This window comes from Stenotrophomonas sp. Nf1 (genome assembly GCF_003028475.1).
Taxonomy (GTDB): Bacteria; Pseudomonadota; Gammaproteobacteria; order Xanthomonadales; family Xanthomonadaceae; genus Stenotrophomonas.
The window spans coordinates 112877-167544 of record NZ_PYTV01000007.1; the positions used below are offsets into that span (position 1 = coordinate 112877).

The 54668-nt window shown below is 68.3% G+C and carries 53 protein-coding genes and 1 riboswitch (1 of these 54 cut by a window edge); of the genes, 28 read left to right on the forward strand and 25 right to left on the reverse strand.

All coding sequences use genetic code 11. From position 1 onward, the window contains the following. The 3 genes from C9412_RS13970 to C9412_RS13980 form a co-directional block, all read left to right on the forward strand. Positions 1 to 914 carry the 3' portion of a M28 family metallopeptidase gene (locus tag C9412_RS13970; protein ID WP_107232182.1) on the forward strand. It extends 736 nt beyond the left edge of the window, so 914 of the gene's 1650 nt are visible here — the last part of the coding sequence; its start codon lies beyond the left edge, outside the window; its stop codon occupies positions 912 to 914. A 175-nt stretch (positions 915 to 1089) separates the two neighbouring features. After that, complete coding sequence (locus tag C9412_RS13975) at positions 1090 to 2349, forward strand: histidine kinase (RefSeq protein ID WP_107232183.1); 1260 nt, start codon at positions 1090 to 1092, stop codon at positions 2347 to 2349. Beyond that, positions 2339 to 3109, forward strand: coding sequence for a LytTR family DNA-binding domain-containing protein (locus C9412_RS13980; protein ID WP_107232184.1), 771 nt, complete (start codon positions 2339 to 2341; stop codon positions 3107 to 3109). The genes C9412_RS13975 and C9412_RS13980 overlap by 11 nt, the downstream gene beginning before the upstream one ends. Positions 3110 to 3188: 79 nt before the next feature. On the opposite strand, the gene C9412_RS13985 is transcribed toward C9412_RS13980, so the two are convergent. Then, positions 3189 to 3803 carry a hypothetical protein gene (locus tag C9412_RS13985; RefSeq protein WP_107232185.1) on the reverse strand — a complete coding sequence of 205 codons (615 nt, stop codon included), beginning with the start codon at positions 3801 to 3803 and terminating at the stop codon, positions 3189 to 3191. 309 nt (positions 3804 to 4112) lie between these two features. On the opposite strand from C9412_RS13985, the gene C9412_RS13990 reads away from it, so the two are divergent. Beyond that, on the forward strand, positions 4113 to 5033 hold the full coding sequence (locus tag C9412_RS13990; RefSeq protein WP_107232186.1) for an oxygenase MpaB family protein: 921 nt from the start codon (positions 4113 to 4115) through the stop codon (positions 5031 to 5033). Positions 5034 to 5227: 194 nt separating this feature from the next. Here the strand turns inward: C9412_RS13990 and C9412_RS13995 are convergent, their stop codons facing one another. Further along, the gene (locus tag C9412_RS13995) at positions 5228 to 7339 is read right to left on the reverse strand and encodes a M13 family metallopeptidase (protein WP_107232187.1); all 2112 of its coding nucleotides are present in this window, start codon (positions 7337 to 7339) and stop codon (positions 5228 to 5230) included. 177 nt (positions 7340 to 7516) lie between these two features. Here C9412_RS13995 and C9412_RS14000 point away from each other — a divergent pair, with 177 nt between their 5' ends. Further along, complete coding sequence (locus C9412_RS14000) at positions 7517 to 10579, forward strand: EAL domain-containing protein (RefSeq protein ID WP_107232294.1); 3063 nt, start codon at positions 7517 to 7519, stop codon at positions 10577 to 10579. A gap of 92 nt (positions 10580 to 10671) precedes the next feature. Here C9412_RS14000 and C9412_RS14005 read toward each other — a convergent pair whose 3' ends face one another. Beyond that, entirely contained in the window at positions 10672 to 11553 is an 882-nt protein-coding gene (locus C9412_RS14005) for a LysR family transcriptional regulator (RefSeq protein ID WP_107232188.1), read from the reverse strand. 96 nt (positions 11554 to 11649) lie between these two features. Here C9412_RS14005 and C9412_RS14010 point away from each other — a divergent pair, with 96 nt between their 5' ends. The 3 genes from C9412_RS14010 to C9412_RS14020 all read left to right on the forward strand — a co-directional run bounded on the left by C9412_RS14010 (position 11650) and on the right by C9412_RS14020 (position 14649). Continuing rightward, positions 11650 to 12060, forward strand: a complete 411-nt coding sequence (locus tag C9412_RS14010) for a DoxX family protein (protein ID WP_107232189.1) — start codon at positions 11650 to 11652, stop codon at positions 12058 to 12060. 31 nt (positions 12061 to 12091) lie between these two features. Then, positions 12092 to 12880: a class III extradiol ring-cleavage dioxygenase gene (locus C9412_RS14015; RefSeq protein ID WP_107232190.1), complete on the forward strand. Its 789-nt coding sequence runs from the start codon at positions 12092 to 12094 to the stop codon at positions 12878 to 12880. Positions 12881 to 12999: 119 nt separating this feature from the next. Continuing rightward, entirely contained in the window at positions 13000 to 14649 is a 1650-nt protein-coding gene (locus C9412_RS14020) for a Na+/H+ antiporter (RefSeq protein WP_057498198.1), read from the forward strand. 63 nt (positions 14650 to 14712) lie between these two features. On the opposite strand, the gene C9412_RS14025 is transcribed toward C9412_RS14020, so the two are convergent. Next, a complete protein-coding gene (locus C9412_RS14025; protein WP_025878401.1) occupies positions 14713 to 14961 on the reverse strand; it encodes a DUF3297 family protein in 249 nt (82 codons plus the stop codon). A gap of 89 nt (positions 14962 to 15050) precedes the next feature. On the opposite strand from C9412_RS14025, the gene C9412_RS14030 reads away from it, so the two are divergent. Next, complete coding sequence (locus C9412_RS14030; protein ID WP_107232295.1) at positions 15051 to 15593, forward strand: hypothetical protein; 543 nt, start codon at positions 15051 to 15053, stop codon at positions 15591 to 15593. A gap of 178 nt (positions 15594 to 15771) precedes the next feature. Here the strand turns inward: C9412_RS14030 and C9412_RS14035 are convergent, their stop codons facing one another. From C9412_RS14035 to msrB (C9412_RS14055), 5 genes are all read right to left on the reverse strand, one after another. Beyond that, a complete protein-coding gene (locus tag C9412_RS14035; protein ID WP_107232191.1) occupies positions 15772 to 16047 on the reverse strand; it encodes a DUF4031 domain-containing protein in 276 nt (91 codons plus the stop codon). A 13-nt stretch (positions 16048 to 16060) separates the two neighbouring features. After that, complete coding sequence (locus C9412_RS14040) at positions 16061 to 16555, reverse strand: hypothetical protein (RefSeq protein ID WP_107232192.1); 495 nt, start codon at positions 16553 to 16555, stop codon at positions 16061 to 16063. A 127-nt stretch (positions 16556 to 16682) separates the two neighbouring features. Continuing rightward, positions 16683 to 17621 carry a flagellar motor protein MotB gene (gene motB / locus C9412_RS14045; protein ID WP_107232193.1) on the reverse strand — a complete coding sequence of 313 codons (939 nt, stop codon included), beginning with the start codon at positions 17619 to 17621 and terminating at the stop codon, positions 16683 to 16685. Between the two features lie 3 nt (positions 17622 to 17624). Further along, positions 17625 to 18479 (reverse strand): flagellar motor stator protein MotA, encoded by an 855-nt coding sequence (gene motA / locus C9412_RS14050; protein WP_008264562.1) that lies wholly within the window; start codon positions 18477 to 18479, stop codon positions 17625 to 17627. A gap of 91 nt (positions 18480 to 18570) precedes the next feature. Continuing rightward, positions 18571 to 19038, reverse strand: coding sequence for a peptide-methionine (R)-S-oxide reductase MsrB (msrB, locus tag C9412_RS14055; RefSeq protein WP_005412124.1), 468 nt, complete (start codon positions 19036 to 19038; stop codon positions 18571 to 18573). A 139-nt stretch (positions 19039 to 19177) separates the two neighbouring features. On the opposite strand from msrB (C9412_RS14055), the gene C9412_RS14060 reads away from it, so the two are divergent. Together C9412_RS14060 and C9412_RS14065 are read left to right on the forward strand one after the other, a co-directional pair. Further along, complete coding sequence (locus C9412_RS14060) at positions 19178 to 19549, forward strand: classical arabinogalactan protein 4 (RefSeq protein WP_107232194.1); 372 nt, start codon at positions 19178 to 19180, stop codon at positions 19547 to 19549. 142 nt (positions 19550 to 19691) lie between these two features. After that, positions 19692 to 19850 (forward strand): lana protein, encoded by a 159-nt coding sequence (locus tag C9412_RS14065; protein ID WP_107232195.1) that lies wholly within the window; start codon positions 19692 to 19694, stop codon positions 19848 to 19850. Between the two features lie 101 nt (positions 19851 to 19951). Here the strand turns inward: C9412_RS14065 and C9412_RS14070 are convergent, their stop codons facing one another. Beyond that, the gene (locus C9412_RS14070; protein ID WP_005407919.1) at positions 19952 to 20431 is read right to left on the reverse strand and encodes a winged helix-turn-helix transcriptional regulator; all 480 of its coding nucleotides are present in this window, start codon (positions 20429 to 20431) and stop codon (positions 19952 to 19954) included. A 149-nt stretch (positions 20432 to 20580) separates the two neighbouring features. Here C9412_RS14070 and C9412_RS14075 point away from each other — a divergent pair, with 149 nt between their 5' ends. Further along, entirely contained in the window at positions 20581 to 21885 is a 1305-nt protein-coding gene (locus tag C9412_RS14075) for a D-amino acid dehydrogenase (protein ID WP_107232196.1), read from the forward strand. Then, on the forward strand, positions 21864 to 22934 hold the full coding sequence (gene alr / locus C9412_RS14080) for an alanine racemase (protein ID WP_107232197.1): 1071 nt from the start codon (positions 21864 to 21866) through the stop codon (positions 22932 to 22934). Before C9412_RS14075 ends, alr begins: the two co-directional genes overlap by 22 nt. Before the next feature lie 105 nt (positions 22935 to 23039). Here alr and C9412_RS14085 read toward each other — a convergent pair whose 3' ends face one another. Further along, entirely contained in the window at positions 23040 to 23606 is a 567-nt protein-coding gene (locus C9412_RS14085; protein WP_107232198.1) for a DUF3016 domain-containing protein, read from the reverse strand. A gap of 245 nt (positions 23607 to 23851) precedes the next feature. On the opposite strand from C9412_RS14085, the gene C9412_RS14090 reads away from it, so the two are divergent. Both C9412_RS14090 and C9412_RS14095 read left to right on the forward strand, forming a co-directional pair. Continuing rightward, positions 23852 to 25840, forward strand: coding sequence for an ATP-binding protein (locus C9412_RS14090; RefSeq protein ID WP_107232199.1), 1989 nt, complete (start codon positions 23852 to 23854; stop codon positions 25838 to 25840). A 43-nt stretch (positions 25841 to 25883) separates the two neighbouring features. Further along, complete coding sequence (locus C9412_RS14095; RefSeq protein ID WP_107232200.1) at positions 25884 to 26174, forward strand: DUF3247 family protein; 291 nt, start codon at positions 25884 to 25886, stop codon at positions 26172 to 26174. Positions 26175 to 26256: 82 nt separating this feature from the next. On the opposite strand, the gene C9412_RS14100 is transcribed toward C9412_RS14095, so the two are convergent. Further along, positions 26257 to 26520, reverse strand: a complete 264-nt coding sequence (locus tag C9412_RS14100) for a hypothetical protein (RefSeq protein ID WP_005407925.1) — start codon at positions 26518 to 26520, stop codon at positions 26257 to 26259. 157 nt (positions 26521 to 26677) lie between these two features. Here C9412_RS14100 and C9412_RS14105 point away from each other — a divergent pair, with 157 nt between their 5' ends. The 3 genes from C9412_RS14105 to C9412_RS14115 are packed head-to-tail and all read left to right on the forward strand — an operon-like array spanning position 26678 to position 29120. Next, on the forward strand, positions 26678 to 27742 hold the full coding sequence (locus tag C9412_RS14105; RefSeq protein ID WP_107232201.1) for a methyltransferase: 1065 nt from the start codon (positions 26678 to 26680) through the stop codon (positions 27740 to 27742). Continuing rightward, complete coding sequence (locus C9412_RS14110) at positions 27739 to 28440, forward strand: pseudouridine synthase (RefSeq protein WP_107232202.1); 702 nt, start codon at positions 27739 to 27741, stop codon at positions 28438 to 28440. The genes C9412_RS14105 and C9412_RS14110 overlap by 4 nt, the downstream gene beginning before the upstream one ends. Further along, entirely contained in the window at positions 28437 to 29120 is a 684-nt protein-coding gene (locus tag C9412_RS14115) for an HAD family phosphatase (protein ID WP_107232203.1), read from the forward strand. Before C9412_RS14110 ends, C9412_RS14115 begins: the two co-directional genes overlap by 4 nt. Positions 29121 to 29299: 179 nt before the next feature. Here C9412_RS14115 and fabB read toward each other — a convergent pair whose 3' ends face one another. Both fabB and fabA read right to left on the reverse strand, forming a co-directional pair. Next, complete coding sequence (fabB, locus tag C9412_RS14120; RefSeq protein WP_107232204.1) at positions 29300 to 30508, reverse strand: beta-ketoacyl-ACP synthase I; 1209 nt, start codon at positions 30506 to 30508, stop codon at positions 29300 to 29302. Next, complete coding sequence (gene fabA, locus C9412_RS14125; RefSeq protein ID WP_107232205.1) at positions 30508 to 31023, reverse strand: 3-hydroxyacyl-[acyl-carrier-protein] dehydratase FabA; 516 nt, start codon at positions 31021 to 31023, stop codon at positions 30508 to 30510. Before fabA ends, fabB begins: the two co-directional genes overlap by 1 nt. Before the next feature lie 191 nt (positions 31024 to 31214). On the opposite strand from fabA, the gene dinB reads away from it, so the two are divergent. Next, a complete protein-coding gene (gene dinB, locus C9412_RS14130; RefSeq protein ID WP_107232206.1) occupies positions 31215 to 32303 on the forward strand; it encodes a DNA polymerase IV in 1089 nt (362 codons plus the stop codon). 107 nt (positions 32304 to 32410) lie between these two features. Here dinB and C9412_RS14135 read toward each other — a convergent pair whose 3' ends face one another. Both C9412_RS14135 and C9412_RS14140 read right to left on the reverse strand, forming a co-directional pair. Then, complete coding sequence (locus C9412_RS14135; protein WP_107232207.1) at positions 32411 to 33322, reverse strand: MBL fold metallo-hydrolase; 912 nt, start codon at positions 33320 to 33322, stop codon at positions 32411 to 32413. A gap of 91 nt (positions 33323 to 33413) precedes the next feature. Further along, positions 33414 to 34052 (reverse strand): NAD(P)H-binding protein, encoded by a 639-nt coding sequence (locus C9412_RS14140; protein ID WP_107232208.1) that lies wholly within the window; start codon positions 34050 to 34052, stop codon positions 33414 to 33416. Positions 34053 to 34160: 108 nt separating this feature from the next. On the opposite strand from C9412_RS14140, the gene C9412_RS14145 reads away from it, so the two are divergent. The 3 genes from C9412_RS14145 (at position 34161) to gph (ending at position 36600) form a co-directional block, all read left to right on the forward strand. Next, entirely contained in the window at positions 34161 to 35090 is a 930-nt protein-coding gene (locus C9412_RS14145; RefSeq protein WP_107232209.1) for a LysR family transcriptional regulator, read from the forward strand. After that, positions 35087 to 35878, forward strand: a complete 792-nt coding sequence (locus C9412_RS14150; RefSeq protein ID WP_107232210.1) for a class I SAM-dependent methyltransferase — start codon at positions 35087 to 35089, stop codon at positions 35876 to 35878. The genes C9412_RS14145 and C9412_RS14150 overlap by 4 nt, the downstream gene beginning before the upstream one ends. Before the next feature lie 65 nt (positions 35879 to 35943). Beyond that, positions 35944 to 36600, forward strand: a complete 657-nt coding sequence (gph, locus tag C9412_RS14155) for a phosphoglycolate phosphatase (RefSeq protein WP_107232211.1) — start codon at positions 35944 to 35946, stop codon at positions 36598 to 36600. 417 nt (positions 36601 to 37017) lie between these two features. Here the strand turns inward: gph and btuB are convergent, their stop codons facing one another. Further along, positions 37018 to 38859, reverse strand: coding sequence for a TonB-dependent vitamin B12 receptor (gene btuB / locus C9412_RS14160; RefSeq protein WP_107232212.1), 1842 nt, complete (start codon positions 38857 to 38859; stop codon positions 37018 to 37020). Positions 38860 to 38969: 110 nt separating this feature from the next. Then, positions 38970 to 39192: riboswitch (cobalamin riboswitch) on the reverse strand. 59 nt (positions 39193 to 39251) lie between these two features. On the opposite strand from btuB, the gene C9412_RS14165 reads away from it, so the two are divergent. Both C9412_RS14165 and C9412_RS14170 read left to right on the forward strand, forming a co-directional pair. After that, a complete protein-coding gene (locus C9412_RS14165; RefSeq protein ID WP_107232296.1) occupies positions 39252 to 40376 on the forward strand; it encodes an acyltransferase in 1125 nt (374 codons plus the stop codon). A 131-nt stretch (positions 40377 to 40507) separates the two neighbouring features. After that, complete coding sequence (locus C9412_RS14170; protein ID WP_107232213.1) at positions 40508 to 41086, forward strand: histidine phosphatase family protein; 579 nt, start codon at positions 40508 to 40510, stop codon at positions 41084 to 41086. Positions 41087 to 41176: 90 nt separating this feature from the next. Here the strand turns inward: C9412_RS14170 and C9412_RS14175 are convergent, their stop codons facing one another. Next, on the reverse strand, positions 41177 to 41539 hold the full coding sequence (locus tag C9412_RS14175) for a TfoX/Sxy family protein (RefSeq protein ID WP_107232214.1): 363 nt from the start codon (positions 41537 to 41539) through the stop codon (positions 41177 to 41179). Beyond that, positions 41536 to 42018, reverse strand: a complete 483-nt coding sequence (locus C9412_RS14180) for a GAF domain-containing protein (protein ID WP_065199401.1) — start codon at positions 42016 to 42018, stop codon at positions 41536 to 41538. Before C9412_RS14180 ends, C9412_RS14175 begins: the two co-directional genes overlap by 4 nt. Positions 42019 to 42086: 68 nt before the next feature. Between C9412_RS14180 and bioD the strand changes: the two genes are divergently transcribed. After that, a complete protein-coding gene (gene bioD / locus C9412_RS14185) occupies positions 42087 to 42779 on the forward strand; it encodes a dethiobiotin synthase (protein WP_107232215.1) in 693 nt (230 codons plus the stop codon). 45 nt (positions 42780 to 42824) lie between these two features. Here bioD and C9412_RS14190 read toward each other — a convergent pair whose 3' ends face one another. From C9412_RS14190 to msrB (C9412_RS14205), 4 genes are all read right to left on the reverse strand, one after another. Then, positions 42825 to 44273: a PLP-dependent aminotransferase family protein gene (locus C9412_RS14190; protein ID WP_107232216.1), complete on the reverse strand. Its 1449-nt coding sequence runs from the start codon at positions 44271 to 44273 to the stop codon at positions 42825 to 42827. 247 nt (positions 44274 to 44520) lie between these two features. Beyond that, on the reverse strand, positions 44521 to 45258 hold the full coding sequence (gene msrA, locus C9412_RS14195; RefSeq protein ID WP_107232217.1) for a peptide-methionine (S)-S-oxide reductase MsrA: 738 nt from the start codon (positions 45256 to 45258) through the stop codon (positions 44521 to 44523). A gap of 14 nt (positions 45259 to 45272) precedes the next feature. Continuing rightward, positions 45273 to 47042 (reverse strand): cytochrome c biogenesis protein DipZ, encoded by a 1770-nt coding sequence (locus C9412_RS14200; RefSeq protein WP_107232218.1) that lies wholly within the window; start codon positions 47040 to 47042, stop codon positions 45273 to 45275. A 2-nt stretch (positions 47043 to 47044) separates the two neighbouring features. After that, positions 47045 to 47617 (reverse strand): peptide-methionine (R)-S-oxide reductase MsrB, encoded by a 573-nt coding sequence (gene msrB / locus C9412_RS14205; protein ID WP_107232219.1) that lies wholly within the window; start codon positions 47615 to 47617, stop codon positions 47045 to 47047. A 144-nt stretch (positions 47618 to 47761) separates the two neighbouring features. On the opposite strand from msrB (C9412_RS14205), the gene C9412_RS14210 reads away from it, so the two are divergent. After that, positions 47762 to 48481, forward strand: coding sequence for a response regulator transcription factor (locus tag C9412_RS14210; RefSeq protein ID WP_107232220.1), 720 nt, complete (start codon positions 47762 to 47764; stop codon positions 48479 to 48481). Beyond that, on the forward strand, positions 48478 to 49947 hold the full coding sequence (locus tag C9412_RS14215) for a HAMP domain-containing sensor histidine kinase (RefSeq protein WP_107232221.1): 1470 nt from the start codon (positions 48478 to 48480) through the stop codon (positions 49945 to 49947). The genes C9412_RS14210 and C9412_RS14215 overlap by 4 nt, the downstream gene beginning before the upstream one ends. Here the strand turns inward: C9412_RS14215 and C9412_RS14220 are convergent. Together C9412_RS14220 and C9412_RS14225 are read right to left on the reverse strand one after the other, a co-directional pair. Further along, on the reverse strand, positions 49944 to 51290 hold the full coding sequence (locus tag C9412_RS14220; RefSeq protein ID WP_107232222.1) for an ATP-binding protein: 1347 nt from the start codon (positions 51288 to 51290) through the stop codon (positions 49944 to 49946). The genes C9412_RS14215 and C9412_RS14220 overlap by 4 nt on opposite strands. Next, positions 51287 to 51976 carry a winged helix-turn-helix domain-containing protein gene (locus C9412_RS14225; RefSeq protein ID WP_057498295.1) on the reverse strand — a complete coding sequence of 230 codons (690 nt, stop codon included), beginning with the start codon at positions 51974 to 51976 and terminating at the stop codon, positions 51287 to 51289. Before C9412_RS14225 ends, C9412_RS14220 begins: the two co-directional genes overlap by 4 nt. A gap of 350 nt (positions 51977 to 52326) precedes the next feature. Between C9412_RS14225 and asnB the strand changes: the two genes are divergently transcribed. After that, positions 52327 to 54228, forward strand: a complete 1902-nt coding sequence (gene asnB, locus C9412_RS14230; protein ID WP_107232223.1) for an asparagine synthase (glutamine-hydrolyzing) — start codon at positions 52327 to 52329, stop codon at positions 54226 to 54228. Positions 54229 to 54668 lie beyond the last annotated feature (440 nt).

The following is a 54668-nucleotide window of genomic DNA, read 5'->3' on the forward strand; positions in this document are numbered from 1 at the left end:
AGCGTGACCTGGCGGTGGAACTGTTCCGCTCGGCCGGGCAGGACTTCGAGGCGCTGAAGAAGAAGGCGCAGCAGCGCGACTTCACCCCGGTGGCGCTGACCGGTGCCAGCCTGGACGCCAAGTACGCGGTGAAGACCGAAGTGATCACCTCGCACAACGTGGCCGCACGCCTGGAAGGCAGCCGCCATCCGGATGAGACGATCATCTACAGCGCGCACTGGGACCACATCGGCGTGGGTGAACCGGATGCACGCGGCGACCGCATCTTCAATGGTGCGCTGGACAACGCCAGTGGTACCGCCTCGCTGATCGAGCTGGCACGTGGCTTTGCCAAGGCCAAGCGCCCGGAGCGCTCGCTGCTGTTCCTGGCGGTCACTGCCGAGGAGAAGGGCCTGCTGGGGTCGGAGTACTACGCCACCCATCCGCTGTACCCGCTGGAAAAGACCGTGGCGGTGATCAACATGGATGGCATGGCGCCGTTCGGCCCGTCGCGTGATTTCGGCATCTACGGTGCCGCGCGCTTCGAGCTGCTGGACCAGCTGAAGGACGTGGCCAAGGGCTGGGACATCCGCTACACCCCGGACCCGAAGCCGGAAGCGGGCCTGTTCTTCCGCTCCGATCACTTCCCGTTCGCCAAGCGCGGCGTGCCGGCGCTGTCGTGGTCGGCCGGCCAGGACTGGGTGGACGGTGGCGTGGCCGCCGGCAAGAAGGCCTCGGAGGACTACACCGCCAAGCGTTACCACCAGCAGGGCGACGAATGGCAGCCGGACTGGGTGTTTGCCGGTGCCGCCCGCGACCTGGAGGTGCTGTACACGCTGGGCAACCAGCTGGCCAATTCCCGTGCCTGGCCGAACTGGAGCAAGGACGAGTCGTTCCGCGCCGTGCGTGACGCCAGCGCCGACCAGCGCAAGTAACGGCGTTGGGTAGTGCCGGCCGCTGGCCGGCATTGCCGCCCCCGGAAACGCCGGGCCATGCCCGGCGTTCCGGCAACGGCTTCCATCCCCGCTTTCCGGCCCTTCGTCGCAACCCGCTTGTTTGCCCGGCGGGCCGCCCTATGCTCGGCTCACCCCCTTCCTCCAAGGCGCTGCCGTGTTCGCCAGCCTCTCTCTCCTGATTCGTCACCTGCTGGCCTGGGCCGCCGCGCTGGTTGTTGCCGGCATGGTCTGGAGCGGCATCTTCAGCGGCATGAACGATGGCCCGGGCTGGGTGTTCGGCCTGCTGGCGATGTTCCTGATGATCTCCGCGCTGGGCAGCGCGATCACCCACATCCGCCGGGTCTGGCTGGTGGCCGGGCGACTGGATGCGACCACGCTGTCCGGGCGCCAGCGCCGCCAGGTGGAACTGCCGATGGATGCCGGCCACGCCTACGCGGTGGTGGAAGCGGCCATCGCCGAACTGCCGCGTGTGGAAGAGGTGGAAAGCTCGGCCGGCAGCCTGCAGGTGCGCGCCTACGTGCGCCGCGTCGACCTCTGGAACGGCCGCCAGCCCTCGCGCTGGAACCTGCCGGCGCGGCTGGCGATCAAGCGCAACAGCGTGCTGGCCACGGTCACCCCGGGGCAGGGCACCAGCACCGTCACCCTGCTGTTTGAACCCGATGCCGGCTGGTGGGCCGACCTGCTGGCGCTGGACGAGGGCAGCAACTTCGAGAACGCCGAAGCGGTCACCCGCGCGATCAGCCGCCGCGTGGCCGACCAGCGCCGCGACGAGCAGGCGGCCGCCGAACAGACCCAGGTGGAAAAGGAACTGTCGGTGGCGCGCTTGAACCTGCTGCATGCGCAGGTGGAACCGCACTTCCTCTACAACACCCTGGCCAACGCGCAGGTGCTGACCCGCACCGATCCGGCGCGCGCCGAACAGATGCTCGGCCATCTGATCCAGTACCTGCGCAGTTCGCTGCCGCAGGTGGATGAATCAGTGTCCACGCTGGGCGTGGAGCTGGATCGCACCCGCGCCTACCTGGAGATCCTGCGCATCCGCATGGGCGCACGCCTGGCGGTGGAGGTGCAGGTGCCCAACGAGCTGCATGGCGTGCACCTGCCGGCGATGGCGCTGCAGACGCTGGTGGAGAACGCGATCAAGCATGGCCTGGAGCCGAAGCCGGGCGGTGGCACGATCTGGATCCTGGCGCGTGGTTTCGAGGACCACGTAACCGTGACCGTGGCCGATGATGGCCTCGGTTTCAGCCAGGGCACCAGCGGCACCGGCATCGGCCTGAAGAACCTGCGCGAGCGCCTGCGCCTGACCTGCGGCGAGCAGGCCGGCGTGGCGATCGTCGCCAATTTCCCCAGCGGCGTGGCCGCGACCATGACCCTGCCGCAGTCGCACAAGGAGCGCAGCCATGCCGCTTGAAGCCCTGATCGCTGAAGACGAAGAACTGCTGCGGCAGTCACTGCTGGAGCAGCTGCGCCGGCTGTGGCCGGAACTGAAGGTGGTGGCCGAATGCGAGGATGGGGCCAGCGCGCTGGAGCAGCTGGCCGAGACGCAACCGGACATCGCCTTCCTCGATATCCGCATGCCTGGCATCAGTGGCATCGAAGTAGCGCGTTCGCTGTCCGAATTGAGCCCGCGCACGCAGGTGGTGTTCGTGACCGCCTACGACCAGTACGCCATCGATGCGTTCGAGCAGGGCGCGATGGATTACCTGCTCAAGCCGGTCAGTGACGAGCGCCTGTTGGCCACCCGCGAGCGCATCCTGTCGCGGCTGCCATCGACGCGACAGGACGATGCCGTGCTGGAGCGCCTGCTGCAGCGGCTGGGCCCGGCGCAGGGCGCGGCCGAACGCCCGCCGCTGGCCTGGATCACCGCCAGCAATGGCCGTGAGACACAGCTGATCATGCTGGAAGACGTGGCTTACTTCCGCGCCGACAACAAGTACACCACGGTGGTCACCGCCGCAGGCGAGAGCCTGCTGCGCACGCCGCTGCGTGAGCTGCTGGACGTGCTCGACCCGCAGCACTTCCGCCAGATCCACCGCTCGACCATCGTCAACATGAAGGCGGTGGCCGCGGTGAGCCGCGACGATACCGGGCGCGGCGTGCTGCGTCTGCGCGAGCGTGCCGAGACGCTGGTGGTCAGCCAGCCGTTCATGAGCCTGTTCCGCGGCATGTGATCCACGCCGGCGGCTGAAAGAACAATGCCACCGTGATCGCGCACGGTGGCATTGTGGGTCCCCCCGCTTTCCCGAAGGGTCAGTAGGCAGGCTGCAAGGTCAGGTCGTGGTGATGCTCGTTCTCACCGACATGGTTCAAGCGGCCGACCAGTTCGGAGTGCTGCTTCATGCGCCCGATCTCGGTCATGATGCGGATGTCCTCGTGGCGCAGTTCGCGCTTGGCGGTGACGGCCTGCTTGTAATCCAGCACTTCCGGGTAGTGCTCGGCCAGGTCCAGCGCCTCGGCCACGTGCTCGACGCTGTCGGCCTTGGAGCTGATGCGGGCGCGGCTGTTGAACGCCTTCATCCAGCGCTCGAAACCGGCGGTGCGGTCGAACATGTTGGCCATGAACCAGATCACGAACAGGATCGATACCCACGAGCCGAACACGATCACCACACGGGTGAAGGTGATATGGAAGTCGTCGCGCCACAGGTAGTTGGCGATCAGGCCCAGGATCAGCAGCGAGGCCGCCTGCCAGACGACGATCGAGGCGATCAGCCATTGGCACTTGGCCTGTGCCATCACCGCTACTTCATCGCGGATCTGCTGCTCGCTGAGATTGCGCCAATGCGCGACCTGTTTGTCGAACGGGCTGCTGTAGAGCTCGTTGTCGCGAAGCAGAATTCCCAAACCCTTGAACAAAGCAATCATGGCTGGCTCCTTGTGGAACGTGCGTCGATCAGCATTTGACGGTGTGGCGGGTTCAGTTCTAGCACTTCCAGCGAGCGGTGCAATGGGCGCAATGCCAAGCGGCGCAAGGGTTTTGTCTGAATGGGTGAAGATTGATGCGGTGCAGCATCGGGGCCGCAGCCTGCGACAGGATGTCGCAGGGTGAAACGTGCTGCGGCCGCACATGAAACCGTGGCTGAGTGGGAACGCTCGCCGCCGGCGTCGTGATCGCCCAGAATCGGGGCCGACCGCGCAACGCGTGGCCGTACTTCCGCCTTTCCTGGACCCGTGATGCCCGCTCTGCTGCAGCGACTGTCCCGCCCCGTCACCGCGCCGATCCGGCGCTGGGTGCTGGAGGCCTTCCCGCGTGGCCAGAGCGGCATCGACTACGACCATCCGCCGGGCGACCCGGGCTGGTTCGGCCCGGACAGCGTGACCTGGCGGCTGCATGCTGAATTCCCCTCGATGCTGGCCGGTGGGTTGTGCGCGCTGATGCTGCAGACACTGCACCCGCGCGCGCTGGCGGGCGTCTACGACCACTCCAATTTCCGCCAGGACCTGGTGGGCCGGCTGCGCCGCACCACCGCGTTCGTCGCCGGCACCAGCTATGCGCCGCGCGGCGAGGTGGAGGCGCTGGTGAGCAAGGTGCGCCGCATCCATGCGCAGATCCATGGCCAGACCGCACAGGGTGAGCCCTACGCCGCCGATGATCCGCAGTTGCTGACCTGGGTGCACGTGACCGAAGCGTTCGGCTTCCTGCAGGGCTTCCGCCGCTACGGGCGTGAGGTGCCGGAGCTCATCGCCGACCGTTACTACGACGAGTATCGCCGCGTGGCTGAAGCACTGGGCGCGGTGGATGTGCCGCGCAGCGAAGCGGAAGTGGCGGCGTATTTCTGCGCACGGCAACCGCAGCTGCGGGTGGATGAGCGCTCGCGCGAAGTGCTGGAGGTGTTGTCCGGCGTGCGCCTGCCGGTACCGGTGCCGGGGCTGTCGCGCGAGGTGTTCCTCGGCGCCGGCGCGGCGCTGCTGCCGGACTGGGCCGAGGCCATGCTGGAACGCACGGGCCGCCAGCGTGCGCAGGCCGCAGCGTCGGCGAAACTGATGCAGGGCATGGCACCGCTGTTCCGTCGCGCGCTGCCCGATGGCCTGGCCAGTCGCGCCTGCGCGCGCATGGACGTGCCGGTGGAGATCCTGCGCGAGTGGCCCGGGTAGGTGCCGACCTGGGTCGGCACGCATTTCGCAGTGCGCCATCCACGCATGGCGTGGATCTACCGACACCCTGGTTCTGGTAGGTGCCAACCTTGGTTGGCACGGCATGGATCTGCGCGGTGCCGCAGAAGCGCCAACCAAGGTTGGCCGCTACCCGCAAATGAAACGGGCGCCTTGCGGCGCCCGTTCCGGTTACATCACCACACCTTGACCCGCTTGTCCGGGGCCAGGTACAGCTTCTGGCCTTCCTTTACGTCGAACGCCGGGTACCAGGCGTCGATGTTACGCACGGTCAGTGCGCGGAACTGGCCCGGTGCATGCACATCGGTCAGCAGCGAGTTGCGCAGCGCCTGCTCGCGGCTCTTGCTGCGCCAGGCCTGGGCGAAGCCGAGGAAGAAGCGCTGGTCCGGGCTGAAGCCTTCCAGGGTCTGGCCCGGCTTGCCCTGCAGCGACAGCTGGTAGGCGTCGTAGGCGGTGCCCAGGCCGGCCACGTCGGCGATGTTCTCGCCCAGGGTCAGCTTGCCGTTCACATGCACGCCCGGGAACGGCTCGTAGCTGCTGAACTGCGCGGCCAGCGCGTCACCGGCAGCGTTGAACTGCTTCAGGTCCTCGGCAGTCCACCAGTTGTGCAGCTTGCCGGTTTCATCGAACAGCGCACCGGCGTTGTCGAAGCCGTGGCTGATCTCATGGCCGATCACCGCGCCGATCGCACCGTAGTTCACCGCATCGTCGGCAGCGCCGTCGAAGAACGGCGGCTGCAGGATCGCCGCCGGGAACACCAGGCGGTTTTCCAGCGGCACGTTCATCGCATTGATGGTCTGCGGCAGCATCGCCCACTCGCTGTGGTCGACCGGCTTGCCCAGCTTGGCGATGTTGCGCTGGTATTCGAACAGCTCGGCGCGCTGTGCATTGCCCAGCGCGTCATCGCGGCGGATCTCCAGGCCGGTGTAGTCGCGCCACTTCTCCGGGTAGCCCATGCCCACGGTCAGTCCGGCCACCTTGGCCTTGGCGTGCGCCTTGGTCTGCGGCGACATCCACGACAGGGCATCGATGCGCTTGGCGAAGGCGGCGATGATGTTCTTCGCCATCTCGTCAGCGCGCTCCTTGGTCTTGGCGTCGAAGTGCTTCTCGACGTAGCGCTTGCCGATGGCCTCGCCGACTGCATGGTTGGCATCATCCACCGCGCGCTTCCAGCGGTCGCTCTGCTGCGGCGTGCCGCTCAGCGCGGTGCCATGGAAGGCGAAGCGGGCATCGGCGAACTTCTTCGGCAGGTAGGCGGCGGCGCGGTCCAGCGCGTGGAACGCCAGGTAGTCCTTCCACACCTCCAGCGGCTCGGTGGCCACCAGCTTGGACAGGCCGGCCACGGCCTTGGGCTGCCACACGATGAAGTCCTGCTGCTGGCCCAGCTTGGCCGCCTCCAGGAACGCAGCCCAGTCCATGCCCGGCGCCTTGGCGCTGAAATCGGCCTGGGTCCACGGGTTGGCACCCTTGGTCACGTCGTTGGTTTCTTCCTGGGTGGCGTGCGCCTGCGCGATCTTCGTTTCGAGTGCGAGGATGCGCTGCGCCTTGCCGGCCGGGTCGGCGACGCCGGCCAGCTGCAGCATCTGCGCGATGTAGGCCTGGTACTGCTTGCGCAGCTCGGCCATGCGGCCGTCACCGAGGTAGAAGTCGCGGTCGGGCATGCCCAGGCCACCCTGCACCAGGTAGGGCGCGTTGCGGTCCGGCTGCAGCAGGTCCACCGACACCCACAGGCCGAACAGGCGGTCGGTGTAGAAGTTGGTTGCGTTGAGCAGGTCGACGTCGGCGCGCACGTCGCCGCCGAGGGCACGGGCCAGGCCGGCCTTGTCGGCGATGGCATCGATCGCCTTCAGCTGCGGCTGCACCGGCGCGACGCCGTGCTGCTCGATGCCGGCTTCGTCCATGTAGGCGGCGTAGTAGTCGCCGATCAGCTTGTCGTCACCGCTGGCCTGGGTGTTGCCGGCGGCGCCTTCGAGGATGGCGCGGGTGTCGGCCAGGGTCTTCTCGGCGATGACATTGAAACTGCCGAAGCGCGAGCGGTCGGCCGGGATCTCGGTGTTCTTCACCCAGGTGCCGTTGGCGAAGCCGAAGAAGTCGTCGCCGGCGGCGATGCTGCGGTCCATGCCGCTGGCATCGAAGCCGAAGCTGCCCAGCATCGGCTTGGCGGCCGCAGGGGTGGCATCGGCCGGCGCGGCGGTGCCGGCTGCCGGATCGGCCGGGCGGTCGCAGGCGGCCAGGGACAGGCTGGCAACGATGGCCAGCGCCAGGGTGGGACGGCGCAGCTTGGACATGGACTTCTCTTGCAGCGGGAAAACACCAAGTCTAATCCGCTGCGGAGCGGCTGGCCGCTCCTGCGTGCCGGTCTTGCTGTGCAGCATCTGGCTGAACGCGCGGGCGTGATCTTCACGCCGTCATCGGTGTGGTGCATGCTGGCCGCTGGCGCCCTGCGCGGACACGGGGAGGTGACCATGCGGGGCAGGGTCAGGCGTCAAGAATGGCGTCCGCCGGCCGTTGAGGTCGGGGATGTGGAGGATTCGTTCGCGCATGAAGCCAGCCGACTGCACAAGGACACCCAACCGATGCCCGCGTTGAAACGGGCGTTGGCCCGACCCCTGCGCGCCATCACCTGGGGCGGCGTGCTGCTGGGGGTGCTGCTGGTGGCCGGGTTGACCACGATGCTGGTCAACGACCACCACCGCCGCCTGGAAGCCGCGCAGCGGCAGAGCCGTGCGCTGGCGGTGGGCAGCGAACGCCTGCTGGCGATGGAGCTGCGCAATCTGGAGCGGGCGATGACCGGCATTGCCGGCGATGCCGGCGAGCTGTTCCGCAGCGTGCCGGCACAGGCACCGGCCTTGCTTGATGCCGCCATCGGCGGCGTGCTGCGCCGCCATGCCGAGCTGCACAGCATCGTGGTGCTCGACCGCCATGGGCGCGCACTGACCGCCGGCAGCGGCGACCTGCGGCTGCCGCTGTGGACCGACCCGCAGCGACGCGGCCAGGGCAGCGCGCTGTACATCGGCCCGCCGCTGCGGGCCAGCGACGGCGGCTGGGTGGTGCCGCTGGCCTTGCCGATGAGCGGTGAGCGCTGGCTGCTGGCGCGGCTGCGCTGTGCCGAACTGCAGCGCATTGCCGGTGGGCTGGATGTGGGCCCGAACGGGCTGGTTTCGATCAGCGACGCCGAAGGCTACATGCTGGCCCGTGTGCCCGATCCGCATGGCACGGTCGGCCGCCGTTACGATCTTCCGCGACGTGAACTGCTGGGCCAGCAGACCGTGATCGAACTGGGCAGCCTGGCCGGCGTGGTGGATGGCGTGCCGCGCATCACCACCATCAGCACGCTCGACCGCAGCCCGCTGGCGGTGCAGGTGGGGTTGGCCGACGAGGACGTGCTGGCGCCGTGGTGGCCGTACCTGCAGGCGTCGGTGGCGATCGTGCTGGTCTACGTGCTGGTGTTGCTGGTGCTGCTGTATGCGGTGCGCCGCACCACGCGCCGCCAGCAGTCGATGGCCGAGGAACTGAAGGCCGGCCATGCCGAGCTGCGGCTGGCCCACCAGGTCGGGCGGGTCTGCACCTGGTACGTGGACGAAGACGCGGCATTGCTGCGCTGGTCGCCGTTGGCGCGCGAAATCTTCGGGGTGCACACCGACGCGCTGCCGGTGGCGGACTTCTTCGCACGCGTGCACCACGACGATGCCGCGCGCCTGCAGCAGGCGTTCGACCAGGCCTTTGCCGGCGGCGCGGTGCTGGATGAGGTGTTCCGCCTGGTGCTGCCCGGAGGCGATGTGCGCTGGGTGGGGGCGCGCGGCCAGCGCGTGGAGGTGGCCGACAGCGAGCGGCGCATGATCGGCGCGCTGACCGACCTGAGCGAGCGCTACCAGGCGCGCGAACAGATGAGCGAGGTCGAACGCCGTTTCCGCCTGTTGTTCGACCGCAACCCGGCGCCGTTCTGGGTATTCGATCCGGACACGCTGCGCTTCATCGAAGTCAACGACGCGGCGGTGCGGCAGTACGGCTACAGCCGCGAGGAATTCCTGGCGATGAGCATTCTCGACATCCGCCCCCGCGAAGGCTGGGACGAGGTGAAGGGCGCCATCGCCAAGGCCCGCGTCGGCGAGCTGCAGGACGCGACGGTGCGCCTGCATCGGCGCAAGGACGGCAGCGTGTTCGAAGTGCGCGCACATCTGTCCAAGCTCGATTTCGATGGCCAGCCGGCCTGTCTGGTGCTGGCCGAGGACGTCAGCGAACGCCTGGCCTACGAGCGCGACCTGGCCTACCAGGCGCGGCACAACCCGGCCACCGGCCTGCTCAATGTGCGCGCGTTGACCGGGCAGCTGGACGAGCGCGATGTCGGCTACACCATCGCCTTCGTGCAGCTGCGCGGCCTGCAGCTGGTGGCCGATACGCTGGGGCGCGAGATCGGCGATGCCGTGCTGCAGTCGATGGCGACCCGGCTCGGTGGGCTGGGTGCCCGCTGCGGCACGCTGGCGTTCCAGCCGGCCGAGGACTTCGTGTTCGCCATCGCCGCCGAGCACGATACCCAGCGCGTGCTCGATGACCTGCTGCAGATCGTGTCGGCACCGATGCGCGGCAAGGATTCGCTGCACCAGTTCGAGCCGCGCGTAGGCGTGGCCGTGCATGTGGCCGGTGATGGCCACAGCGCCGAACAGGTGATCGGCATGGCCGCGCAGGCGGCGCATGCGGCGCGCGCCGAGGGCAACGTGGTGGTGTGGTTCGATGCTGCGGTGACCACGCGGCTGGCCGACCGCCTGCGCCTGGCTGGACGTATCCATGCGGCCATCGACAACGAGTTCCAGCTGTACTTCCAGCCGATCCGGCATGCCGGCGACGGCAGCCCGGCGGCGCTGGAAGCACTGCTGCGCTGGCCACAGGCCGACGGCAGCTTCATTCCGCCCAACGAGTTCATCCCGTTGTGCGAGGACACCGGTCTGATCCTGGCCCTGGGCCGCTGGGTGATCCGCGCGGCGGCCAAAGCGCAGCGGCGGTTGGTCGAGGCCGGTTGGGGCGAGCTGCCGATTGCGGTCAATGTCTCGGCCGTGCAGTTCTTCAACAGCGATCTGGTGGCCGAGTTCACCCGTGCCCAGCAGGAGTTCGGTCTGGCGCGGGGTGCGCTGCACGTGGAGCTGACCGAGAGCAGCCTGATGCGCAAGCCGGCGCAGGCGATGCAGACCATGCAGCGCCTGCACGAGCAGGGCATCAGCGTCTCGCTGGATGATTTCGGCACCGGTTATTCCAGCATGTCCTACCTGCAGCACCTGCCGCTGGACATCCTGAAGATCGACCGCAGTTTCGTTGCCGATGTGGAAACCAATCCGCGCAACGCTTCGATCTGCCGCGCGCTGCTGTCGCTGGGCCACAGCATGGGGCTGACCATCATCGCCGAGGGCGTGGAGACGCCGGGGCAGCTGGACTGGCTGGCTGCGCACGGCTGCGACCAGGTGCAGGGTTACCTGCTGGGACGTCCGGCACCGCTGGAACGGATCATCGACGCGTTGGATGAAGTCCCCGCCTGATCGGGTTTCGTATTTGCCGGCCAGCGGCCGGCAAGCGCCAGACCGAACCACGACGGTAGTGCCGGCCGCTGGCCGGCAAGCGCCAGACCCGGCTACACCCCGACCTCCACCAGGTGGTCGATGAAACTGCGCACCTTTGGTGCCAGGTGGCTGCGGCTGGTATAGACGGCGAAGATGCCGATCGGCGCGGCTTCCCATTCGGGCAGGATGCGCACCAACCGGCCATCGGCCAGTGCGTCGTGCAGCAGGAAATCCGGTTGCAGGATCACCCCCATGCCGGCAATCGCCGCCTCGCGCAGCACATCGCCGTTGTTGGCGTGCAGCAGGCTGTGCACCGCCACTTTCACTTCGCCGCCCGGTCCCAGCAGCGGCCAGTGATCGCCGGCCGACCAGTAGCTGTAGCCCAGGCAGGCGTGCGCTTGCAGGTCCTGCGGGACCTGCGGGGTGCCGTGGGCGGCCAGGTACGACGGCGCGGCACACAGGCTCACCCGGGATTCGCCCAGGCGGCGCGCGATCAACGCCGGGCTCGGCTCGCGGGTGATGCGGATGGCCACGTCGTAACCTTCCTCGACCATGTCCACCAGCCGGTCGGACAGCGCCAGATCCAGTTCCACCTGCGGAAAGCGCTGGCGATAGCCGGCCAGCAATGGCCCCATCCGGGCGATGCCCCAGCTGACCGGTGCGTTGATGCGCAGGGTGCCGGAGGGCTCCAGCGCCTGCGCGCCGATGCTGGCCTCCAGCGCGTCGAACTCGGCCAGCAGGCGCACGCACTGGGCGTAGTAGGCCGCGCCGGCACTGGTCGGGCTGACCCGGCGCGTGGTGCGGTGGAGCAGGCGGGTGGACAGGCGCTTTTCCAGCGCGGCCACCTGGCGGGTAACGCCGGCGGTGGACATGTCCAGGGCCTGGGCGGCGGCGCTGAAGCCGTTGCGCTCGACCACCGCCACGAACACGCGCATCGCCTCGAGGGTGTCCATTGTTGCGCCTTTTGAAATAAATACGGTCAAACGATCGTATTTATCGGCCCGTGAAGGCGCAATAACCTGTGTCCATTCCCTCCGAGGTGCTTCCCCATGCACACCACGACCGCTCCTGTTTCTTCGCTGGCCCCGTATGGCGCCACCCTGCTGCGCCTGGCCCTGGGCGTGCTGTTCCTGGTCCATGCGCTGATCAAGCTGCTGGTCTTCACCCCGGCCGGGACCGCCGCGTTCTTCGAGTCGATCGGCCTGCCCGGCGTACTCGGCTACCTCACCATCGGCGTGGAACTGGCCATCACCGCTGCACTGCTGCTGGGCATCTATGCGCGCTGGGTCGGCCTGGTCGGCGTGCCGCTGCTGCTGGGCACCATCGTTACCGTGCACGGCGCCAATGGCTTCAGCTTCGCCAACGCTGGCGGTGGTTGGGAATACCCGGCCTTCTGGGCGCTGGCGCTGGTGGTGCTGTTCCTGGTCGGCGATGGCAAGTGGACCCTGCGTTCGCGCTGATCGCCGCCTGATCCTGCAACTGGAGAATTTCATGTCCCGTCTGCCTTCGCTGTACATCTCGCATGGTTCGCCGATGACCGCCCTGCATCCGGGCCAGGTCGGCGTGCGCCTGGCCGAGCTGGCACAGGATCTGCCGACCCCGCGCGCCATCGTGATGGCCTCGGCGCACTGGCTGGGCCGGCAGCCGCTGGTCGGCGCGCATCCGCAGCCGCCCACCATCCACGACTTCGGTGGCTTCCCGCGCGCGCTGTTCGAACTGCAGTACCCGGCGCCGGGTGATCCGGCGCTGGCCGAAGAGGTGGCCGGCCGCATCGCCGCCGCCGGCCTGCCGGTGGCGCTCGACCCGCAGCGCGGCCTCGACCACGGCGCGTGGGTGCCGCTGCGCCTGCTGCGCCCGCAGGCCGATATCCCGGTGGTGCCGGTGTCGATCCAGCCGTTGCTCGGCCCCGAGCACCAGTACGCGCTGGGCCGGGCGCTGGCGCCGCTGCGCGAGCAGGGCGTGCTGCTGGTCGGTTCGGGCAGCATCACCCACAACCTGCACGACTGGGGCGACTACCAGGACGGCAAGGAAGCACCGTACGTGCGGCCCTTCATCGAGTGGGTGGAGCAGCGCCTGGCCGCCGATGACCGCCAGGCCCTGTTCGATTATCGCCGGCAGGCGCCGTTCGCCGAGCGCGCGCATCCAACCGACGAGCACCTGTTGCCGCTGTTCTTCGCGATGGGCGCGGCGGGCGAGGGCGGCTTCGGTGCACGTCGCATCGATGCCGGCATCGATGCCGGCTTCCTGGCCATGGATCTGTACCGCTTCGACGGGGCATGAGCCGGGGCTGACGCACGGCCGCGCCCGTTGTCGCGGGTGCGGCCGCGTGTGGTAGTTTTTCCCGGGTTTCCGGCGCTGGCCTTCGAGCCTCTCCCCGCGCGCCGCTTCCTGGAAGAAGCATGCACACCATCGAAGTCGTCCTGGCGATGCTGGTGGCCGTTGTCGCCAGCGGCTACCTGGTTCGCGTCCTGCCGTTCTCGTTGCCGCTGCCACTGGTGCAGATCGGCCTGGGCGCGGTGATTGCCGGGGTATTCAACCGTGGCCACGCGCTGGAGCCGGAGGTGTTCTTCCTGCTGTTCCTGCCGCCGCTGCTGTTCCTCGATGGCTGGCGCATTCCCAAACAGGGCCTGTTCCGCGACAAGGGCGCGATCCTGGAGCTGGCGTTCGGCCTGGTGGTGTTCACCGTGATCGGTGCGGGCTTCCTGATCCACTGGCTGATTCCGGTGATGCCGCTGGCGGTGTGCTTCGCGCTGGCGGCGATCGTCTCGCCCACCGACCCGGTGGCGGTCGGTGCGATCGCGTCCAAGGCGCCGATCCCCAAGCGCCTGATGCACATCCTGGAAGGCGAATCGCTGCTCAACGATGCATCCGGCCTGGTCTGCTTCCGCTTCGCGGTGGCCGCGGTGATGACCGGTACCTTCTCGCTGGCCACCGCCTCGCTGACCTTCGTGTGGGTGGCCGTGGCCGGCCTGGCGGTGGGCGTGGCGGTCACCCTCGGCGTGTCCACCTTCCAGCGCTGGCTGTGGCGCCGCTTCGGCGAAGAGCCGGGCGCGGCGATGCTGGTCAACCTGCTCATTCCGTTCGCGGCCTATCTGCTGGCCGAAGAAATCCATGCTTCGGGCATTCTCGCCGCCGTCGCCGCCGGCATCGCGATGAGCTACGTGGAGCTGACCGGCCGCGTCTCCGGCAGCATGCGCGTGCAGCGCGCCGGGGTCTGGAACATGCTGCAGTTCAGCTTCAACGGCATCATGTTCGTACTGCTGGGCGAGCAGCTGCCGGGCATCGTCGAACGTGCCACCACCACCATGAACGAAAGCGGCCACCAGAGCGCGTGGTGGCTGCTGGTGTACGTGGTGGTGATCAACCTGGCGCTGATCACCCTGCGCCTGCTTTGGGTGTGGCTGTCGCTGCGCTGGAACCTGCTGCGTGCACGGCGGCGTGGCCTGGAGCGCGGCGAAGCGCCGAACTGGCGCATCGTGGTGGCGACCTCGGTGGCCGGCGTGCGTGGTGCGATCACCCTGGCCGGTGTGTTGACCCTGCCGCTGTTCCTGCCCGACGGCAGTGCCTTCCCGGCGCGCGACCTGGTGATCTTCCTGGCCGCCTCGGTGATCCTGTTCTCGCTGCTGGGCGCCAGCATCGCGCTGCCGCAGCTGCTGAAGGGCCTGCAGCTGCCGGCCGATTCGGGCGAACGCAAGGAAGAGGACCTGGCGCGCCGGCTGTCGTCGAAGGCCGCGCTGGCCGGGGTCGAGCGCATGCGCCAGCAGCTGGTGATGAACCAGAACACCGAGAATGTGCAGCTGTACAACGATGCTGCTTCGCGGGTGAGCCTGCTCTACCAGCGCCACCTGGAGCGCGACAGCGAGGGGCCCGACGTGGACCCGGAGAAGGTGCGGCGCATGGAAATGGGTTACCGCCAGCTGCGCAGCGCCGGCCTCAATGCCGAACGCGAGGAACTGTTCCGGCTGACCCGGCGCGGGGTGATCTCCGATGAGATCTCGCGGCGCCTGATCCGCAACCTGGACCTGCTGGAGTCGCGCAAGCGCGAATGACCGTGTACCCCGATCGGGGTCAGATCCCATTCCGCAGGAAAGGGATCTGACCCCAGGATCCGGTTATTCCGGCTTCTGCTCGAGGAAATACGCCTCGACCTTGCCCTTGACCTTGATGGTCATCGGGTTGCCGCGGCGGTCGCGGGCCTTGCCGGCCTGCACGCGGATCCAGCCTTCGCTGACCGAGTATTCCTCGACATTGTCGCGCTCGACGTCGTTGAACCGCACGCCGACGCCGCGCTCCAGCGCCTGCGCATCATGGAAGGGGCTGGCCGGGTTGATCGCCAGGTGGTCGGGAGGGGTATCGCTCATCGCTTCATTCACAGTGACGGCCACCAAGGCCGGCTTCAGCGGCACAGGATAAACCGTAGAATGCCGGCCTGCCCCAAGGAATGCCGACCATGCCCGACAACAGCGACTATTTCGACTTCGAGGAAGACGCCCACGATTTCGACGAGGACGATTTCGAGGCGCGGGTCTGGAACCTGCTGGTGCTGATCAACCCGGGCGACGAGGAACTGGCCCTGCAGCAGTTCAACCGTTGGCGCGAGCACCTGGCCGAGGACGGGCAGCCGCTGGAAGCGGACAGCGACTGGCTGCCGGCGCTGTTCACGGCCATCGCCTGGCAGTCCGGTTTCGAGGTGGAGCGCGATGACCTGGAATCGCTGCAGTCGGCGGTGAACGAGCTGTCGGCGCGCTTCAACCTGCAGCTGGACTGGGGCGGCGACCTGGACGATGAGGATTTCGCCGCCGATCTGGACGGGGTGCAGCTGATGTCCACCGCCTTTGATCGCCTGCGCGAGCACAACTACACGCTGTGGAGCGTGGATGCCGGCAACGGCGGTTTCAGCGGCGTGATGGCGCTGACCCGTGACGACGACGCGATGCTGGCGCTGTGTTCGCTGCTGAACGTGGAAATCCGGCTGGGCAGCGACCCGTTCTGAGGGATGAACCGATCCGCTGGGGATGGCCTGACTGGGTAGAGTCGACCGGGTAGAGTCGACTGTTAGTCGACTGCTCTCCCATCCGGCCGCGAAAACCCCGCGCTGCGCGCGATAGTCGACTAACAGTCGACTCTACCCCGTGGGTGCGGATCTTGGTCCGCACGCTTTGTGCGCCGGCCTACGGCCGATATTGCGCCCTGGCATTGGCGATCACCGCTTTGACCAACTCGCGGTCGGTGTGCCGGGAAATCGCCCGCGCACCGAGCGTAATGGCCTGCGCGCGCAGCTCGGCGGTGACATCGTAGTGGGCGCCGCTGGCCTTGTTCTGGAAGGCCCGCGGGGGGATGCCGAGCTGCGCCGCCATCGCGTGCAGCTCGGCCAGGGTGTCGGCCATCAGGTGCGCCCAGCGCTGTCCGCGCCAGGCATGCACCGCGTCATCGACGTAGACCGTCACCGCCGCGGCCGGTTCAGGCCTGCGGCTTGCTGTCGCTGTCGGCGGCCGGAGCGGCCTCGGCGTCGGCAGCAGCGGCTTCGGTCACGTCGCCCTCGACGGCTGCGTCGTCCTCGCCCTCGGCGGCTTCGACGCCTTCAAACTCGGCGACCAGCTTGTCCAGGTATTCGTCAGCGGTCTGGCCGGACTCTTCGGCCAGGGTGTCCAGCAGCTTCTGCAGCAGCTCGGAGTATTCCAGGTTGACCTTGCGGCCTTCCTTCTCCTGCACGTTGGCCAGGTGCTTGAGCATGGCCAGCATCGGCACCGGGTTCTCGGCATTGCCCATGGTCTGGCCGCCGATGGCCAGCAGCCACTCGCGGCCCTGCAGGCCGATGGCCGCGACCACCTGGCCGTCTTCGCTGGTCAGCACGGCGTGGTTCTGCACCTGCTGCTGGGCGTTCAGACGGAGGAACGGGCGCTTGCCCTGCTGCTTCTTGCGCTTGTCGCGCTTGGCCTTGGAGTTCTGGGACATGAGGTGGGGTCACCTGGAAACGGAAAGACCGCCATTGTACTGCCCTTGGTAGGTGCGGACCTTGGTCCGCACGCTTTCCAGGCCCGGGGTCAGATCCCTTTCCAGGGGAAAGGGATCTGACCCCGGTTCAGTGCGCCTCACCCTGCGCGGCCTGCACGTCCGGATCGGCGGTGGGCGCCGACAGCCCCACCTGCGGGCCGGCGCCGGCCAGGGCGGCTGCTTCGGCGGCCTGGGTCATCACCACGATGCTGATGCGGCGGTTGATCGGGTTCTGCGGGTCGGCCTTGTCAAACAGCACCGACGAGGACAGGCCGACCACGCGGGTGATCTTGCCGTCGTCCAGGCCACCGTCGATCAGTGCGCGCCGCGCGGCGTTGGCACGGTCGGCGCTCAGTTCCCAGTTGCCGTAGCCGTGTGCGGCCGAATAGGCGGTGATGTCGGTGTGGCCGGTCAGGCTGATCCGGTTCGGCACATGGTTCAGGTAATTGGCCAGCTCGTGCAGGATCTGCTGCGTGTACGGCTTCAGCGTGGCGCTGCCGAGGTCGAACATCGGCCGGTTCTGCTTGTCCACGATCTGGATGCGCAGGCCTTCCGGGGTCAGGTCCAGCAGCAGCTGGTCCTTGAACGGCTCCAGCGCCTGGCTCTTGCTGATCGCTTCCTGCAGCTCCTTCATCAGCTGCTCCAGCTGCTGCTTGTCGCGCTGCTGCTGGTCCACCGGCTGCGGCACCGCTTCCTTCTGGTTCTGGAAGGGATCGTTGCTGCTGCCGCGCGAGATGTCGGTGGCACCGCCCAGCTTGATCATCGAGGTACTGGCGCCGCCCGGGCCGGCCATGCCGGGGGCCGGGGTGGCGCTCTGCCCGCTCAACGGGCTGGGGTTGCGGAAGTACTCGGAAATGGCGGCGCGGTCGTTCTTGTTGGTGGTGGCCATCAGCCACAGCACCAGGAAGAAGGCCATCATCGCGGTCACGAAGTCGGCGTAGGCCACCTTCCACGAGCCGCCGTGGTGGGCGGCGTGGCCGGCCTTCTTGACCCGGCGGACGATGACGGTGGGCTTGGTCTCGGCCATGGCTTACTTGACCGTCTTCAGGTGCTGCTCGAAATCGGAGAAGGCCGGGCGCACGTTCGAGGGCAGCGTCTTGCGGGCGAATTCCAGCGCGATCTTCGGGTTGTAGCCGCGCAGGCAGGCCAGCAGAGCGGTCTTCACCGATTCGTAGATGCGGCTGTCCTGCTCGGCGCGCGCTTCCATCGCGGCCGCCATCGGGCCGACGAAGCCGTAGCCCAGCAGGATGCCGAGGAAGGTACCGACCAGCGCACCGGCCACATGGCCGCCGACCTCGACGATGTCGCCACCGATCGAGCCCATGGTGATGACGATGCCCAGCACCGCCGCCACGATGCCGAAACCGGGCAATCCGTCGGCGACCTTGGTCAGCACCTGCGACGGCGCCATGGCTTCGGCGTGGTGCTTTTCCAGCTCCAGTTCCAGCAGCGGCTCCAGCTCGTGCGGCTCGATGTTGCTGCCGATCATCAGGCGCAGGCAGTCGGTGATGAAGTCGATCAGGTGGTGATCGGCCTGCACCTTGGGGTAGTTGCCGAACAGTGCACTCTCGGCCGGGCGCTCGACATGGTCTTCCAGCGCCATGAAGCCTTCGCGGCGGGCCTTGTTGAGCAGTTCGTAGAGCAGGCTGAGCACATCGATGTAGTCCTGCTGCTTGTAGCGCGGGCCCTTGAACACGCCCACCATCGCCTGCAGGGTCTGCTTGACCGTCTTGGCCGGGGTGCCGACCAGGAACGCACCCAGCGCGGCACCGCCGATGATGACCAGCTCATACGGCTGCCACAGCGCCCCCAGGCGGCCGTGTGCGCCGAGATAGCCGCCCAGCACGCTGATGATGACAACCAGGAATCCAACGATGATGAGCATGGCGCAACGCAAGGAGCGGGGATATCTCCTTGTCGGCCCATCACCGGGTTTTCTGAAGAGGGAATTCTGTGAAATCGGTCAGCGGGGTGTTTCAGCCCGCCACGCCGCTTTCGGCGCCGCCACGCTGCAACGGATCAGGCCACGGCTCGCCGTTGCCGGTGAACGAAAGTGAGACGGAGTTCAGGCAGTGACGCTCGTAGGTCGGCGGCGGGCCGTCCGGGAACACGTGGCCCAGATGGCTGCCGCAGCGGGCGCAGGTGATCTCGGTGCGGACCATGCCGTGGCTGGTGTCGCGGATCTCGCGCACGTGCGCCGGGTCGAACGGCGCGAAGAAGCTGGGCCAGCCGGTGCCGGAATCGAACTTGGTGCTGGAGCGGAACAGCGGCAGCGCACACAGCCGGCAGCAGTAGACGCCCTCGCGCTTGTTGTCCAGGAACACGCCGCAGAACGGAGCCTCGGTGCCGTGCTGCAGCAGCACGCGGCGCTCTTCGCTGCTGAGGCCGGCGACCAGCGCCTCGGTCTGGGTGGCAGTGGGGGGCGTCAGGTCGAAGGCGGTCATGGCGGCGCTCCGTGGGGTCGTGGCCTGGGGATGCGGGAAAAGGTGGGGGTGCCGGGCCCGGCTTGCAAGTGTGATGGCCGTTCATGGGGGGCACACGCGCACGGGCGCAAGGTGAAGCCGATCCACGCCGGAGCGTGCCATGAAACCGACTCTTTCCCTGCTGTTGATCGCCCTGTTGCCGGCGACGGCGCTGGCCCAGGTGCCCACCGCCGACCCGACCGCCACGCGCAGCGCCACCACCGTGGCGCCCGCGCCGGTGACACCGCCGCCACAGGCCGCGCGCCCGCAGCCGCAGGTGCTGCCCACGCCGCAGCCGGCGCAGCCGATCAAGTCCACCGGCCCGGCCCGGGTTGCGCCGATGGCGGTGCCGAAGCCAGCCGACAAGGTCTACGACCGCAACGGCCGCATCATTCCCGGGGTGCGCCCGGCCGGGCCGAACCGCGTGTTCGACTCGCGCACAGGGCGCTATTACGACAGCGTGCCGCAGGGCGACGGGCAGCAGGTCCGGTAGCGCCGGGCGGTGTAGCTGAACTGCCGAAAACAGGCTGCGGGCGCTCACTGCTTTTTCGCCTGCGATTAACCGTTCCGGGACCACCGTGGCCGTGCGTCGGCACCCTGCCGGCGCATGTCCCTTCGTCCACTGGATCGCGATCATGAAAAACCAGCAGAACCGTCATCCCGGCAAGGAACCGCAGGGCCGCAACCCGCAGCAACAGCAGCAACAGCAACAGCAACAGATGGACCCGCAGCAGCCGCACAAGGGTGGCAGGCAGCAGGAGCAGCGTTCGCAGAAGCACCCGCAGCAGCGCTGACGGAATCGGGGTCAGAGCCCGCGTTGCGGGATCTGACCCCTCGCATCCCCCGGCCGGGGTCGGATCCCGCGCAGCGGGCTCTGACCCCACCCCCAGCCAGCTCAATCCGGAATCGGCAGGCTCAGCGTCTCCTTCACCTCTTCCATCACGATGTAGCTCTTCGACTCACGTACATGCGGCAGCGTCAGCAGCGTGCTGCCGAGCAGCTTGCGGTAGGAGGCCATCTCGCTGATCCGTGCCTTGAGCAGGTAATCAAAGTCGCCCGACACCAGGTGGCACTCCAGCACGTTGGGCAGCTTCAAGGCGGCGCGGCGGAATTCCTCGAAGATGTCGCCGGACTTGTAGGCCAGGCTGATCTCCACGAACACCAGCAGGCTGGCCTTCACTGCAGCCGGGTCCAGATGAGCGTGATAGCCGGTGATCACCCCTTCGCGTTCCAGCCGGCGCACGCGCTCGGTGCAGGGGGTGGTGGACAGGCCGACCCGCTCACCCAGCTCGGTGAAGGAAATACGGCCTTCGGCCTGCAGGATGCGCAGGATCTTGCGGTCGATCTTGTCCAGTTCGCGGGTACGGGTGGCCATGGCCGTCAACCTTCGGGAATGAATTGCAGGAGAACATCCTGCCGGTGTATTTCAAAACAGGCAAATCAACTGGTATTGGCTGTCTATACTTCCCCAATTATGGTCCCGGCACGCTTCAGTGCAGGGAATGATCGGGTTGGAGAAGTCCCATGCGAGTCCTAGTTCTCGGCAGCGGCGTGATCGGCACCACCAGTGCCTGGTACCTGCGACAGGCCGGGTTTGAAGTCACGGTCATCGACCGCCAGCCCGGCCCGGCGCTGGAGACCAGCTTCGCCAACGCCGGCCAGCTGTCGTTTGGCTACACCTCGCCGTGGGCGGCCCCGGGCGTGCCGAAGAAGGCGATCGGCTGGTTGTTCGAGAAACATGCACCGCTGGCGATCCGCCCGGGCATGGACCTGGCCCAGTACCGCTGGCTGTGGCAGATGCTGCGCAACTGCACCCATGAGCGCTATGCGATCAACAAGGCGCGCATGGTGCGCATGTCCGAGTACAGCCGCGACTGCCTGAACGAGCTGCGCGCGCAGGTCGGCATCGAATTCGAAGGCCGCGACCTGGGCACCACCCAGCTGTTCCGCACCCAGCAGCAGCTGGACGCCTCGGCACAGGACATCGAGATCCTGGCCCAGTACGGCGTGCCGTACGAGGTGCTGGACCGTGCCGGCATCATCCAGGCCGAACCGGCCCTGGCCCACGTCGATGGTCTGGTCGGCGCGCTGCGCCTGCCGCGTGACCAGACCGGCGACTGCCAGCTGTTCACCCGCCGCCTGGCGCAGATGTGCGTGGACGCCGGCGTCGAGTTCCGCTTCGACCAGGACATCACCGGGCTGGAGTTCGACGGCGACCGCATCACCGGTGTGCGCATCGACGGCAAGCTGGAAACCGCTGACCGCTTCGTGGTCGCGCTCGGCAGCTATTCGCCGGCGCTGGTGGCACCGCTGGGCATGCGCCTGCCGGTGTACCCGCTGAAGGGCTATTCGCTGACCCTGCCGATCACCGACCCGGCGATGGCGCCGACCTCGACCATCCTCGATGAGAGCTACAAGGTGGCGGTGACCCGTTTCGACGACCGCATCCGCGTCGGTGGCATGGCCGAAGTGGCCGGCTTCGACCTGTCGTTGTCGCAGCGCCGCCGCGAGACGCTGGAACTGGTGGTCAGCGACCTGTACCCGAAGGGCGGCGATCTGTCGCGCGCGCAGTTCTGGACCGGCCTGCGCCCGGCCACGCCGGACGGCACGCCGGTGATCGGCGCCACGCCGTTCCGCAACCTGTTCCTCAACACCGGCCATGGCACGCTGGGCTGGACCATGGCCTGCGGTTCGGGCCGCTACCTGGCCGATCTGATGAGCGCGCGTCAGCCGCAGATCAGCACCGAAGGTCTGGATATTTTCCGCTACGGCCAGTACGGTCACGCGCCGCAACATGAGAACCGCACATGCGTCCTGCCCGCGCGCTGATTGATCTGGGCGCTCTGCGCAGCAACTACCGGCTCGCCCGCGAACTGGGCGGTGGCAAGGCTCTGGCGATCATCAAGGCCGATGCCTATGGCCACGGCGCGGTGCGCTGCGCGCAGGCGCTGGAAGGCGAGGCCGATGGTTTCGGCGTGGCCACCATCGAGGAGGCGCTGGAACTGCGCCAGGCCGGCATCGGTGCGCCGATCCTGCTGCTGGAAGGCATCTTCGAACCCAGCGACATGGCGCTGGTGGCCGAGCACGATTTCTGGTGCGCGGTCGGTTCGCCGTGGCAGCTGGAAGCGCTGGCCGCCTTCGACAGCCCGCGCCCGCTGACGGTGTGGCTGAAGCTGGACAGTGGCATGCACCGCCTTGGCCTGGACGTGGACAGTTTCCGCGCCGCGCATGCGCGCCTGTCAGCGCTGCCGCAGGTCGAGCGCATCGTACTGATGACCCACCTGGCGCGTGCCGATGAGCTGGACAGCGAACGCACCCACGAGCAGGCGGCCACCTTTGCGCGTGCCATCGACGGCCTCGAGGGTGAGACCAGTGTGTGCAATTCGCCGGCGCTGCTGGGCTGGCCGGATGTGCGAAGCGACTGGGTGCGCCCGGGTTTGATGCTGTACGGCGCCAACCCGCTGCCGGATAACAGCGCGCTGACCGAGCGCCTGCGCCCGGTGATGACCATGCAGTCCAAAGTGATTGCCGAGCGCTGGATCGAGCCCGGAGAGCCGGTCGGCTATGGCGCGCGCTTTGTGTCCAAGGTGCGCACCCGCGTGGGCGTGGTTGCGCTGGGCTACGCCGATGGTTATCCGCAGTTCGCGCCGAACGGCACGCCGGTGTTGATCGATGGCCAGCCCGGTGCGCTGATCGGCCGTGTATCGATGGACATGCTGACCGTGGATCTGACCGCACACCCGCAGGCCGCAGTCGGCAGCGTGGTGGAGCTGTGGGGCACTGCGCCGACGTTGGCCGAACTGGCACCACGTTGTGGCGTAAGCGCCTATCAGCTGCCGTGCGCGGTCAAGCGCGTGGCACGCGTGTATCAGGACTGAGGGGATGCCGGCCAGCGGCCGGCACTACCGGAATCCGATGGTAGCGCCGGCCGCTGGCCGGCGCCGTACATGCGTGTCGACCAAGGTCGACCCCTGCCGAGGGGACTACCGCGCCGCGGTGGCCTGCGCCGTCAGCTCGCGCTTCACCCAGTCATCGATCAGGCGCTTCTCGTAGCGCAGCGGGTCGCTGTCACTCCTCAGCCCGAGGTTGTGCAGGTAGCCACTGTCGCTGAGCTTGGCTTCGCCTTCGTCGACGATGCGGCCACTGGCGTCCTTCAGCGTGTACTGCAGCGTGATGCGCGGCGGGTAGATGTCGCGCATGACCCGGATATCGCTGCCGCGCGGGCCGTGCCAGGGTTCATAGTCGCCCGCACGCTTGATGTCGACCAGGGTCACATCCAGGGTCTGCCCGGGCTGCAGCGGCTTGGCCGCCGTGTCCTGCACGTAGCTGGCCAGCTGCTGCACCCAGTTGCCGCGCTCGGCCTCGAAGCGGTTGGTGCTCTGGCGGATCTCGGTGAAGGTGGCCGGATCGTCCCACTTCACGCTGACCGGGCCCTTGGCCTGCAGCGCGCGCGGTGCATCCGGGGCGGTCACGGTGCGCGGTGCCGCGTGCGCGCCACCGGCCAGAAGAGCACCTGCCAGCAGCAGGGCAGTTGCACGTGTGAGCTTCATGACGGTCTCCTGCGGCCCGCAACCGGGCGCGACGTTGATCACGGATTCGAGTGTGATCCTGCTGCCAGAGCGCCGCAATGGCCGATTGCGACATGCGCAAGAGCGGTTGCCGCCAATTCATCCTCGTCAAGCATGACTGACGGCGCTTGACGCTGTGAATACGCCCTTTGGAAGATGCTGTGCCTCCAACCCGGCCTGTCCAGACGCCCTTGTCCACTCTGCCGCCCCTCGTGGAGCGCCCACCGATGATGGTGCCGGCGCCCGAACCCGACCTGCATCATGGCGTGCTTGAGCGCATCAACGCCGGTTTCTGTGTGATCCAGGTGCTGTTCGAGGGCGAGCGTGCCGTCGACTACCGTTTCATCGAAGTCAACGACGCCTTCGAACGCCATACCGGGCTGAAGGATGCGCGGGGCCAGCGCATGACCGCGCTGGAGCCGAACCATGAGCAGGACTGGTTCCGGATCTACGGCGACGTGGCCCGCAGCGGCCGCCCGGCCCAGTTCGAGATGGAAGCGCGCGCGCTGGGCCGCTCGTTCGCGGTCGATGCGGTGCGCGTGGGCCGGCCCGGCGAGGACAAGGTCGGCATCCTGTTCTTCGACATCACCGCCCGCAAGCAGATGGAAGTGGAACTGGGCGAGAGCGAAGCGCGCTTCAGCGCACTGGCCGACGGCCTGCCGATGCCGGTGTGGGTACTCGACGAACGTGGCCACGCCCGCTTCGTCAACAGTGCCTTCAGCGAATTCTTCGGTGGCGACGAAACGCGCGTGCCGGAGGATGTATGGCGCGGCCTGGTGCATCCCGATGACGCCTCGGTGTTCGAGTACGAACTGCAGGAGGCGCTGAAGGCGCAGCGTTCGATGCATGCGCTGGTGCGTGCACGCCGTGCCGATGGCCAGTGGCGTTGGCTGGAGATGAATGCACGCCCGCGCTTTTCGCGCATGGGCCGTTTCATCGGCCTGGCCGGCAGCAGCCCGGACGTGACCGAACGTCGCGAGATCGAGCTGGCGCGTGAGGAGCTGCTGCAGTCCGAGCGGGCCGCGCGCAGTGCCGCCGAGAACATGGCGCGGTTGAAAGACGAATTCCTGGCCACGCTGTCGCATGAACTGCGTACGCCGCTGACCACCATCCTGGGATGGAGTGAACTGCTGCTGCAGCGCGTGGACAACACCAGCCCGCTGTTCAAGGGCCTGAACGTGATCGCCAACAGCGCCGCGGCGCAGAAGCGCCTGATCTCGGACATGCTCGACCTCAGCAGCATGCTGCTGGGCAAGGTGCAGCTGGAAGTGGAGGTGCTGGACCTGCGTGACCTGCTGGGTGAAGCCATCGGCGCGCAGGAGCTGGTGGCCGAAGGCAAGGCGCTGGACGTCACCCTGCAGCTGCCCGAACAGCCCAGCCAGGTGCTGGGCGACGCCACCCGCCTGCAACAGGTGTTCTGGAACCTGCTGTCGAACGCGATCAAGTTCACTCCGGCCGAAGGCCGCATCGATCTGCAGCTGCAGTCCGACGGCAACCACTGGGTGATCACCGTGCGCGACAGCGGCGACGGCATCGCGCCGGAATTCCTCAACCACCTGTTCAGCCGCTTCCGCCAGGCCGATGGCACCACCACCCGCCGTCATGGCGGCCTGGGCCTGGGCCTGGCGATCGTGCAGCAGCTGGTGGAACTGCATGGCGGCACCGTCACGGCTGCCAGCGAGGGCCATGGCCACGGCGCCACCTTCACCGTGCGCCTGCCCAAGCACATCCCGGACGCCGAACGGCGGCCGCTGCGTGAAGTGATCAGCGGGCCGATCCTGGAACCGGTGATCGTCGAGCCCTATCCGCTGCGTGGCATGCACGTGCTGGCGGTGGAAGACCAGCCGGAAGTGCTGGAGTACCTGCGGCGCATGCTGGAAGAGCAGGGGGCCAGCGTGTCGGCAGCCAGTTCGGCCGGCGAAGCCTTGGCGCTGCTGGCCGACACCGGCCACCTGCAGTATCACGTGATGCTGACCGACATCGGCATGCCCGGCATGGACGGCTATGGCCTGGTGCGCACGCTGCGCGAGGACATGGGCGTGGATGCGGCCACCCTGCCGGCGGTGGCGGTGACCGCGCTGGCACGTGCCGATGATCGTCGGCGCGCGCTGGCATCGGGCTTCCAGGAACACGTGGCCAAGCCGTACTCGGTGGCACAGCTGGTGTCTGCGGTACGCAAGGTGCAGGTGCCGCGCGCCGACAGCGCGCTGCACTGAGCATTCACGGCCGATCGGCGACCCTGTACGCAGGAGGTCGCCGATGTCCCGCACAGCTCCCCGTATCCATACCGATCCGGCGCAGATCGCGCGCCTGGAAGCCCTGCTGCCACAGCTGGAAGGCGAAACGCAGGTGCAGCTGACCCTGCACGATGGCCGCCGCCTGCTCGGCACGGTGGCGGTGAAACCGACCGTGCAGCAGTATCGCAACGATGCCGGTGATGAAGGCAGCAATGGCCAGCTGCGCCTGGATGACTACGACACGCCGGTGCAGCAGCACCATGTGTGGCTGGATGAGATCGCCAGCATCGACCGGTTGCCACCGAGGGTTTGACGGCAACCTGCCGAGCCCATCCACGCATGGCGTGGATCTACCAGAGATTGCAGTAGAGCCACGCCATGCGTGGCTGCTGCGCTCAATGCTCGAACAGCGTCGGCGTGGCCTCGAACCGCCGCGCATAGGCGCGTTCCTCGGCCACCCGCGCCACTTCGTCATCGGCCAGGTCCGGTGCACCGTACACCGCATAGGCCACGCTGCCGTCGGCGCCATGGCCGACCTGGTGCAGCCGGTAGCGCGAATGGCCGCCGCCGGTGTCCTCGGGGTAATGCACGGGCGGATGGCTGCCTTCCAGGTCCATTTCACTGTTGTCGACCACGCCACCGACGAACAAGGCTCGCATGCAGGTTCTCCTGAGGTTTGCGGGGGAGCCTCTACCCTGAACGTTTCAATGTTGCTGGCACATCAAGGGCCCGTTCGGGTTTCGCAAAACCGGCGCCGGGGCGGGCCCGGCCAAGCCGGTACAATGGACGGCCCTCACGCTTGAAGTACCCGCGCCGATGGCCTCCAGCGACGACGCCCCCCTGCAGACCCTGCTCCTGCCGTTCTCCCAAGGCGCCCTGCGCTGGCCGGAGGGCACGGTGGCCTTCCTGCGCGCCCGCGATGGCTGGCCGCTGCGCGAAGTGGCCGGCAACCGCGAGCTGCACTGCGAACAGAGCTTTGCCCCGTTTGCGCAGCCGCTGCAGCAGGCCGCTGGCTGGACCGTCAGCGGCCAGCTGGACGATGTGGCCGGCAAGGGCCGCTACCCGCTGGTGCTGGTGCTGCCGCCGCGTCAGCGCGAGGAAGCCCGGGCGCTGTTCGCCCGCGCGCTGGTGCTGGTGGCCGACGGCGGCCGCATCGTCGCCTGCCAGTCCAACAATGAAGGCGCGCGCTCCGGTGAAGGCGATCTCAAGCAGCTGGCCGGCCTCGGCGGCAGCCTGACCAAGAACCATTGCCGCGTGTACTGGACAGCACCGATGCAGGGCCAGCACGACGCCGACCTGGCCAAGCGCTGGGGCGCCCTGGACGCGGTACGCCCGATCGTCGGCGGGCGCTTCCTCAGCCGCCCGGGCGTGTTCGCCTGGGACCGCATCGACCCGGCGTCGGCGCTGCTGGCCGAGCATCTGCCGGCCGAACTGGCCGGCCGCGCCGCCGACCTCGGTGCCGGCTACGGCTACCTGTCGCGCGAGCTGCTGGAGCGCTGCCCGAAGATCACCGCGCTGGACCTGTACGAGGCCGAGCAGCGTGCCCTGGCGCTGGCCGAACTGAACCTGGCACCGCCGCCGCGCCCGCTGCCGCTGCGCTTCCTGTGGCGTGACGTCACCGCCGGCATCGAGCCGGGCTACGACGTCATCATCAGCAATCCGCCGTTCCACACGCCGTCGCGTGCCGACCGCCCGGACATCGGCCAGCGCTTCATCGCCGTGGCCGCGCAGGCGCTGCGCCCGGGCGGGCGCCTGTATGTGGTGGCCAACCGCCATCTGCCGTACGAGCACACCCTCAACGACAGCTTCGGCGCGGTGCGCGTAGTGGCCGAGCGCGACGGCTTCAAGCTGGTCGAAGCGGTGAAGGGGAAGGGCCGATGAAGCTGGTCAAGCACATCGCCAACCTGGGCTATGGCAGCCGCAAGCAGGTGCAGTGGATGTTCCGCGAAGGCCGCGTGACCGACGCCGAGGGTGAAGTACTGTACGCCGATGACCAGGTGCCTCACGAGGCCATCCGAGTTGATGGTGAGCCGCTGGATCCGCCGGCGGGCCTGTCGATCGCGCTGCACAAGCCGGCCGGCTACACCTGCTCGACCAAGGACACCGGCCGCCTGATCTACGATCTGCTGCCGCCGCGTTTCCGCGACCGCGACCCGGTGCTGTCCACCGTCGGCCGGCTGGACCGGGACACCAGTGGCCTGCTGCTGCTGACCGACGACGGTGGCCTGCTGCACCGGATCATCTCGCCGAAGTCGAAGCTGCCCAAGGTCTACGAAGTGGAACTGGGCGAGGATCTGCGCGGCGACGAAGTGGCGCTGTTCGCCAGCGGTACGCTGATGCTGGAATCGGAGAAGACCCCCCTGCTGCCGGCTGAACTGGAAGTGCTGGACGCGCGTCGTGCGCGCCTGGTGCTGCACGAAGGCCGCTACCATCAGGTACGCCGCATGTTCGCCGCCACTGGCAACCACGTGCAGGCCCTGCATCGCAGCCGCGTTGGCGGCCTGGACCTGCAGGGGCTGGACGAGGGGCAGTGGCGGCAGCTCACGTCCACCGACCTGGATACGCTGTTCGCTCCATGACCGCCATCGCTGCGCTGCCGTTCCTGCCCGCTGCCGTCATCTTCGACATGGACGGCCTGATGATCGACAGCGAGCGGGTCTCGCTGGCCTGCTGGAGCGAGGCCGCCGATGCGTTCGGCCTGGGCCTGGATGAGGCGGTGTTCCTGCGCATGGTCGGCCTGGGCGACCGCGATTCGCACGCGCTGCTGCGTGCACAGGGCATCGAGGACAGCGTGATCGAAGCGGTGGCCGCGCATTGCCATGAGCTGTACGAAGCGCGCACCCAGACCGGCCTGCCGCTGCGGCCGGGCATCCTGGCGCTGCTGGAACTGCTGAAGGCGCACGCGATTCCGCGCGCGGTGGCGACCACCACGCGGCAGCCGCGCGCCAACCGCAAGCTGGCCGCGGCTGGCCTGCTGCCGTACTTCGATGTGGTGATCACCAGTGGCGATGTGGCGCGGCCGAAGCCGGCGCCGGACATCTACCTGCTGGCCGCACAGCGGCTGGGCCAGGCGCCCGAACGCTGCCTGGCGCTGGAGGATTCACCGGCCGGTACGCGCGCCGCCCTGGCGGCGGGCATGACCGTCATCCAGGTGCCGGACTTGGTGCACCCGGACGAGGAACTGCGCGCGCTGGGCCACCGCATCGTCGGCTCGCTGGTGGACGCGCACGCGCTGCTGCTGCCGCTGCTGCCGAAATAACCGGGGTTGGCAGTCGAGCAAGCTCGACTCTACATTCATGGGTGGGTGCCCACCTTGACTGCTTTGGTGGGTGCCGACCGTTGGTCGGCACGCTTCACCGCTCTGGTAGGTGCCAACCTTGGTTGGCACGCCCCCAATCCCCGGTGGGTGCCGACCGTTGGTCGGCACACCTGCCCTCATCACACCCGCCCGAACACCAGCGCCGCGTTGGTGCCACCGAATCCGAAGCTGTTGGACATCACCGTGTCCAGCTTCTGCTCGCGGCTCTCGCGCAGGATCGGGAAGCTCTCCACCTTCGGGTCCAGCTCGCCGATGTTGGCCGAGCCGGCGACGAAGCCATCGCGCATCATCAGCAGGCAGTAGATCGCCTCGTGCACGCTGGCCGCACCCAAGGAGTGCCCGGACAATGCCTTGGTCGAGGACAGCGGCGGCACCGCATCGCCGAACACTTCGCGGATCGCGTTGAGCTCGGTGACATCGCCCAGCGGGGTCGAGGTGCCGTGGGTGTTGAGGTAGTCCAGCGGGCGATCGACGCCCTGCAGTGCCATCTTCATGCAGCGCACCGCGCCTTCACCGGACGGCGCCACCATGTCGGCACCGTCGGAGGTGACGCCATAGCCGATCAGTTCGGCATGGATGTGCGCACCGCGTGCAACGGCGTGGTCGTAATCCTCCAGCACCAGCATGCCGCCGCCACCGGCGATGACGAAGCCGTCGCGGTCCTTGTCATACGGGCGCGAGGCGCTGGCCGGGGTGTCGTTGAAGCTGGTCGACAGCGCGCCCATCGCATCGAACATCACGCTCATCGACCAGTGCAGGTCTTCGCCGCCACCGGCGAACATGATGTCCTGCGCGCCGTGGCGGATCATGTCCGCGGCCGCGCCGATGCAGTGCGCCGAGGTCGCGCAGGCGGCCGACAGCGAGTAGCTGACGCCCTTGATCTGATAGGCGGTGGCCAGGCAGGCCGAGACCGTCGAGCACATCGTGCGCGGCACCATGTACGGGCCGACCTTGCGCACGCCGCGCTCGCGCAGCAGATCGACCGCACCGATCTGCCATTCGCTGGAGCCGCCGCCGGAGCCGGCGATCAGGCCGGTACGAAGGCTGCTGACCTGCTCGGCGCTGAGCCCGGCATCGGCGATGGCATCGCGCATGGCCAGGTAGGCGAAGGCCGCCGCATCGCTCATGAAGCGCTTCTGCTTGCGGTCGATCAGTGCCTCCAGTTCGAGGTCGACACGACCACCCACCTGGCTGCGCAGGCCGGCCTCGGCATGGTCGGCCAGTGCGGTGATGCCCGAGCGGCCTTCGCGCAGCGCGCTGGAGACGGTATCCAGATCGTTGCCGAGGCAGGACGTGATGCCCATGCCGGTGATGACGACGCGACGCATCAGAAGCTCCCGGTTTCGGTGAACAGGCCCACGCGCAGGTCGCGGGCGCTGTAGATTTCGCGGTCGTCCACGTACATGCGGGCGTCGGACTGGGCCATCACCAGCTTGCGGTTGATGACGCGGCTGATGTCGATCTCGTAGCGCACGAGCTTGGCCTCCGGCAGCACCTGGCCGGTGAACTTCACCTCGCCACAGCCGAGTGCGCGGCCCTTGCCGGGCGCGCCCAGCCAGGTCAGGTAGAAGCCGGTCAGCTGCCACATGGCGTCCAGGCCCAGGCAGCCGGGCATCACCGGGTCGCCGATGAAATGGCAGCCGAAGAACCACAGGTCCGGGCGGATATCCAGTTCGGCGCGTACCATGCCCTTGCCATGCGGTCCGCCGTCCTCGCGGATTTCGGTGATGCGGTCGAACATCAGCATCGGGTCGTTGGGCAAACGGCCGGCAGCGCTGCCGAACAGTTCACCGCGTGCGCTGGCCAGCAGCTGTTCGCGGTTGAACGCGTGGAGACGGGTCATGAAGCACAATCCTGGAAGCGGGGAAACAGGGAAACAAGCGCTCGAGCATGCCCGTGGAAACTGCGCCGATCAAACATTTCAACCGTACGCAACCGTAGTGTTTTCAAGGGAATACGCGCATCCTGTTGATGTGCAACGACCATACTTCGGCGTGTGGCCCGCACCGCCTGTCCCCGCCTCTTCCACCTGACATGACCCGACTGCGCAAGATCATCCACGTCGACATGGACGCGTTCTACGCGTCGGTGGAGCAGCGCGACGATCCCTCGCTGCGCGGCAAGCCGGTGGTGGTGGCCTGGCGCGGCGCGCGTTCAGTGGTCTGCGCGGCGTCGTACGAGGCGCGGGTGTTCGGTGTGCGTTCGGCGATGCCTGCCGTGCGCGCTGAACGCCTGTGCCCGGATGCGATCTTCGTGCCGCCCGACTTCGCACGTTACAAGGCGGTGTCACAGCAGGTGCGGGCGATCTTCCTGCGCCATACCGACCTGGTCGAGCCGCTGTCGCTGGACGAGGCCTACCTGGATGTGACCGAACCGAAGAGCGGCATCGAACTGGCTACCGAGATCGCCCGCACCATCCGCGCGCAGATCCGCGAGGAAACGAACCTGACTGCTTCAGCCGGGATTGCGCCGAACAAGTTCCTGGCCAAGATCGCCTCGGACTGGCGTAAGCCCGATGGCCAGTTCGTGATTCCGCCGCAGCGCGTGGATGCGTTCCTGGCACCGTTGCCGGTGAACCGCGTGCCGGGCGTGGGCAAGGTGATGGAAGGCAAGCTGGCCGCGCGCGGCATCGTCACCTGCGGCGATCTGCGGCAATGGGCGCTGATCGATCTGGAAGAGGCCTTCGGCAGCTTCGGCCGCAGCCTGTACAACCGCGCACGCGGCATCGACGAGCGCCCGGTGGAACCGGACCAGCAGGTGCAGTCGATCTCGTCGGAGGACACGTTCGCCGAGGACCTGCTGCTGGAAGACCTGGGCGAGGCCATCGTGCAGCTGGCCGAAAAGACCTGGAAGGCCACCCGCAAGACCGAGCGCATCGGCCACACCGTGGTGCTGAAACTGAAGACCGCGCAGTTCCGCATCCTCACCCGCAGCTTCACCCCGGAGCGCCCGCCGGAGTCGATGGAAGAGCTGCGCGACATCGCATTGGCGCTGCGCGCGCGCGTCGACCTGCCGGCCGCGACCCGTTACCGCCTGGTCGGTGTCGGCCTCGGTGGCTTCCGCGAAAAGGAGCCGGTGGTGCAGGGGGAATTGTTCGAGCACGAACCGAACGATCGCTGCTGATCGTTCATCCACGCATGGCGTGGATCTACAAACCGGGGTCAGATCCGTTTCCCGAAGGAAACGGATCTGACCCCATCGGCATTCCGTGGCAGAAGAATCCCTCTACTTCACGGCCATTGCATCTCGCCCTTGGCCACTTTCGCGCTCAGTTCCAGTGATGCTTCGCCGGCCAGCGTCGGGTAGCGCGCCTGCATCGCCTTCACCAGTGCTGCACTGTCCCTGGCCTTCGCCGTCTCGGCATCGAAGGCACGGATGTAGGCGGCAGTGAAGCGCAGCGCGCTGGCGTCCAGCGCCGCACCGGGTGCGTAGTGTCCCGGCACCACCACCTTCGGCTTCAGTGCCTGCAGGCGTTGCAGCGTCTGCAGCCAGTCGGCGTGCGACTTCGGCGTCTGCGTATCGGCCATCCACACATGTTCACCGGCCACCACCGGAATGCCGCCGACGATCGCACGCAGCGAGGGCACCCACAGCACGCTGCGGTCCGGGGTCGGACCGTCCAGACCGATCAGCGGCAGGCTTTGGCCTTCCAGCTGCAGGGCATCGCCGTCGAGCACCTGCGGCAGCACGATGCGTGCGGGTGCATCGGCGCCCATCTTCGGCCCCCAGTAGGCCAGCTTGCCGGCCTGGGTCTGCTGGATGTGGGCGACGGTCTGTGCGGTGGCAACGATGCGCGCCTGCGGAAACGCATCCTGCACGGTAGCCAGGCCGAAGTAGTAGTCCGGATCGCCGTGGCTGATGTAGATCGTGGTCAGCTGCTTGCCGCTGGCGCGGATCAGATCCACCAGCCTGCGCGCATCGCTGGCACCGAACTGCGCATCGACCAGGATCGCGTCGTGGCGGCCCTCGATCAGTACCGAAGACACCGAGAACATCGCCTGCGGGCCAGGATGGAAGGTCTGCAGGTGCAGCTGGGATTTCGCTGCCGTGGCCGGTGCCGGCGCCGCCGGGGCGGCCAGCAGCGGAGTGCTGGTGAAGCTGGCGGCCAGGGCAATGGGAAGCAGCAGGGCGGCGGTACGCATGGGCAATTCCTTGTGTAGAGCCGAGCCATGCTCGGCTGTATTTTCACGGAAAGCCGAGCGTGGGCTCGGCTCTACAGGGCACGCGCGTCGATCAATACGCGGCAGTGATGATCTGCTTCGGGTACTGATGCGCCTCCAGCTCGGCGACGAAGGCGGCGCCGTAGTCGGCATAGCTGATGCGGCTGTGGCCGCTGGCGTCGGCCAGGAAGGCCTTGGGCTGCACGCGGTACTGGCCACGTTCTTCGCCCGGGCCGATTTCAGCGGCCGGCGAGAAGAAGGTCCAGTCCAGGTCGTCCACCGCCTGCAGGCGCTTGAACGCTTCGCGGTGGGCCAGCGCGTACGGCTTGTAGGCCTCCGGGAAGCTCGGGGTATCGACCAGCTGCACGCCCGGCGCGACTTCCAGGCTGCCGGCGCCACCGACCACCACCAGGCGCGGCACACCGGCCTTGCGTGCGGCCGCAGCCAGCTGCGCGGCCACTTCGCCGACGCGGCCGACGTCATCCCCCGGGCGCGGGCCGTAGGCGCTGGCCAGCACGTCGTGGCCGGCGATGGCGGCCACCAGGGCGTCCTGGTCATCCAGCGAGGCGATCACCGGATGCGCGCCGGCCAGTTCGGCCGGCAGGTCCTGCGCGCTGCGCACGATGACGGTGAGTTGATGGCCGCGGGCCAGCGCGTGGCGGGCGATCTGGCGGCCGATATTGCCGGTGGAACCAACGAGGGCGATCTTCATGGCAGGACTCCGTGGGGCGGTGTGGGGTGGGAATGGGGCCACTCTAGGCCGCTGCAGTCGCTCGAAAAACAGCGTATAACGCGCTTGTTTGTTGCAGGAATCGAGCAGATGGACCGATTGACCGCCATGACCGTGTTCGTCGAGGTGGCCGAGCGCGGCAGCCTCACCGCCGCCGCCGAGGTGCTGGACATGTCGCGGGCGATGGTCACCCGCTACCTGGCCGAGGTCGAGGGTTGGCTGGGCGTGCGCCTGCTGCACCGGACCACGCGCCGGATCAGCCTGACCGGTCCCGGCGAAGCGGCACTGGTGCGCTTCCGGCAGATGCTGGCCATCGGCGAGGAGCTGCAGGGCGAACTGGCCAGCGACGATCCCGAGCCGCACGGCACGCTGCGGGTGACGGCCAGCGTGTCGTTCGGACAGAGCCACCTGGCGCGTGCGGTGGCCGGCTTCGTCGCGCGGCACCCGGCGGCGCGCATCGAGCTGCTGCTGGTCGATCGCACGGTCAACCTGGTGGAGGAACGGGTAGACCTGGCGGTGCGCATCGCCCGCCAGATCGACCCGAGCCTGATCGCGAGACGGCTGGCCACGTGCCGCTCGGTGCTGTGCGCGACCCCCGCCTACCTGCAGCTGCACGGTACCCCCACTGCGCCTGAGCATCTGGCCGCGCACAACTGCCTGACCCATCACTACGTCGGCAAGAGCCTGTGGCAGCTGCACCGCGATGGCCGCTCACTCTCGGTGGCGGTGGGCGGCAACATCAGCGCCAACGAGGCGTCGCTGTTGCTGGAAGCGGTGCGTGCCGGCGCCGGCATCGCCATGTTGCCGACCTACCAGGTGGCGCCGCTGCTGCGCAGTGGTGAGCTGATCGAGCTGTTGCCCGAGTTCAGTCTGGACGAGCTCGGCATTCATGCGGTGTACGCATCGCGGCGCCAGCAGCCCGTTATCATGCGGAGATTCCTGGACTTCCTGGCCGAATGCTTCGCCAGCCCGTCCTTCCAGGATCTGGATTGGCGCCCACCGGGCAAGGAGAACGCATGAACCATGGACAGGCCCTGATCGACCACAACCGTGCTGCCTGGGACCGCCAGGCCAGCGAGGTGCGCGAATGGTCGCGCCCCGTGGACAGTGCCACCGTCGCCGCCGCCCGCGAAGGGCGATGGCAGGTGCACCTGACCCCGCGCGCGCTGCCGCTGGACTGGCTGGGTGATGTGCGCGGCCGCCGCATCCTGTGCCTGGCCTCTGGCGGCGGCCAGCAGGCGCCGGTACTGGCGGCGGCCGGTGCCGAGGTCACCGTGTTCGACCTTTCCGATGGGCAGCTGGAACAGGACCGTGCGGTGGCCGCGCGCGATGGCCTGCAGTTGCGCACCGTGCAGGGCGACATGCGCGATCTGCACGCCTTCGCCAGCGGCAGCTTCGATGTGGTGTTCCAGCCGATCTCCAATCTGTACGTGCCCGACGTGCGCCCGGTGTGGAACGAGTGCCACCGCGTGCTGGCCCGCGATGGCCTGTTGATGGCCAGCTTCTACAACCCGGTGCTGTTTGTCGGTGCACGCGATCCGCAGCTGGATGCGCAGGGCCTGATCCGGCCGCAGTACGCCATTCCCTACTCGGATCTGGAAGACCTGGCGCCGGCCGAGCGCGAAGCGAAACTGGCCCGTGGCGATGCATTGACCTTCGGCCACAGCCTGACCGAACTGCTTGGCGGCCAGCTCGACGCCGGCTTCGTCATCGATCGCTTCATGGAAGACTGGCAGCCACAGCCACGCTTCCTCATTGATCGTTATCTGCCCACCTTCCTGGCCACGCGCGCGCGCCGCATCGGTTGAGGCCGGTCCGGCAGGAAAACCGGCGGCGTACAATGGACGGCTCCACGTCGTGCAGGTGCCGTCCCTTGTCGTATCCCTATCCGCTGGTTGTGTTCGATCTTGATGGCACGCTGGTGGACAGCGCCGCCGATATCGCCGAAGCGCTGAACCGCACGCTGGAGCAGATCGGCGTGGCGCGCGTGCCCGAGTCCACCGTGCTGGGCTGGATCGGCGACGGCGTGGGCCGGCTGGTTGAACAGGCCATGCAGGCGGCCGGTCGCAAGGTCGATCTGGCCGCCGTGATGCCAGTGTTCATGGTGCATTACCGCGACTGCCTGCTGCGCAGCCCGCAGCTGTTCGAAGGGGTGACCGGCGCGCTGGCGCAGCTGCGTGCCCGCGACGTGCCGCTGGCAATCTGCACCAACAAGCCCGAAGCCCTGGTGCCGCCGCTGCTGCAGCACCTGGGCATCGCCGATGCGTTCGCGCTGGTGCTGGGCGGTGATTCGCTGCCACAGCGCAAGCCCAGCGGCGAGCCGCTGCGCCACATTGCTGCCCATTTCGGGTTGCCGGTGGAGGACTGCCTGATGGTCGGTGACTCGCTCACCGATTACCGCGCCGCCGAAGATGCCGGCATGCCGATCGCACTGGTGCGCTACGGCTATCCGCGCGGCCTGGATCTGGCCACCGCGCATGCAGTGGCGGTGATCGATGACCTGCGCGAACTGCCGGGGTTGCAGGGTTGATGCAACGGACAACGCCGGTCGTCGGGCGGTAACCCGGGCCAACGCAACGGGTAGTGCCGGCCGCTGGCCGGCAACCCGCAATGCGTTGCCGAAGATGGCGATGTTGCCGGCCAGCGGCCGGCACTACCTCGGCTGGTAACGCACGCTCAGCGGGTACTCGCGGCCTGCGGTCGAACACGTTGGCCGCGACGCAATGGGTAGTGCCGGCCGCTGGCCGGCAACCCGGAATGCGTTGCCGAAGATCACGATGTTGCCGGCCAGCGGCCGGCACTACCTCGGCTGGTAATGCACGCTCAGCGGGTACTCGCGGCCTGCGGTCGAACACGTTGGCCGCGACGCAATGGGTAGTGCCGGCCGCTGGCCGGCAACCCGCAATGCGTTGCCGAAGATGGCGATGTTGCCGGCCAGCGGCCGGCACTACTTCGGCTGGTAACGCACGCTCAGCTGGTACTCGCGGCCGGGCTGGTTGAACCACGCAACCGTCTCGTACCTGCGGTCGAACACGTTGGCCGCGCGTGCCAGCAGCGACCACGACGGCGTCAATGCGTACTCGGCGCGCAGATCCAGCGTGCCGTAGCCGCCGACCTTCACCGTGTTGGCGGCATCGTCATAGCGCTTGCCGGCACCCTGCACGGTCAGCCCGGTGCGGAAATCACCGAAGCGACGGTCGATGTCCAGGCGAGCGGTCTGCTGCGCGCGGCGCGGCAGCCAGTTGTCGAACTGTGCACTGTCCCCGGTGCGGTTGCGCGGGTCGGTGTAGCTCAGCTGCGCGGTGATGTCGAAGCCGGCCAGCAGCGCGCCACCGGTCAGTTCGGCGCCGCGGATGCGGGCCTTCTCCACCTGCTGCATCCGGAACGTCGCGGCATCGTAGGTGATCAGGTCGTCGATACGCGTTTCGTACACGTCCAGGCCCCAGTGCCAGCCCTGGCCCTGCTGCGAAACGCCCAGATTGGCGCTCTTGGACTTCTCCGGATCCAGGGTCGGCACGCCGCTCCACGGGTCGTACAGGTCGCTGAAGGTCGGTGCCTTGAAGGCGGTGCCGTAGCTGGCGTTGAGGCGCAGGCCGTGGCCCAGCTCCATCGCCCAGCCGACGCTGCCGGTGGCGTGGTTGCCGAACTGCTGGTTGTCGTCGTTACGCGCGCTGGCCTGCAGCTGGTGGCGGCCGAAGCGGCCCTGGTACTGCACGAACACGCCGGTGTTGCGGCGGCTGTCGACGAGGTAACCGGCGCTGCTGCCGTCCAGGTTGTCTTCGCTCCAGTCGACGCCGGCGCTCAGCAGCTGGCCGTCGGCCACGCCGAAATCACCCTGCAGCGAAGCGCTGTCACGGTGGGTCTGCGCGCTGCCACGCACATCGAAGGCACCGAAGTTGTCCGATTCGTTGTCGCTGCGTCCGACGTTGGCGGTGAAGGCCACGCGCTCGGACGGGGTGTAGCGCACCTTGCCGGCCAGTACCTGCTGGCGGGTCTCGGAGTAGTTGTAGTAGCCGTCGTAATGGTTCTTGCCATCGGCGCGCAGCGCGCTGCCTTCCACGTTCCACTGCTCGTTGAAGGTATAGCCGCCGCGCAGGCTCTTGGACAGGTTGCGGTAGCCGTCGCGGTCAGGCTCGTCGGCGAAGCAACCGGTGAACAGCGTGGCCGAGCCGCGGCAGGCATCGATGCCATCGGAGTGCTGGTAGGCGATGTCGGCGCCGAACCAGCCGCGCTCGGTGCCGCCGCCGATGCCACCGCTGGCCTCGCGCAGGCCGTTGCTGCCGCCACCAAGCTGGAAGTGCGGGGCGAAGTCACCCTGGTTGCGACGGGTGAAGATCTGGATCACGCCACCGATGGCATCGGCGCCGTACAGACTCGACTGCGGACCACGGACGATTTCCACGCGCTCGATCTGCGCCAGCGGCAGGTCCTGGTACATGGCCAGGCCGAGGTCGGCGCTGTTGATGCGCACGCCATCGACCAGCACCACGGTGTGGCCGGAGTTGGTGCCACGCAGGAACAGCGAACTCTGCTTGCCTAGGCCACCGGCGTTGGTCAGGTTGATGCCGGCACGCCCGCGCAGCAGTTCCTGCAGCGAGGTGGCCTGGCTGGATTCGATCTGCGCACGGTCGATCACCTGCGCTGGCGCGATGCTGTCCTGCAGCGCGATCGGGGTGCGGGTGGCAGTGACCAGGACCTGGTCGAGTGCGGTGGTGTCCTGGTTGGCATGGGCCAGCGCGGGCAGGGCGGCCAGCACGGCCAGGGTCAGCATTCGGGACTGCAGCTTCATGGGGGACTCCAGGTGCCACGCACGCCCGCGTGGCGAAGGGGAGAAGCCGCGAAGGCAGGCACGCGCCGATGCCCGCAGGCTGCAGGCATCTGGCGCCATGCCCACCGCATCGCGACCTGAGGCTTCCGGGCCGGTCTCCGGGCTCGCCGCCGGGTGGCGCGAGGCCACCGTCCAGGCGCCTTCCCGTGCGCGCGGCACAGTGGCGTATTGCCTGGAACTGACGTGCTTACCGTTGCGGGGGCAGCGCCGGCATGGCGCGGAATCACGCGTCACCGGCTTCCCGTTTCAACCTGCCGGCCGAAGCCGCAGGTCACCTGGAAGTGCGCGCAGTCTAAGTCATTGCCTGCCGCGGGCGTTAGAGTAGTGGCCTCTTCAGGTTCGTGCGAGTGGCCATGGTTGCGAAGGATCGCCTGCAGTTTCTCGATGCCCTGCGTGGCCTGGCGGCGGTGTACGTGGTGCTGTACCACGTACAGTCGATGCCGGCACCGGCCCTGCCGGTAGCGGCGGCCTGGCTGCCGGCCGTGCACATGGGGGCCACCGGCGTTGCGCTGTTCTTCGTCATCAGTGCGTTTTCCCTGTGTTACACCATGCCCCGGCATCAGGCCAGCGGCCGGCCGCTGCTGAGCTTCTACCTGCATCGATTCCTTCGCATCGCGCCGCTCTTCTATGTGCTGTTGATGTTCTCCCTGTTCCGCGATGGTCGCGGCGACCATGCCGGTCATTCATGGGGGGAGATCGCGGCCAACCTGTCCTTCACCTTCAACCTGTTCCCGGGATGGGAAGCGGGCATCGTGTGGGCCAGTTGGGCGGTGGGCGTGGAGATGCTGTTCTACGCCATCTTTCCCGCGCTCTACGTGCTGGTCGGCAAGGCGCGCAGCGCCTGGGCGCTGTTGATCGGATTGCTGGCGCTGGTGGTGCTGGCCTGGACGGGCGTGCTGGGCCCGCGCCTCCAGGCTTCGCTGGGTGACTACGGTTGGCTGCGCCATGCCCCCGTCTTCGCGATGGGGCTGGTGGGCTTCCATGCCTTTGCTGCACTGGCGCGGTTGCCGGCACCGCGCGCGCGGCGCTGGGCACAGGGGTTGAACCTGGCCGGTGTGCTGTTGTTGCTGCTGGCCGCGTCCTCAGTCGCGTGGGCTGCCGCCGGCCCCTGGCAGTGGCAGTTGTCGGGGCTGGGCTACCTGTGCCTGCTGCTGGGCTTCTCGCAGTGTCCGCCGCGTTGGCTGGTGAACCGCTTTTCCGCTTGGCTGGGCACGGTGAGCTATTCGCTTTATCTCGGCCATCCGATCGTCATCGCGGTGCTCGGTCCGGTGTTCGCGCGGGTGCTTGCCGTCCAGGGCGGCAGTGTCGGCTACCTGTTGTGCGCGGCGATGACGCTGCTGGTGGTACTGCCGCTGGCTGCACTCGGCCATCGTTTTGTCGAAGCTCCGATGATCCGTCTCGGCAAACGGCTGATGTCGCCCGCCATGCCGGTGCGCAGCGCCGTTGCAGGTGGGCAGCCAGAGGGCGGCGCACGCTAGAATGATGCGCCCCGTCGCGGGGCATCAGTTCTGGAAGTGTTGCCGATGATTCTGTTCCAACCGCTACCGATTCCCGCCGCTGGCCTGTCCAAGGCGCTGCCGCGCCGGCAGGTACAGACCGGCCGGCAGCGATGATTCTCGATCTGGTCCGCCACGCGGGCAACGGCCGTGATGAATACCTCGATGGCCGCAGCGATCCGCCGCAGCTGGCGCGCCTGCCGCAGGAACTGGTGGAGGCTTACGCCGGGCAGGAATGGCAGCGGGTGATCAGTTCGCCGCGCCTGCGTTCGCTGCATACGGCCATGGCGCTGGCCACCCCACGCGGACTGGATGTGGAAGCAGACGAGGAATGGGAGGAGCTGGATTTCGGCGATTGGGACGGGCAGTCGCTGTTCGACCTGCCGGAGGACGCGCTGGCAGCCTTCCACGCCGATCCGCATGCGTTCCCGCCGCCCAACGGTGAAAGCTGGGGCCACTTCGAACGGCGCATCGCGCGCGCGCTCGACCGGTTGCTGGACGAGGAGGAGCCGCTACCGACGCTGGTGGTCAGCCACGGTGGACCGCTGCGCATGGTGCTGTCGCAGGTCTGCGGTCTGCCGATGTCGCTGTGCTGGGCCTTGCGCATCGACCACGGTACCCGTCTGCGGGTGTGGCTGGAGCGCGGTGAGGTGGGCCTGGTGGGCGAACTGCTGGAGCTGCAGCAGCCGTAAGCCAGCGGTAGTGCCGGCCGCTGGCCGGCAGCTGCACGATCTTTGCAACGTTCCCGAGGTTGCCGGCCAGCGGCCGGCACTACCAGGCCGTCAATCCTCGTCGGCGTCGTCCGCTGCGCTGTCCTCAGCGTCAGCGTCGTCATCGAAGCGCTGCTCATGCACCGGACCCGAGGCCGGGCCGGCCGCCTTCAGCGGATGCGCGGCGATGCGTGCCTCGTACTCCTGCACCAGTGTTTCACGCTGCGGCTCGCTCAGGTCCTGCCAGTGGCAGTCCAGCAAAGCCCCTTCCAGCGAGTAGAGCAGGTTCAGGCTGGGCTTGAAGCCGGCCCGCTTGACCTTGACGAAGGCGCCCACCGCACCGATCGCGGCCAGGTCCTCGCGGCTGCGCAGGCCGACCTGGCGCAGCCAGGCTGCACTCTTCGGGCCGATGTTGCGCAGCTTCGGTGCGCTCATCCCAGCGCCTCGACGAACACGCGCGCGATGGCTTCCAGTCCGGCCTGGTCGTCGGCATCGAAGCGGCCGACCTTGGGGCTGTCGATGTCGAACACGCCGATCAGCTCATCGCCGCGCAGCAGCGGTACCACCAGTTCCGAGCGCGAGGCCGAATCGCAGGCGATATGGCCGGGGAAGGCATCAACGTCTTCCACGCGCTGGGTCACGCGCTGGCTGGCGGCGGCACCGCACACGCCCTTGTCCAGCGGAATGCGCACGCAGGCCGGCAGGCCCTGGAAGGGGCCGACCACCAGTTCCCTGCCGTCGTACAGGTAGAAGCCCACCCAGTTCAGGTCGGGCAGGGCGTGATAGACCAGCGCGGAGAGATTGGCCGCATTGGCGATGCGGTCGGACTCACCGTAGACCAGGCCACGGGCCTGCTCCAGCAGCTGGGCGTATTGTTCCGGCTTGCTGCCGGTCAGCGAGGCATTGGCGAACATGCGTGCAGTCTAGCAAGCGCACCGGGCCGGCGATAATGAACGCTCTGTTGCCCTGTTGGAGCCTGCCGATGCCGTTGCCCGCCACCCTGCCGCCCGCGTTGTTCGTGACCGGCACCGATACCGAGATCGGCAAGACCGCCGCCAGCACGGCGCTGCTGCATGCGCTGCGCCGGCGCGGCCTGCGTGCCGTTGGCATGAAGCCGGTGGCCAGCGGCAGCGAAGACCGGGGGCAGGGCCTGCGCAACGAGGATGCGCTGGCGCTGCAGGCGGCCAGCTGGCCGGTACCGGACTATGCCGACCTCAACCCCTATGCGCTGCGGCAGCCGCTGGCCCCGGAACTGGCAGCCGCCGAGGACGGCGTGCAGGTGCAGCTGGCACCGATCGTGGCCGCGTTCGAACGGCTGCGCGCGCAGGCCGACATCGTGGTGGTGGAGGGCGTAGGCGGCTGGCTGGCGCCGGTCTCGGCCACGCTGGATCAGCTCGATCTGGTGCGTGCGCTGCAGCTGCCGGTGCTGCTGGTGGTGGGCATGCGCCTGGGCTGCGTCAACCACGCGCGGCTGACCGCGCAATCGCTGCAGGCCAGCGGCGTGGAATGCCTGGGCTGGATCGGCAACCACATCGACCCGGCCATGCAGCGCCAGGAGGAGAACATCGCCACGTTGCAGCAGCGCCTGCCGATGCCGTGCTGGGGCCGCCTGCCGCATCTGCCGGGGGCGGATGGCGAAGCGCTGAGCGCGCATCTGATTGGCGACCTGGGGTAGTGCCGGCCGCTGGCCGGCAGTGCAGTTGCCGGCCAGCGGCCGGCACTACCGTGTTGCAGCTGCCAGCTCGCACGCCATCGCCCCCAGTCGCTCCACCGCGCCAACGAAGCGCGCGTCCAGCGTCTGGCAGCACGACAGGCGCAGGGCATGGCGGTAGCGCGCGCCGCGCGAATACACCTGGCCGGGCATGAACACGATGTCCTCCACCAGCGCACGCTCGAACAGCTCGCGGGTATCCACGCCGGGTAGTTCCAGCCACAGCAGGAACCCGCCCTGCGGTTCGGTGGCACGGGTGCCGGCCGGGAAGTGCTCGGCCACCAGCTGGCGCAGCCGTCCGACCTGTTCGCGATACAGGCGGCGCATGCGGTGCAGGTGGTGCTCGTAGCTGCCCGCTTCCAGATACGCGGCCACTGCGTCACCCAGCAGCTGCGGTTCGCCGCCGGTGGACTGGAATTTCAGCAGTGCGATGCGCTCGGCGAAGCGGCCGCCATCGAGCCAGCCGATGCGGTAGTCCGGCGCCAGCGTCTTGGAAAAGCCACCGACCACCATCACCCAGCCGTCGCGATCGAAGGCCTTCAGCAGCGGTGCCGGTGGCTCGCAGAACTGCAGCTCGGCATACACCGCATCTTCGATCAGCGGCAGCTGGCGCGCGTTGACCAGCTCGGCCAGGCGCTGCTTGGCGGCCATCGGCATGGTGCAGCCCAACGGGTTGTGCACCGTCGGCATCACCACCAGCGCCGCCAGTGGCGTGTGCTCCAGCAGCGCCTCCAGCGCGTCCACGTCGAGGCCGTGTTGTGGATGGGTCGGCAGTTCAATGGCCTGCAGGCCCAGCGTGGCCAGCAGCGGGTACAGGTTGAAGTAAGACGGCGCTTCGATGCCCACCGCATCACCGGGCTGGGTGACCGCACGCAGTGCCAGCTGCAGGGCCTCCATCGCGCCATGGGTGAGCAGCAGACGCTCGCTGTGGGTGTGCAGGCCCATGCGCGGGCCGCGCCGTACGATCTGCGCCAGCAACCGTGGTGATCCATTCGGACGTGCATAGGTCTCCACCGTCTGCTGGCCATGGCGCAGCACCTGCGCAGTGTGCTTGGCCAGCTGCGCGCCGGGATAGAACTGGCGACCGCGTGGGCCGGCGAAGGCCAGATCGATCACACCGGGGCGCCGTTGCGCTTCCAGTACACGGGCCATCAGCACCTGCTGCAGCGGCGCGGTCGGTGCCGAGGGCACATCGCGCAGCGAGCGATCCGGCACCGACAGCCGCGGCGCCACCTCGAAGCCGGCCTTGGGCCGCGGAATCACCAGGCCGGCATCCTCCAGCTGGCGATAGGCGGCGATCACGGTGTTCAGGCTGAGCTGCCGCTGCGACGCCATCTGCCGCAACGACGGCAGGCGGCTGCCTACGGGCAGGCGACCGCCGTGGATGGCCTCGGCCAGTTCATCGGACAGCCGCTGGTAGCGGGGAGGGATCATCGCGCTGTGGTCATCTGTATCCATCGAATGTCCCGTCATCTGGAGCTGTACCCATGATGACGGCGAGCCTAGCATGCTGTTGTCGGCCAGGCCTGATCGGTGCCCGGGCGATACTTTCCATGCGCACGGCTGGATGGCCGTGCGTTTTTTTTCGTTTTGTGTAGAGCCGAGCCCATGCTCGGCTGCTCTTCCCTCAACGGCAGCCGAGCGTGGGCTCGGCTCTACAGGGCAGCAGCACCGGGCGCCGGTGGGGGCCCAGCGGAAATGCCGGCTACCGCATCGGCACCAGCACCGCATCGCGCCGGTACAGCGCCGGGAACTGCCTGCCCAGCGCCGCCAGCTTGGGCGCGTCGTAATAGCGGATGTAGGCCGCCTGCGGGTAGTTGCTCATGTAGTTCTGGTGGTAGCTCTCGGCCGGGTAGAAGCGCTGGCCGCTGACCAGCTGGGTGACGATCGGTGCGGAATAACTGCCGGCCTGGCCGAGCTGGGCGATGTAGGCACGGCTGGCCGCTTGCTGGCGGGCGTCGTCGCTGAAGATGGCCGAGCGGTACTGGCTGCCGTGGTCCGGGCCCTGCCGGTTGAGCTGGGTCGGGTCATGGGCCACCGCGAAGAACACCTGCATCAGCTGCCCGTAGCTCACCTGGCGCGGGTCGTAGTCGATCTTCACCGCTTCGGCGTGGCCGGTCTGGCCACTGCTGACCCGTTCGTACCGCGCGTTGGCAGCGCTGCCGCCGATATAGCCGGACACCGCATTGCTCACGCCCTTGACGTGCTGGAACACGCCCTGCACCCCCCAGAAGCAGCCGCCGGCAAACACCACGCTGGCATGGGTGGCGTCATCGCCGAACGCAGCCTCGCCGCTGGGCGCGGGCAGTGCCTTGGCCTGCGCGCTGGGCTCGACCGGTGCCGCGATCGCGCCGTGATCGACCAGCAGCACCGCAGCGATCAGCGCCGTGGCGACCAACCCGGCAACACCCGCGGCGACGCCCTGTTCAAAGGAGAGTTTCATCGTGTCCTCCTGGTTCAACCGAAGGTGAAGGCATAGGCCTGTACGCCCGCATCGAGGAACTCGATCTCGAAGCGGTGCGGGCCGACCGTGCCGCGCTGGCGCACCAGCTGGTACAGCCGGTGTTCGTCGACCACGCCACTGCTGTCGGCGCCGACATCGCTGCCGGCGTCGGTGGCCGGCAGCGGCTTGCCATCGAGCAGCACGCGGAAGCGCACCGGCTTTCCTTCCTGGCTCGGCGCCAGCACCAGGTGCAGGTCGCGCGCATGGAACTGGAAGGCGATACGGCCGCCGGCCCGTTGCAGTTGTGCCGCCTCGTCGGTGACCGTCCAGTGGCCGGACAGTCCCCACTGGTTCAGCGCCAGCGCAGTGGGCAGCGAATAATCGAAGGCGGTATCGGCACGCTGTCCACCGGGCGAGGCGAACTGCTCGGCGCGGGCGTGGCCCAGGTAGGTCTCCGGCGAACGCAGGTTGCCCATGTCAGCCTGCGCGGCCACGCCCTTGAGGTCGGCAGCGGCGGGATCAGCCGGCGGCGGCAGATGGGTCTGGCCGGCCTCGGTCAGCAGGCGGCGGATCACCTGTTCCGAACGCACGTAGTTGCCCTCACCGAACTGGTGGCCACGGATGTTGCCCTGCGCATCGACGAAGTACTGCGCTGGCCAGTAGCGGTTGTTGAACGCGCGCCAGATCGTGTACTGGTTGTCCAGCGCCACCGGGTACGCGACCTTCAACTGCTCAACCGCCTTCATGACGTTGCGTGGGTCACGTTCGAAAGCGAACTCCGGGGTGTGCACGCCGATCACCACCAGGCCATGGTCGCGGTAGCGCCGCTCCCATTCGTGCACGAACGGCATCGCGCGCAGGCAGTTGATGCAGGAGTACGTCCAGAAATCGACCAGTACTACCTTGCCGCGCAGCTGCTGGGCGCTCAGCGGCGGGCTGTTGAGCCAGCCGGTGGCACCGTCCAGCGCGGGCAGGGTGCCTTCCACCGGCAGCGGTGCATCGGTAGCAGCGTTGGCACCGGCCAGCATCATCATCGGCGGTGCCGCCGGCTGCGCGCCGGGCACCGCATCGAGCAGGCCCTGTTCAATGCGCGCGGTGCTGAGCGTGGACAGGCGGGTCAGCAGGCCGGTATCCCAGCCCAGACCGATCGCCACCACCGCCAGCAGCGCGGCCACGCCCAACACCTTGCGCAGCACGTCACCCAGGCCGAGGCGCGCCTGCAGGGCGCGGAATACGCGGCCGCCCACCCAGACCGCCAAGGCCAGAGCGGTGATGGCGCCCAGCGCGTAGGCCAGCAGCAGCGTGCTGGTGCCGGCGCTGGCGCCGTGCAGGGCCGCACCGGTCAGCACCAGACCAAGGATCGGCCCGGCGCAGGGTGCCCACAGCAGGCCGGTGGCGATGCCGATCAGCAGCGAGGTCCACGCGCCGCCACGGCCGGCGGCATCGGCCGCATCGGCGCGCGCACTCAGCTGCGCACCCACGCGCTGGAACGGCGCCAGCAGATGGTCGGCCAGCCGTGGCCACAGCAAGGCCAGCGCGAACAGCGCCATCAGCAGCAGGGCGATCCAGCGTCCGATCTGGTTGGCCTGTGCCACCCACTGGCTGCCCACCGCGGCCAGGCTGGCGACCACGGTGAAGGTCAGTGCCATGCCCAGCAGCAGCGGCAGCGTGCTGCGCAGGAAGGGGCGGTCGGCGCGTGCGAACACGAACGGCAGCACCGGCAGGATGCACGGGCTGAGCAGGGTCAGCGCACCGCCCAGGTAGGCAAGCAGCAACAGCAGCATGGTCAGGCTCCGGAAACAGGGGAAGAACCGACCGGCACGCGCCAGCCGTCGGCAGCGCCATCACCGGCGCCGGGAACAAACACCATGGCCGCACCGTTCATGCAGTAGCGCAGCCCGGTCGGGCGCGGGCCATCGTTGAACACGTGGCCGAGATGGCCGCCACAGCGCCGGCAGTGCACTTCCACCCGCAGCATGCCGAAGGTGACGTCGCGGTCCTCGCCGATCGCGTTGTGCAACGGTGCCCAGAAGCTGGGCCAACCGGTACCGCTCTCGAACTTGGTGGAGGAGGAAAACAGCGGCAGCGCGCAGCCGGCGCAGGCGAAGGTGCCCTGCCGGTGTTCCTTGTTGAGTGGGCTGCTCCACGGCCGTTCGGTGGCCTGCTGGCGCAGCACCGCGTACTGCGCCGGGGTCAGCTGCTGGCGCCATTGCGCATCGCTGTGCATGACCTCGAACTGCCGCGCTGGACGGGCCTCGGCGGCGGCCGGCGCGGCACGGCTGCAGGCGCCCAGTCCGAACAGGCCGGCGGCGGTGGCAACACCGCCCAGGCCCAGCAGATGGCGTCGGGTGAGGGGCATGGCGGACTCCGGGAAGGGGCGACGGGGCCATGCTGCGCCTGCCCGGGTCAACGAATCCTCACGCAGGATTCAATTTTTCGTGAGGTATCGGCGGCCGTCCCGCGCCACAATGCAGGCAGCCTCCCCACTGGCCCTGAGCTGCCGATGTCCACCAAACGCGTGCTGATCGTTGAAGACGATGCCCACATCGCCGACCTGCTGCGCATGCATCTGGGCGATGAAGGCTACGACGTCGCCCACGCCGCCAGCGGCGACGCCGGCCTGCGCCTGCTCGAACAGGACGGACCGTGGGATGCGCTGGTGCTGGACGTGATGCTGCCCGGCGTGGATGGCCTGCAGGTGTGCCAGCGTGCACGCGCGATGGCGCGTTACGTGCCGATCATCATCATCAGTGCGCGCGGCAGCGAGACCCAGCGCATCGTCGGCCTGGAGCTGGGTGCGGACGACTATCTGGCCAAGCCGTTCTCGATGCCGGAGCTGGTGGCGCGGGTACGTGCGCTGTTGCGCCGTGCCGAGGCGATGGCGCAGAGCGCGCGCATCGATGCCGGTGCGATCGAGCTGGGCGGGTTGCAGCTGGACCCGGTGGCACGCACCGCTTCGGTGGATGGCAACGTGCTGGAGCTGACCCCGCGCGAGTTCGACCTGCTGCTGTTCTTCGCGCGCCACCCGGACCAGGTGTTCGCGCGCATGGAGCTGCTCAACCAGGTCTGGGGCTACCAGCACGATGGTTACGAGCACACGGTCAACACCCACATCAATCGGCTGCGCAGCAAGATCGAGCCGGACCCGGCCAACCCGCGGCGGCTGCTGACGGTGTGGGGACGCGGCTACAAGCTGGTCGATCCGGCCGGGGCGGCGGCATGATCAAGCCCAACCTGTGGCAGAAGCTGGCGGCGGTGATCGCCGCGCTGATGCTGATGTGCTGCATGGCGCTGCTGGCCCTGCAGATGCGCGCCAACACGCGCCACGAACAGGAAGTCGTGCAGCGGCTGTCGCTGGGCCTGGCCGAGCACATCGCCCAGCGCAGCGAGCTGATGGACACCAGCGGCATGCGCGATGCTGCAGTGCGCGCGCTGTTCGGCCAGCTGATGGCGGTCAATCCCAGCGTCGAGGTGTACCTGCTGGACGATCAGGGCCGCATCCTCGGCCACGATGCACCCAGCGGCCATCTGGTGCGCAACCGGGTGGACGTGGCGCCATTGCGCCGCCTGCTGTCCGGTGCGCCGTTGCCGATCCTTGGCGATGATCCGCGCAGCGCGGATGGGCGCAAGGTGTTCAGTGCCGCGCCACTGATCGTGCAGGGACGCCAGGCCGGTTACGTGTACGTGGTGCTGGTGGGCGAGCACCGGCAGATGTTGTCCGATGATCTTGCCGCCGGCAGCCAGTGGAACACCACATGGTGGTCGGTGGTGCTGGTCGGTGGCCTCGGCCTGCTGGCCGGGCTGGTGGCCTTCTACTGGGTGACCCGGCCGCTGCGCCGGCTGACCCGTCGCATCCAGGCCTTCGACATCGACGCCCCCACGCCGTTGCCGCCGCCGGAACCGCTGCGCCCGGGTGAGCGCGACGAGCTGGTAATCCTCGAACACGCGCATGCGCAGATGGCGCAGCGGCTGGGAGAGCAATGGCAGCAGCTGCGCCAGCAGGACCTGCAGCGGCGCGAGCTGGTGGCCAACATCTCGCATGACCTGCGCACTCCGTTGTCATCGCTGCACGGCTATCTGGAGACGCTGGCGTTGAAGGACGCCACGCTGTCGCCGGACGAGCGCCGCCGCTACCTCGGCATCGCGCTGGCGCAGAGCGCCAAGGTCGGCCGCCTTGCACGCGCGCTGTTCGAGCTGGCGCGGCTGGAGCATGGCGAAGTGCGGCTGGAGTGGGAGGTGTTCGCGCTGCCGGAGCTGCTGCAGGACGTACTGCAGAAGTTCGAGCTGGCCGCGCAGGCCCGCAACCAGAGATTGCATGCGGACTTCCCGCCAGGCCTGCCACTGGTGCGCGCCGACCTGGGCCTGGTCGAGCGGGTGTTGACCAATCTGCTCGACAACGCCCTGCGTCATGCGCCCGAGGGTGGCCGAATCGAGGTACGCCTGCGTGCGACGCCGGACAGTGTCGAGGTGAGTGTGGCCGATGATGGCCCGGGTGTAGCGCCGGCACTGCGCGCGCAGCTGTTCCAGGCACCGGCCGCGCTGGGTGCGCGACGCGGTGAGAACGGCGGCCTCGGCCTGTTGATCGTGCAGCGCATCGTGCAGCTGCACGGCCGCCGCATCGAACTGCGCGACAGCGAGCAGGGTGCGTTGTTCGTGTTTGCGTTGCCGCGCGCGGAACCGGCGGCCTAGCAGGCCGCCTCGCACTCCACCACGCCGCTGCTTTCCAGCGGCAGGTGCAGGCGGATGCAGGCGCCGCCCAGCTCGGAATCGGTCACCTCGACGTGGCCGTCGTGCTTGTCGGCCACCACCTGCACCAGGGCCAGGCCCAGCCCGAAACCGGGGCTGCCGGGGTCGAGCCGCACGTAGGGCTGCAGCACCTGGCCACGCAATTCGGGCGCGATGCCGGGCCCGTCGTCCTCCACCTGCAGGCACAGCCAGCCATCATTGACCGTGCTGGCAATGCGGATCTGCCGGCGTGCATAGCGCAACGCGTTGCCCAGCAGGTTGCGCAGGGCCAGCTCCAGCATGTGCCGGTTGACGTTGACCAGGCCGGCCGGCGACAGCGCCTGCTGCACCGGCATCGGCAGCGGCGCGAACTGGGCGACCATGCCGCGCACCAGCGCGGCCAGCTGCAGGCGCTGGCGGGTCAGCTGATGGCAACGGCCGAGCGCGGCGTACTGGACGCCGGCATCGGTCAGGTGCTGCAGCCGATCGACATCGGTGCGCAGCCCGCCCAGGGCATCGCGCTGGATCTCGTCCAGCGCGGTGTCCTCCAGGTCAGCCAGGCCGAAGCGCATGCGGGCCAGCGGTGTGCGCACTTCATGTGCCACCGCCTGCGCCAGCACACGCTGGCTTTCCAGCAGCTGCTGCAGCTGTTCGGCCATGTGATTGAAGGCATTGGCCAACGGCCGCACCAGTGCGGTGCCGGCGCGCGGCGCACGCGTATCCAGCTGGCCATCGCGCATGCGCCGCGCGGCCTGTGCCAGCTGCGAGACATCGCGCCACAGGCGGTAGACCATCACGTACATCGGCAGCGCCACGGCCACCATCAGGATCAGCAGCAGGATCGCCACGCCGGAGACATCGCTGTCCTGCCAGCCTTCGTCGGGCAACGCTTCGTCCAGTGGGCCCAGCATCACCGCATAGTCGCTGTCGCCGATGCGCTGCAGGCTGCGCATGTGCTCCAGATCGATCTGCACCCGGCCATTGTTGAAGGGCGGGCGCTGGCTGGCGGGCAGTTCCTTCACTGCCTCGGCCAGCGGCACCATGCGCAGCGCGTAGGCGAAATCGGTGTCGAGCTGGCGCGCCAGTGCCGGCCACTGTTCGCGCGGCGTCTCGGCGAAGCGGTGCTGCAACAGCGCATGGGTACCGCGCATCTCGGCCTGCAGGCCCGCTTCGGTGCGGTCTTCCAGCAGCGCGTCCCAGGCCCACAGGCCAAGCACGATCAACAGCAGGTGGGCGACCAGGAAGCCGATGCCGTAGCGCAGGAAATGAAAGGCGTGACCGCGCATCGCCGAGGGCGTGCGCTTCATCCCCATGCCGAGCGGCTGAACAGGTAGCCGCGGCCGCGGACGGTCTTGATCCGTTCCGGTTGCTCGGGGTTGTCGCCCAGCTTGCGCCGCAGGCGCGAGATGCGCGCATCGATCGAGCGGTCCAGGCCGTCAAAGGCGATCCCGCGCAGGCCGCGCAGCAGCGCGTCGCGGTCCAGGATCTGACCGGCGTTGCTGGCCAGCAGGAACAGCAGGTCGAATTCGGCGGTGGTCAGTTCCAACAGGCCGCCCTGCAGGTGCACGTTGCGGGTGGACGGGTCGATGTTCAGCTCGCCGAAGCGCAGGCTGCCGTCGCGCGGTTCAACCCGGCGGTGGCGGCGCAGGTGGGCGCGCAGACGGGCCAGCAGGACCCGCGGTTCGATCGGCTTGCCGATGTAATCGTCGGCACCCAGTTCCAGCCCCAGCACCTGGTCGATGTTGTCGGTGCGGGCGGTCAGCACGCAGATGATGCCGTCATAGTGGGGGCGGATCTGCCGACACACTTCGAAACCATCCTGGTCGGGCAGGCCGACGTCGAGCAGCACCAGCGCCGGCTTTTCGGCCAGGATGCGGGTCACCGCACGCGCGCCGCTGCGCTCGTGGGCCACCTGATAGCCATGCCGCTGCAGATAGTCGCTGACCATCGTACCCAGGCGGGCATCGTCTTCGACCAGTACGATATCCAGCATTCTCAAGGCCTCCGTGGGCGCAAACGTACCGCCACGGCACGAGCGCGGCGATCCTATCCCAGCCTTCGGGCCGCCCGGGTCCCGGGGGCGGGCGCCATTCAGCCGGGGTTGCTGACGCGCGGGCCGGGTCTCAGTCCCGGCAACACCTTGCCGCCCAGCATAGCCGGTTGCCGTTACAAAACGTTACGTGGCGGCCACGGCCGGTGACGATCGCTGACAGCAAAGCGACTGACAGCGCACGCCGGCCGCGCCGAGCATGGAGTCTCCTCCGCTCCGCGTGCCGTCCCCATGTCAGCCGCTGCCCCCTGCCTGCCGAACCTGTCCTGCCGCCGCCGTCATGGGGGCCTGCGATGAGCGGCGTGGTTGGCGCCTGGCTGCCGCCCGCCGACGATGAGCAGCTGCTCCAGCAGCTGGCGCCGATGCTGCGGGCCCTGCAGCAGCGCGGTCGCGGTCGCATCGGTTACTGGACCGACGCTGACGCCGGCCTCGCCCTGGGCCACTGCCGGGCACCCAGCGATACGCCGTTGCAGCCGCTCAGCTCGGACTGCGGCCGCTACGTGCTGTGCCTGGATGGCCGGCTGTACAACCGCGCCCACCTGCAGGGGCAGCTGCGCGACCTGCCACGCAGCTGCAGCGACGCGCGGTTGCTGTTGCAGGCGATCGTGGAATGGGGCGTGCAGCGGGCGCTGTCACGCATCGAAGGTGCCTTCGGTTTCAGTGTCTGGGATCGCCAGTCGCGCGAACTCTGGCTGGCCCGCGACCCGGTGGGCGAGCGCCCGCTGTACTACGGCTGGCATCAGGGGCAGTTCCTGTTCGCCTCCGAGCTGAAGGCGCTGCAGGCGTTCGCCGGTTTCTCGCCCAGCATCGACCAGGACGCGCTGAGCCTGCTGCTGCGCCACGACTACGTGCCGGCACCGCACACGATCTATCGCGGCATCCACAAGCTGGTGGCCGGTGCCATGCTGCGCATCGATCTTGCCGACCACGCCGCGCGCGGTTCCGCGCAGGCCGCGCAGGGCGGTTCGCGCTACTGGTGCGCGCGCGATGCGATGCACAGCGCGCTGCAGGAACCGCTGCAGCCGGCACCCGACCTTGAGCAGGCCACCGATCAGCTGGAGGCCGTGCTGCAGAAGGCCATCGCCGCGCGCATGCACTCGCCGCTGGCCTGTGGCGCGTTCCTGTCCGGCGGCACCGATTCGTCGCTGGTGACGGCGATGATGCAGGCGCAGTCGGCGCTTCCGATCGAAGCGTGGACGGTGGGCTTCGACGATCCCGGGCATGACGAGAGCGACTGGGCCTCGCAGGTCGCGCGGCATCTGGGCGTGCAGCACCACCTGCACCGCATGGATGCGCGCCAGGGCCTGGACCTGCTGCAACGCCTGCCGCAGGTCTGGTGCGAGCCGTTCGCCGATGCGTCGCAGCTGCCGACCCTGCTGGCCAGCGAACTGCTGGGTGCGCGCAAGCCGGTGGCGTTGACCGGTGATGGCGGCGACGAGCTGTTCTTTGGCCATCCCAGTTACGGCCGTGCGCTGCGCAATGCCCGTCTGTGCGGCGGCCTGCCGGACTGGGTGCGCGATCTGGCGCGGCGCAGCGGCACCCGCATGAACGCCGAACGCGGCCGCCTGGGGGGCTGGCGCGCGCTGGTGGCCGAAGTGGCGGCCAATGATGTGGAAGGCCACTACCTGCAGCGCGTCACCCGCTGGCGGCAACCGGCGCAGGTGGTGCTGGGGGCACGCGAACCGATGACGATCTTCCAGCAGCAGGACACCGGGCTGCCGGCGGAGGCGCGCATCCAGCTGCTGGATTTCCGTATGGATCTGGCCGAGGGCATCCTGGCCAAGGTCGATCGTGCTGGCATGGCGGCGGGGGTGGAAACGCGCGCGCCGCTGCTGGACATGGACGTGGTGCGTCTTGCCTGGCGCCTGCCGCAGCACCTGAAGTACCACGATGGCGAGCACAAGCGGATCCTCAAGCATCTGCTGGCGCGCTATCTGCCCGAGCCGCTGGTGTACCGTCCCAAGCGCGGCTTCGGGCCGCCGATGGCGCGCTGGCTGGCCGGCCCGCTGCGCGATTGGGCCGAGGCATTGCTGGATCCGCAGCGGCTGCGCAACCAGGGCTGCTTCGATGCGGTGCGCGTGCGCAGCATCTGGGAGGCGTTCCTGCGCGGGGAGCGCAAATGGCACACGCACCTGTGGAATGTGCTGATGTTCCAGGCATGGCACCAGCACTGGCACGGTGGCCGCGGGCGCTGAGCCGTTCCAGCATCGTGTGTGGCGGATCTGTCTGCTTGGCGCAGGGCGGAGGCCCGCGCGTACGAATGTCCTCCGGCGCCGGCCGTTGGCCGTCACTTCCCCCTTTACTTCGTACGCAAGGGCCTCCGCCCTGCGTTCGGAATCTATCGGCTGTCTACAAGCGCAACGCCGGAACGATGACAGTCCGGGCTGCCGCCAGGTGGATGCGAACCTTGGTTTGCGGATGTGTCTGCGTGGCGCAGGGCGGAGGCCCGTGCGTACGAATGTCCTCCGGCGCCGGCCGTTGGCCGTCACCTCCCCCTTTACTTCGTACGCACGGGCCTCCGCCCTGCGTTCGAAATCTATCGGCGCCTCATTGAAAGGCTGCCGCCAGCACTGCGCTTTACCTGCCGCAAGCCGAGCCTCGTCGGGGCGGGCAGGGGTCTGGGCAAAGTAAAGGA

Excerpts from the sequence above, each read along its gene's own strand:
- dinB (WP_107232206.1), top strand. The coding sequence starts at position 31,215 with ATGACCCGACTGCGCAAGATCATCCACGTCGACATGGACGCGTTCTAC.
- motA (WP_008264562.1), bottom strand. The coding sequence starts at position 18,479 with ATGCTCATCATCGTTGGATTCCTGGTTGTCATCATCAGCGTGCTGGGC.
- C9412_RS14085 (WP_107232198.1), bottom strand. The coding sequence starts at position 23,606 with ATGAAGCTCACACGTGCAACTGCCCTGCTGCTGGCAGGTGCTCTTCTG.
- C9412_RS14030 (WP_107232295.1), top strand. The coding sequence starts at position 15,051 with ATGCCCGACAACAGCGACTATTTCGACTTCGAGGAAGACGCCCACGAT.
- C9412_RS14145 (WP_107232209.1), top strand. The coding sequence starts at position 34,161 with ATGGACCGATTGACCGCCATGACCGTGTTCGTCGAGGTGGCCGAGCGC.
- C9412_RS14010 (WP_107232189.1), top strand. The coding sequence starts at position 11,650 with ATGCACACCACGACCGCTCCTGTTTCTTCGCTGGCCCCGTATGGCGCC.
- C9412_RS14040 (WP_107232192.1), bottom strand. The coding sequence starts at position 16,555 with ATGTCCCAGAACTCCAAGGCCAAGCGCGACAAGCGCAAGAAGCAGCAG.
- msrB (WP_107232219.1), bottom strand. The coding sequence starts at position 47,617 with ATGCCCCTCACCCGACGCCATCTGCTGGGCCTGGGCGGTGTTGCCACC.
- C9412_RS14170 (WP_107232213.1), top strand. The coding sequence starts at position 40,508 with ATGATTCTCGATCTGGTCCGCCACGCGGGCAACGGCCGTGATGAATAC.
- C9412_RS14005 (WP_107232188.1), bottom strand. The coding sequence starts at position 11,553 with ATGGACACCCTCGAGGCGATGCGCGTGTTCGTGGCGGTGGTCGAGCGC.
- fabB (WP_107232204.1), bottom strand. The coding sequence starts at position 30,508 with ATGCGTCGCGTCGTCATCACCGGCATGGGCATCACGTCCTGCCTCGGC.
- C9412_RS14135 (WP_107232207.1), bottom strand. The coding sequence starts at position 33,322 with ATGCGTACCGCCGCCCTGCTGCTTCCCATTGCCCTGGCCGCCAGCTTC.
- motB (WP_107232193.1), bottom strand. The coding sequence starts at position 17,621 with ATGGCCGAGACCAAGCCCACCGTCATCGTCCGCCGGGTCAAGAAGGCC.
- C9412_RS14025 (WP_025878401.1), bottom strand. The coding sequence starts at position 14,961 with ATGAGCGATACCCCTCCCGACCACCTGGCGATCAACCCGGCCAGCCCC.
- C9412_RS14175 (WP_107232214.1), bottom strand. The coding sequence starts at position 41,539 with ATGAGCGCACCGAAGCTGCGCAACATCGGCCCGAAGAGTGCAGCCTGG.
- C9412_RS14065 (WP_107232195.1), top strand. The coding sequence starts at position 19,692 with ATGAAAAACCAGCAGAACCGTCATCCCGGCAAGGAACCGCAGGGCCGC.
- C9412_RS13980 (WP_107232184.1), top strand. The coding sequence starts at position 2,339 with ATGCCGCTTGAAGCCCTGATCGCTGAAGACGAAGAACTGCTGCGGCAG.
- C9412_RS14060 (WP_107232194.1), top strand. The coding sequence starts at position 19,178 with ATGAAACCGACTCTTTCCCTGCTGTTGATCGCCCTGTTGCCGGCGACG.
- msrB (WP_005412124.1), bottom strand. The coding sequence starts at position 19,038 with ATGACCGCCTTCGACCTGACGCCCCCCACTGCCACCCAGACCGAGGCG.
- C9412_RS13995 (WP_107232187.1), bottom strand. The coding sequence starts at position 7,339 with ATGTCCAAGCTGCGCCGTCCCACCCTGGCGCTGGCCATCGTTGCCAGC.
- C9412_RS14200 (WP_107232218.1), bottom strand. The coding sequence starts at position 47,042 with ATGCTGCTGTTGCTGCTTGCCTACCTGGGCGGTGCGCTGACCCTGCTC.
- C9412_RS13990 (WP_107232186.1), top strand. The coding sequence starts at position 4,113 with ATGCCCGCTCTGCTGCAGCGACTGTCCCGCCCCGTCACCGCGCCGATC.
- C9412_RS14095 (WP_107232200.1), top strand. The coding sequence starts at position 25,884 with ATGTCCCGCACAGCTCCCCGTATCCATACCGATCCGGCGCAGATCGCG.
- C9412_RS14090 (WP_107232199.1), top strand. The coding sequence starts at position 23,852 with ATGATGGTGCCGGCGCCCGAACCCGACCTGCATCATGGCGTGCTTGAG.
- C9412_RS14110 (WP_107232202.1), top strand. The coding sequence starts at position 27,739 with ATGAAGCTGGTCAAGCACATCGCCAACCTGGGCTATGGCAGCCGCAAG.
- alr (WP_107232197.1), top strand. The coding sequence starts at position 21,864 with ATGCGTCCTGCCCGCGCGCTGATTGATCTGGGCGCTCTGCGCAGCAAC.
- C9412_RS14075 (WP_107232196.1), top strand. The coding sequence starts at position 20,581 with ATGCGAGTCCTAGTTCTCGGCAGCGGCGTGATCGGCACCACCAGTGCC.
- C9412_RS14150 (WP_107232210.1), top strand. The coding sequence starts at position 35,087 with ATGAACCATGGACAGGCCCTGATCGACCACAACCGTGCTGCCTGGGAC.
- C9412_RS13985 (WP_107232185.1), bottom strand. The coding sequence starts at position 3,803 with ATGATTGCTTTGTTCAAGGGTTTGGGAATTCTGCTTCGCGACAACGAG.
- C9412_RS14100 (WP_005407925.1), bottom strand. The coding sequence starts at position 26,520 with ATGCGAGCCTTGTTCGTCGGTGGCGTGGTCGACAACAGTGAAATGGAC.
- C9412_RS14140 (WP_107232208.1), bottom strand. The coding sequence starts at position 34,052 with ATGAAGATCGCCCTCGTTGGTTCCACCGGCAATATCGGCCGCCAGATC.
- C9412_RS14180 (WP_065199401.1), bottom strand. The coding sequence starts at position 42,018 with ATGTTCGCCAATGCCTCGCTGACCGGCAGCAAGCCGGAACAATACGCC.
- C9412_RS14020 (WP_057498198.1), top strand. The coding sequence starts at position 13,000 with ATGCACACCATCGAAGTCGTCCTGGCGATGCTGGTGGCCGTTGTCGCC.
- C9412_RS14015 (WP_107232190.1), top strand. The coding sequence starts at position 12,092 with ATGTCCCGTCTGCCTTCGCTGTACATCTCGCATGGTTCGCCGATGACC.
- C9412_RS14190 (WP_107232216.1), bottom strand. The coding sequence starts at position 44,273 with ATGGATACAGATGACCACAGCGCGATGATCCCTCCCCGCTACCAGCGG.
- C9412_RS14215 (WP_107232221.1), top strand. The coding sequence starts at position 48,478 with ATGATCAAGCCCAACCTGTGGCAGAAGCTGGCGGCGGTGATCGCCGCG.
- fabA (WP_107232205.1), bottom strand. The coding sequence starts at position 31,023 with ATGACCCGTCTCCACGCGTTCAACCGCGAACAGCTGCTGGCCAGCGCA.
- msrA (WP_107232217.1), bottom strand. The coding sequence starts at position 45,258 with ATGAAACTCTCCTTTGAACAGGGCGTCGCCGCGGGTGTTGCCGGGTTG.
- C9412_RS14225 (WP_057498295.1), bottom strand. The coding sequence starts at position 51,976 with ATGCTGGATATCGTACTGGTCGAAGACGATGCCCGCCTGGGTACGATG.
- C9412_RS14105 (WP_107232201.1), top strand. The coding sequence starts at position 26,678 with ATGGCCTCCAGCGACGACGCCCCCCTGCAGACCCTGCTCCTGCCGTTC.
- C9412_RS14165 (WP_107232296.1), top strand. The coding sequence starts at position 39,252 with ATGGTTGCGAAGGATCGCCTGCAGTTTCTCGATGCCCTGCGTGGCCTG.
- C9412_RS14070 (WP_005407919.1), bottom strand. The coding sequence starts at position 20,431 with ATGGCCACCCGTACCCGCGAACTGGACAAGATCGACCGCAAGATCCTG.
- C9412_RS14220 (WP_107232222.1), bottom strand. The coding sequence starts at position 51,290 with ATGAAGCGCACGCCCTCGGCGATGCGCGGTCACGCCTTTCATTTCCTG.
- C9412_RS14210 (WP_107232220.1), top strand. The coding sequence starts at position 47,762 with ATGTCCACCAAACGCGTGCTGATCGTTGAAGACGATGCCCACATCGCC.
- btuB (WP_107232212.1), bottom strand. The coding sequence starts at position 38,859 with ATGAAGCTGCAGTCCCGAATGCTGACCCTGGCCGTGCTGGCCGCCCTG.
- bioD (WP_107232215.1), top strand. The coding sequence starts at position 42,087 with ATGCCGTTGCCCGCCACCCTGCCGCCCGCGTTGTTCGTGACCGGCACC.
- C9412_RS14115 (WP_107232203.1), top strand. The coding sequence starts at position 28,437 with ATGACCGCCATCGCTGCGCTGCCGTTCCTGCCCGCTGCCGTCATCTTC.
- asnB (WP_107232223.1), top strand. The coding sequence starts at position 52,327 with ATGAGCGGCGTGGTTGGCGCCTGGCTGCCGCCCGCCGACGATGAGCAG.
- C9412_RS14000 (WP_107232294.1), top strand. The coding sequence starts at position 7,517 with ATGCGGGGCAGGGTCAGGCGTCAAGAATGGCGTCCGCCGGCCGTTGAG.